This window comes from Arenibacterium sp. CAU 1754 (assembly GCF_054482635.1).
Window position 1 is genome coordinate 899,606 of the sequence record NZ_JBTLRG010000002.1, and the last position, 54,539, is coordinate 954,144.

Here is a 54,539-nt window from a genome sequence, read left to right on the forward strand (position 1 = left end):
AGCCTTATGGATGAAGAAACACTGCGTGAACTGGTGGCCGACATCGTGCGCCAGGAATTGCAGGGCGCATTGGGCGAACGGATCACCCGAAATGTACGCAAACTAGTGCGGCGTGAAATTCACCGTGCCCTGTCGACCCAGGAACTCGACTAAACTGCGATTGGCTTGGGCGTTGCGGACAGCGCCCAAAGTCGGTCCAGATCCAGATAACGCTCGACATGATCGGCCAACGCATCCAGCGTCTGTTCAACCTCGCTCTCATACTGCGTGGTTGACCGGTGCCCCAACCGGGCCAGGAAAGCGCGCCGGAAAGCGTCGGACCCGAACAGACCGTGCATATAGCACCCCGTGACCTGACCGTTGGGCGATGCGGCCCCCTCCGGGCGCCCGTCAACGGACAGCCATGCGCGCGCGCAATCCGGCCCGTCCGTCTGCCCCATGTGGATTTCATACCCCGTCACCGGTTCTCCGCCGGGCAGCGCGATGGCCTCTCGCAGGTGCAGTTTCTTGCGTCCGGCCATGACCGTGTCGATCTCAAGTAGGCCCAACCCCTTGGCCTGTCCGGGCACCCCATCAACGCCATCCGGGTCAGCGATGCTGCGGCCCAGCATTTGATAGCCGCCGCAGATGCCCATCACATGACCGCCGCGCCGCACATGTGCCTGCAGGTCGACGTCCCACCCCTGGGCACGAAAAAACGCCAGGTCGCCAAGGGTGGTCTTGCTGCCGGGGATCAGCACCAGGTCGGCATCGCCGGGCAGGGGGCGCCCCTGTGAAATGATCTCGACCGTCACCTCGGGTTCCGAGGCGAGCGGATCCAGATCATCGAAATTCGCCATGCGCGGAAGTTGTGGCACGACGATCTTGCAGGCCCCGCCGGGGCGCGATGAAATATCCATCATGTCCTCGGCCGGAAGGCGCCAGGCATCCGAAAACCAAGGCACCACCCCCAGCGAAGGCCATCCGGTGTGCTCGGCAATTGCATCGCGCCCGGCATCAAACAGGCTCAGGTCGCCGCGAAACCGGTTGACGGCAAACCCGACGATCTGAGCGGCGTCTTCGGGGTCGAGAACGGATTGGGTGCCAACAATCTGAGCGATCACGCCGCCCCGGTCGATATCCCCGACCAGAACCACGGGCACGCCCGCCGCACGGGCAAAGCCCATGTTGGCAATGTCTCCGGCGCGCAGATTGATTTCGGCGGGGCTCCCGGCGCCTTCGATCAGGACCAGATCGGCGCATTCGCCCAGCCGGGCGAAACTTTCCAGAACGCGGGGCAACAGGCCGGTCTTGTCACGCTGATAGGCGCGCGCCTCGCTGTGGCCAAGGCGCTGACCCTGGACGACCACCTGGGCTCCGGTCTCGCTTTCGGGTTTCAGCAGGACGGGGTTCATGTCCGTGTGCGGGGCCAATCGGGCGGCCCGGGCCTGTAGGGCCTGTGCGCGGCCAATTTCGCCGCCATCTTCGGTCACGGCGGCATTGTTGGACATGTTCTGCGGCTTGAACGGCGCCACGCGCAGCCCACGGCGCACAAAGGCACGCGCCAACCCGGCCACCAGTAGCGATTTCCCGACATTGCTGCCGGTCCCCTGAATCATGATTGCGCGCGTCATGTCCCAACTCCTTTACGGTGCAGATGAACCGATTCGATCCTCGGGCGAAAGGTGGGAATGTATGCGGGGCGTCAAGCGCCGCCCGAAACGAAAAAAGGCGCGCCTGGCAGGCGCGCCCTTTTGACAAACTGAATCTGGTTCAGGCTGCTTCTGCTTCTGCTTGCTGCGCCGCATTCCGGCGCTCACTTTCTTCGCGCGACAGCGCAACCGAGGTCCGCACACCGCGGCCCACGAAATCCATCAGGCCGGTCACAACCCGCTCGTTCGGGTCGATGCCCGCACAGGAGAGAACCTCGCGCCCATCGCGCGAGCGTGCCCAGCGAGCAATCTGCTCGGGACCGTTGCCATATTTCTTGTCATCGGCGATGGCATCATCCAGCGCGGCCAGTACGACAGCCGCAAAAAGTTTACGTGCACGATTGCCTTGCTCGTTGTTAAAGGCAGTGCCGTCAACGAAATCTTTCATCTCGTTTCCCTTGTTTTTTTTGCTCTTGTAGTTTTCGGCGTGAAGCCTCTTATGACGGATTGGAACCGATTCGGATACACTTAAAACGCATGACACCCATGCATCCAGCGCATGGGTCCGACGATGCTCAACGCGATATATCGTTGTCTTGCCAGCCCCAACCTCGCAATATATAGGTCCGCAAAAGCGATCATCAACCTTTGCACTGGTTTTGTCACATGCCTAAAATAAATGGTAACGAAATTCGTCCGGGAAACATTCTGGAGCATAATGGCGGCTTGTGGGTCGCCGTAAAGGTGGAGCATGTCAAACCCGGCAAGGGGGGCGCCTTTGCCCAGGTCGAAATGCGCAACCTGCGCAATGGCAGCAAGCTGAACGAGCGGTTCCGCAGCGCGGACAAGGTAGAACGCGTGCGCCTTGAGCAGAAGGATCAGCAGTTTCTCTATGAAAACGACGGAATGCTGGTGTTCATGGATAGCGAAACCTATGAGCAGGTCGAAGTGCCCGCCGATATTCTGGGGGACCGCCGCCCGTTTCTGCAGGACGGAATGACCGTTGTCGTTGAATTCTTCGACTCCGAGGCGTTGAGTGCGTCGCTGCCCCAGAAGGTCACCTGCAAGGTTGTGGAAACCGAGCCGGTCGTCAAAGGTCAGACGGCCGCAAACTCGTTCAAACCGGCGATCCTGGACAATGGGGTCAAGGTCATGGTGCCGCCGTTTGTGGGGGCCGACGAGATGATCGTGGTCAACACGGAAACCATGGAATACTCCGAGCGGGCCTGATCGCGCGCGGCATTGTGGTCGGCCATGATGCGCGCCTGCGGCGCATTCTTTTGTCTCGCACTGCGTGCGGAATGGGGCTTTGCCCCAAACCCCAGAGTTTTCCGGGCAAGATGAAATTTATTCAGAGCAAGTGGAGGGTGGCATCTCCGGCGGTCATCCCGTCCTGTGCGCGGTCCAGCCGCAGATAGGCAATGGCGCGGTTTCCCGACTGTGTAAAAAGAGTACCCGCGGGTTTCCCGTCCGCCGTGATCTCGGTTCCCGCCGGCGCAGTTCCGTCGATGGTGACCACGCGCAGACCTTTGCGCAGGTCGGTCTTGTGTTTCATGCGCGCGGTGACCTCCTGGCCGACGTAACACCCCTTTTTGAAATCAACGCCGTTGAGCGCTTCGAACCCGGCTTCGAGGATGAAGGTATCGGGCGTCAGTTCGATGCCTGATTGCGGGATGCAATGGGCGACGCGGATCGCGTCCCAGTCGCTACCGTCGTCTCTGGCCGGGGCGGGGCGATATGCCCGCCAACCCATGTCGGGGTGGCGCGGATCAGTAAAGCCATCGGGCGGCGTCGGGCCGGTGCCGCGGTGCAGGTTCAGATCGCTTGGCGCGATCGTCACATCGGCGCGCAGTTTGTACATGCCCAGACGCCGTGTCAGATCGTCGGCCAAGGCGTCGGCCACGTCCAGCAGAACGGCGTCGCCCGCCCGGGACAAGAAGAAATCGGCAATATATTTGCCCTGTGGCGTCAGCAGCGCCGCATAGATCATGCCCTGATCCAGCCGGGTGATATCATTCGTGATCAGCCCCTGCAGGAAGCTATTAACATCCTTGCCTGTCAGCTTCAGAATACGACGAGCGGTCATGTCAGGGTTCCTTACACCATGTCTCTGTCATATAGGAATGTCGGAACGCTTGAACAGAGGAACCCTGTCTTGGCTGCGCAGATCACCGTGATTGTCCCGACACTGGACGCCGAAAAAACATTACCGGGCTGCCTTGGGTCGCTGATGGAAGGGGTGACCGCCGGGTTGATCCGCGAGCTGATCGTCACCGATGGCGGATCGTCTGACAAAACCCGTGACATCGCGGATGAGGCCGGGGCCATCATTGTTGAGGGCCCAGCCTCGCGCGGAGGGCAGTTGCGACGGGGCGCTGCCCGGGCCCAGGGTAAATGGTTGCTGATCGTGCATGCCGATACCGAGCTTGAGCCCGGCTGGTCGCGCGTCGTCAGCGACTATTTCGAGGACAACACCGGTCCGGCCTATTTTCGGCTGGCGTTCCGGGCGCGGGGCCTCATGCCGGCTTGGGTTGCAGGATGGGCCAATCTCAGGTCGGGCGTGTTCGGGTTGCCCTATGGTGATCAGGGGCTTTTGCTACAGCGCCGCGATTACGAACAGGCGGGGGGATATCCCGATCAGCCCCTGATGGAGGATGTCGCGCTGGTCCGGGCGTTGAAACCTGCGCTGACAGGTTTGCCGGCGAGGGCAGTGACGGCGGCGGACCGTTATCGGCGGGCCGGCTGGTTGCGCCGGGGGGCGCGCAACATCTGGACGCTGGGGCGCTATCTGTCGGGGACCGATCCCGAGCGACTTGCGCAGGACTATCGCCGCTAGTCGCGGCGGGGTCAGCCGAACAACCGACCGGTTATCCTGCGCAAAAGGCCGGGGCGCTGTACGGTGGCTTTGGGCGCATGGGGGGCCAGTGCGGCGGCGCCGACCGGGTCGACGATGGTTTTGCCATCCTGAAACTGCAGCCTGTAAAGATCGGCATAGATGCCGCCCCGGGCCAGCAGGTCATCGTGATTGCCCTGATCCACCATGCGGCCACGATCCATCACCACGATCTTGTCGGCATTGCGGATGGTGGCCAGACGGTGGGCGATGACCAGTGTGGTGCGCCCGCCTGACAGTTTGTCGAGCGCACTTTGAACGACCTGTTCGGATTGCGCATCCAGCGCGCTGGTGGCCTCGTCCAGCAACAGGACGGGGGTATCGCGCAGCAGGGCCCGTGCGATCATGACGCGCTGGCGCTGGCCACCCGAAAGGGCCGACCCGCGCGGCCCCACCAGCGTATCAAGACCGTCTGCCAGCTTGGGCAGGAAATCCGACACATGGGCGGCGTCCAGCACGCCCTTCAGTTGTTCGTCGTCAACATCGGTGCGTCCCAGCAGGATGTTTTCACGCAGGGTTTCGTCAAACAACAACGCCTCTTGCGTGACGACCGAATAAAGCCCGCGCAGGTCGGGCGTGTTGAGATCGCGCACATCGACGCCGCCGATCTTGACCGAGCCTTGCTGCGGATCGACCATGCGCGTCAAAAGGTTGAAAATGGTCGATTTCCCGGCTCCCGACGCGCCGACAAGCGCCGTGGTCTTTCCGGCCTCGGCATGCAGGTTCAGTGTGTCGATCACGCTGGACTCGCCGTATCTCAGGGTGACATCCGTCAGGGTGATGTCCGGCAGGCCCTCGGGCGGTTGGGCCGGTGTTTTTGGATCCTGCACTAGAATGGGGGCATCCATCAGTTCCTTCAGCCGCTCAAGCGCCGCAGCGGCGACCTGCCAAGTGCCGCTCATCGCGGCGAGGCGGCGCATGGGGTCGAACGCCAGACCGATGGCGGTGAAAAAGCTCATGAACTGACCAACGGTCTTTTCCCCGGAGATGATTTCCGAGCCACCGTACATCAGCACGCCCATGAACCCGACACCCGCCATCACGTCGATCATGCCAGTGATCGAAGCGGTGCCGAACGAGGCGCGGATTTCCGAGCGCACGAACGTGTCGGTGTGGCGCGAAAACCGCTCGGCCTGATAATCTTCGAGATTGTTCAGCTTGATGGGGACGATGCCGTGAAACACCTCGTCCAGGCGGGTAGCCAGCTCGGCCCCCAGATCGCGGGCCAGTGCCGCCTTTTTGCGGACATAACGCTGGGCTCCGGCAATCGGCAGCATCAGCAGCGGCACCCCGACCAACATCACGGCGGTCCATTTCCAGTCCACGTTCACAGCGACGCCGATCAGTATGAATAGGGAAATGATATCGCGCCCGGCGCCGGTGATGATCGCACGCCAGACATTGTTCACCGCGTTCACATCGGTTTGCACGCGCTGTATCAGAAACCCGGGGGCGTGGGTCTGGTGAAACGACGTATCCTGGCGGATCAGCCGTTTCAACAGGTCCAGCCGCAGATGGGCGGCGGTTTTCTGTGAAATCACGGTCAGAAGCACCTTTTGTACGACACCGGCAAGGCCCCGCACACAGAAGATGGCCAGAAACGTCAGGCTGACCCAGCCAAGCGCATCGGTGTTCCCAGCGACAAAGACCAGATCGAACATAGGCTGCATCATGTAACTGACCGCGCCGACCATGCTGCCTTCCAGCAGCATGAACACCATCGCAATGGCCAGCACCGGCAGGTGCTGGCGCAGGTAATTGCGCCACAGCCACCCCATCAACTCGCCCGATGTGGCGTGCTTTTTACTCATGCCGCGCCTGTGTGGAATGGGGTCTGGGTCATGAACCTGCCTTTACGTGTTCGGGCCATTTAGAGTGCGCCGCCGCCCGGCGCAAGCATCGCACCAAGCCGCATTGACGTTGCCACCTGCATGGGTAGTGTGATCGCAACCAAAATACGGACCCTACCATGAGCAAAGAACTGACGTTGGCGCAAGGGCGCGATTATTTGGCGATTCCCGGGCCTTCCGTCATGCCTGATGCCGTGTTGCAGGCGATGCATCGCCCGGCGCCCAATATCTACGCGGGCGATCTGGTCGATCTGACCCATAGTCTGGTTCCCGATCTCAAACGCGTTGCGCGCACGCGCCATGACGTGGCGATGTACATCTCCAACGGCCACGGCGCGTGGGAGGCGGCGCTCAGCAACACCATCGCGCCGGGGGATCGGGTTCTGGTTCCCGCCACCGGGCGGTTTGGCCATGGCTGGGGCGACATGGCCACCGGGCTGGGGGCGAGTGTCGATGTGATTGATTTTGGCAAAAGCGGACCGTTTGACCTGGACCGCATTGCCCAGGCTCTGAAAGAGGACCGGGACCACAGCATCAAGGCGGTGCTGGCGACCCATGTCGATACATCGACCTCGGTGCTCAATGACATCGCTGGCCTGCGGGCCGTTCTGGATGAGGTTGGTCATCCCGCGCTGTTGATGGCCGATTGCATTGCATCGCTGGCCTGTGACGTTTTCGAAATGGATGCCTGGGGTGTCGATGTGATGGTTGCGGCCTGTCAAAAGGGGCTAATGGTGCCGCCGGGGATGAGCTTTGTGTTCTTCAACGACCGGGCGGCCAAAGTGCGCGCCGCCATGCCACGGGTCAGCCGCTATTGGGATTGGACGCCCCGCGCCAACCCGGAAGAATACTACCAGCATTTCGGCGGCACTGCGCCCACACATCATCTTTATGGCCTGCGGGCCGCTCTGGACCTCATCCATGGCGAAGGCATCGATCACGTCTGGGCCCGCCATGGGCGTCTGGCCCGGGCAATCTGGGCCGCTTGCGATGTCTGGGGCGAGGGGGGATCGCTGCGCATGAACATCGCCGATCCGTCCCTGCGCAGCCATGCGGTGACATCGCTGTATCTGAAGTCGCCCAACGGTACCGCGTTGCGCAATTGGGTCACCGGTCATATCGGTCTGACGCTGGGCATCGGTTTGGGCATGGCCGAACCCGGCCATCCGGATGCGGACGGCTATTTTCGTCTGGGGCACATGGGCCATGTCAACGGTCAGATGATTCTGGGCCTTCTGGGCGGGATCGAGGCCGGGTTGACCGCGCTGGGCGTCCCGCACGGGCGCGGCGCTGTCGATGCTGCCGCAGCGGTGATTGCGGGGCGTTAGTTCGGGAAACGACCTGATCCTGCGTTGCGCTCAATTGTCTCGAAATTGTGGGCGCTGGCTACTCAGGGCCTTTTAGAACACCTAGCGGAACGGGTTTGATCTGCGAATTTCCAGCCGTGTTATCAGATGGTTGATGAATACCGCCAGTGCCAGAACCGGCACCCAGCCATAGACCGCCCAAAGCGCGATAAAGACCCATGTCAGGTTTATCCCGGCCATGATCAGCGCGGGAACGGTATAATCCGGAGCGGCAGTCACCTTATGATCACGCATGGCGGCCTCCAAAACAGATAGAGCGTTTTTTCAATCTTAGCACCGCGGCGCAAGGAGTCAGGTAAATCTGTTGTCATGCCTGCCGATGGGCGGGCTCACGCGCGGGCTTTTGCCAATGCATTGGGCAATGCGGCCGCAAACGCATCCAAATCTTGGGCGCGTCCACAGCTGACCCGGATACACCGGTCTTGCGGCGCGGCAAAGGGCATGCGCACGAAAATGCCCAGTGCAACCAATTCGCCCAGAACCGCGCGTGCGAAATCTCCGTCGCCGCCGCAATCGATGGTCACGAAATTCGTGGCCGAGGGCAGGGGTGTCAAACCGTTGTCGCGTGCAATCTGACCGATCCGGTTGCGCGCCGTGACGATCTCCTGCTTGATATGGGCCAGCCAAGCCTCATCCTGAAGCGCCGCCAGCGCCCCGGCCTGGGCCGTGCGGTTCATACCGAAATGATTGCGCACCTTGTTGAAGGACAAAATCAGGTCCGCCGCACCCAGGGCATAGCCGACCCGCACCCCCGCCATGCCGTAAACCTTGGAAAATGTCCGCATCCGAATCACGCGCGGATCCTCAGCCGTCACCGGCAGTGCGGTCCCTTCGGGGGCGCATTCGACATACGCCTCGTCCAGCACCAGCAAACAGCCCTCGGGCAACTCATCCAGCTTCGCCAGCAGATCGGACCCCTTGTGCCAACTGCCCATCGGATTGTCGGGATTGGCCAGGTAGATCAGCTTGGCATCCACGTCGCGGGCCTTGGCGATCAGGGCGGCAGGATCTTCGTGATCGTCTTTATAAGGGACCTTGTGCAACGCGCCGCCAAATCCCGCCACGTGATAGTTGAACGTCGGATAGGCCCCATCGGACGTGACGACCGCATCGCCCGGACCCACCATGAGACGGACCAGATACCCCAGCAGCCCGTCGATTCCCTCGCCCACGACGATGTTTTCCGGTGCAATACCGTGGTGCGCTGCCAGCGCATGGCGCAGATCTTGGTTTTCAGGATCGCCATACATCCAGATATCGGCCGCCGCCGCCTGAATTGCGGCTACCGCGCGGGGGGAGGGGCCAAAGACATTCTCGTTCGCGCCCAGCCGCGCCACGAACGGCGCGCCGCGCTGGCGTTCCTGCGTTTCGGGGCCGACAAAGGGCACGGTTGCAGGCAGGGATTGGGCAAGCGGGGTGTAACGCGGATGTGTCATGTTTGGCAGATAAGCCGACCGATGCCCCAACGGCAAGCCTGCTGCGCGCTTGAACCGACGCGAGCAATGCATACATGAGAATAACTCGCAACTAGCGGAGGTCACATGGCCAAACTGTCCCGCCGCGGCTTTATCGCTGCCACACTTGCCGCAGGCGCCGTGCGTGCCCTCCCGTCCATCGCCACCCGAACGGGCGGGCGGCGTATACTGACCCTGGTCTATGACAAATCGCTGGGCATGATGCGCGCGGTCGAGCGGGTCGTGCACTGAGCACGCAAATTCCCGCTGGCGAAAACTTTCCTCAACGTATGGCTGGATTACCCTATCGGATCAGGGCAGGGTATCGTCTGAGCAACGAGGGGAGGCCAGCATGGCGCGCGTTTCTGTCGAATACAAAGACCACATCGCCCGGGTGACACTGACCCGTGGGGACAAGATGAACGCGCTGGACGATGCCATGTGCAAGGCCATCATCGCCGCCGGGCAGGAGGTCGCCGCCTCGGACGCGCGCGCCGTCGTATTGTCGGGTGAAGGTCGCAGCTTTTGTGCCGGTCTCGATCTGCAAAGTTTCGCCAAGATGGGAAATATGAACGCGGAGGAGTGGCTGCTTGAGCGCACGTTTGACGATGCCAATGCAATGCAGGAGGTGGCCATGGTCTGGCGCCGCGTTCCCGTCCCGGTCATCGCGGCCATTCAGGGCGTCGCCTATGGCGGCGGTCTGCAGCTGGCGCTGGGCGCCGATATCCGCATTGCGGCCTCGGACGCCAAACTATCGGTCATGGAAATGAAATGGGGACTTATTCCCGACATGGGCGGCATGGCGCTGTTGCCGCAACTGGTGCGCTCGGATGTGCTGCGCCTGATGGTTTACACGGCCCAACCCATTGACGCGGTTCAGGCCGAACGCTGGGGCCTTGTGACCGCCGTCGAAAAGAATCCGCTGGCCGCCGCGCTGGACCTTGCCGGTGACATTGCCGGCAAAAGCCCCAGTGCGATGCATGCCGCCAAACGCCTGATCGAAGTGGCCGAGAGCGCGCCGCGTGATGAGGTTCTCTTGTCCGAATCCCGCGAATCCGTCGGGCTGATCGGCAAGCCCCATCAGATGGAGGTGATCGCCGCACAAATGCAGGGCCGCAAGCCCGAATTCAAGTAACCGGCAGGCTGCCTGGGGCGGTCGAACAGGGGGCAAACATGGGCGAGACATCACGTCAAAACCGGGTGCGGGGGTTCTGCGAAACCTATGATCTGCGCGTGCCGATCCTGTTGGCTCCGATGGCGGGCGCCTGCCCGGTCGCCTTGTCCGCGGCGGTTGCCAATTCCGGTGGGCTGGGGGCTTGCGGCGCTCTTTTGATGAGTCCCGAAGAAATCACCGACTGGGCGCGCGAGTTGCGTGCACTGACCAACGGCGGGTTCCAGATGAACCTTTGGATACCCGATCCCGACCCGGTGCGCGACCCTGTGGCCGAGGCCGAAATCCGCGCGTTCCTGGCGCAATGGGGCCCCGAATTGCCCGCAGACGCAGCCGAGGTCAAGTTACAGGATTTCGATGCGCAATGCGACGCCATGCTTGCGGCGGGACCATCGGTTATTTCATCTATCATGGGGGTTTACCCGGAAGAGTTTATCCAAAAGATGAAAGATCGCGGCATCCGCTGGTTCGCCAACGCGACAACCGTGGCCGAAGCGGTAGAGGCCGAAGCGGCCGGCGCAGATGTGATCATTGCTCAGGGCATGGAAGCCGGCGGTCATCGCGGTGCATTTGACGCGGATCAGGCCGGCAGCGCCCTTGTGGGTTTGTTTTCCCTGCTGCCCGCCGTGGTCGATGCCGTCACTGTTCCGGTGGTGGCGACGGGTGGCATCGGCGATGCGCGCGGCATTGCGGCGGCCCTGACACTGGGCGCTTCGGCGGTGCAGATCGGGACCGGATTCCTGCGCACGCCCGAGGCGGCGTTAAACCCCGCCTGGGCCGACGCAATCGTAACGGCGCGTCCCGAAGGCACCATTGCCACGCGCGCCTTTTCCGGACGTCTGGGCCGATCCCTGCGCACTGCATATGCCGAGGCAGCGGCCAAAGGGCCGACGCCGGCGCCATACCCGATCCAGCGTGCACTGACCGGGCCCATGCGGGCCACAGCGGCACAGTCGGGCAGTGTCAATGCGATGCAGGCTTGGGCGGGGCAATCGGCGGCCATGGCGCGCGCCGACCCTGCTGGCGTGTTGGTTTCGCGCCTTTGGAACGAGGCGCGCGCGCTGTTGGACGGTTAAGGCGGTTACATCCGGGTTGGGGGGAGAGACGCTTTTGCGTTTCTTGTGGCCCAAGCCGGCGTCAGCCTTGTACGGCGAACGCTGCGCTATTGCCCACCGCCTCGGAGATTCACCAAAGGAGCGTGAGAGAACGGCTTCATTGCGTCCATTCGGCGAATTTTTGCAATCCGGTTCAGTCCGGAAACGCCATCAGCAATACCGTTCCGGACCTTCCCACTGCGCGGCGTTGTATCGGTCGCCGTGGGCCCAGCCAACGGGAAGGGCCTTTTCGATGCGGGCGATGTCTTCTGCGGAAAGGTCGATCTCAGTGCCGCGGACAAGTTCTGAAAGATGCGCGGTGTTCCGGGTGCCTGGGATCGGCAGCACATGATCGCCCTGCGCGATGACCCATGCGATGGCCAGCGCCGCAGCGGGTTCGCCCATGTCCGACGCGAGGGTGCGTAATCTGTCGGTTGCCGCGATATTGGCGCTATAATTTGGTTCAACAAACCGCGGGTTGTTCCGGGTAAAATCCATGGATTGCGCGCGTTCGTAGCTGAACGGCGCGTCGGTCAGAAACGCCCGGCCAACAGGGGAAAACGCCACCATCGTGGTTCCCAGCTCCCTGCAGGCTTGGGTCAGACCCAACTCCGGCGCGCGGGTGGACAGGGAGTATTCGGACTGTACCGCCGCGATCGGGCATTCGGTGGAGGCGCGCCGCAGCGTACTGGGGGCGATCTCGGACAGACCCACGGCTCTGGTCTTGCCGCTGTCGATCAGACGTTTCAGGGTTCCGGCGACATCTTCGATGCTGTGCGCGCGGTCATAGCGATGGACATAAAACAGATCGACATGATCGACACCGAGCCGTTTCAGGCTGGCGTCCAGCGCAGATTCCAGGTGCTCGGGGTCGTTGTTGAACCGGCGCTCGGGGTCCCGGGAAATGCCCGCTTTGGTGGCCAGCACCATATCGGCCCGCGCACCGGGGGTGTCGCTGAACCATGTCCCGATGATCTCTTCCGAGCGCCCGTTGCCATAGACATTTGACGTATCAATATGGGTCACCCCGGCAGACCGGCAGGCATTCAACACCGCATGGCTTTCTTCCACGGTCGCATCGCCATAGATTCCGGCAAAGGACATGGCCCCGATCCCGAATTGCGAAATTTCCGGGCCGTTGGCCCCCAAGCGTGTCATTTTCATCCGATTTCCCCAAGTATTATCCGAGCAAGGTCGCCGATCATCCAGCGGTGCGGGACCGCATGGCCGGGGTCAGAAGACCGGCCTCGCCCTCCGGGCGCAAGGGAAAAGATTTGTGTCCGTTGCGTGGCCCGGTTTGTGCCCCGGCGGCTCTGGCGGGGCCAGGTTGAAAATCTTCGCCGTGTTGAACGTCCAGGTCAATGTCCTGAACGAAACGGCAGCGGCCTTTTCAAGCCGCTGCTCAGGACGTCCGATCGGTGTCAGCCCAGTTCTGCCAGACGGGCGAGCGCCTCTTTCAGCTTGGTTTCTTCCTCTTCGCGCGCGGCAAGGTTGGCACGGGTTTCCTCGACCACTTCTTCGGGGGCGGATTCGGCGAATTTCGGGTTGTTGAGACGCCCGCGCAGACCGCCCAGTTCCTTGGCCAGTTTGCCGAGGGTTTTTTCAAGCCGCGCCTTTTCCTCGTCGATGTCGATGATCCCGGCCAGCGGCAGGCCAAAGCTGCCACCCTGTGCGGCGATGGTGACACAGCCCTTGGGAAAGGTTTCGACGTCTTCAAGGCTTTCGATCCGGGCCAGACGTTTGATCAGGGTTTCGTTGCGCGCCCATGCGCCGCGCCCGGCCTCATCCAGCGTGCTGACCAGCATCGGGATGTGCAGACCGGCGGGGACGTGCATTTGCGCGCGCGCCGAACGGATGCTGTCGATCAGGTCGATCACCCAGTTCATTTCCTGATCCGCCGCCGCATCGACCAGTTCGTCGCCATAGGCGGGCCAATCGGCGTGGATCAGCATCTTGGGCCGGTCCCCGGACAGGCCCCACAGCTCTTCGGTGATGAAGGGCATGATCGGGTGCAGCATGATAAGGCACTGATCCAGAACCCATTTCATGCAGTCTTGGGTTTCCGCCTTGCCGGGGTTGTCGTCCTGCAGCAGGGGCTTGGCAAACTCCACGTACCAGTCGCAGACCTTGCCCCAGACAAATCCATAAAGCGCGCTGGCGGCGTCGTTGAAACGGAACGCCTCAAGGGCGGCATCGACCTCGGCCCGGACCTTGGCGGTTTCGCCGATGATCCATTTGTTCAACGTCTGTTCGGGGGCGGGGATGCCGGTGGGCGTGGCGCCAAAGACGTCGTTCATCTCGGCAAACCGCATGGCGTTCCACAGCTTGGTGCCGAAATTGCGGTACCCGGCGATGCGCTGGGTGTCGAGTTTCAGCGCGCCACCGAGGGAGGCCATCGCCGCATTGGTAAAGCGCAGCGCGTCGGCGCCGTATTCGTCGATGATATCCAGCGGGTCCACCACGTTGCCGGTGGATTTGCTCATCTTCTTGCCCTTGGCGTCGCGGACAAGGCCGTGCAGGTACACGGTGTCGAAGGGGACATGGTTCACGACGCTGAGCTGCATCATCATCATCCGCGCCACCCAGAAGAACAGGATGTCGGTCCCGGTGATCAGCGTGTTGGTGGGGAAGTATTTTTCAAGTTCCGGCGTCTTTTCAGGCCAACCCAGCGTGCCGATGGGCCAGAGACCGGAGGAGAACCAGGTGTCGAGGACATCGGGGTCGCGTGTCAGGTCAACGTCCGCACCGGCCATGGCCTGTGCTTCGTCTTCGGTGGCGGCGCAATATTGGTTGCCATCGGAATCGAACCAAACCGGGATCTGATGCCCCCACCACAGCTGGCGCGAGATGCACCAGGGCTCGATATTCTCGAGCCAGTGGAAATAGACCTTCTCCTCGCGCTCGGGCAGGATTTTGGTATCGCCGTTGCGCACGGCATCCAGCGCGGGGCCGACGATCTGGGCGGTGTCCACAAACCACTGGTCGGTCAGCATTGGTTCGATCACCACCTTGGAGCGGTCGCCAAAGGGCTGCATGATCGGTTTGTTTTCGACAAAGGGTTCGGACACCACAACGTCTTCCCCGCTGTCGGGGTCGGTTTTGGTGATGTCCTGCATCACGGCCAGACCTTCGGCGGTGATGTCGGCGACGACCTGTTTGCGGGCCTCGAACCGGTCCAGCCCGCGATAGGTGTCGGGGACCAGATTGATGGCGTCGATCTCGGATTCGGTAAACGCCTTGCCCTCAACGATCGCTTGGGCCTTGGCGGCCTCGTCGGCATAGGGCGCGCCATCGGCGCGCAGGGCGCCCTTGGTGTCCATCAAGCGATAACAGGGAATGTTGTTCCGCTTGGCGACGCCATAGTCGTTAAAGTCATGCGCGCCGGTGATCTTGACCGCGCCGGACCCGAAATCGGGATCGGGGTAGTCATCGGTGATGATCGGGATCAGGCGGCGATGCTCTTTTGGGCCGGCGGGAATTTCACAAAGTTTTCCAACGATTGGCGCATAACGCTCATCCGACGGGTGAACCGCGACCGCGCCGTCGCCCAGCATGGTTTCGGGGCGGGTCGTGGCGATGGAAATGTAATCGCGTGTTTCGCGCAGGGTGACGTTTCCGTCCTCGTCCTTTTCGACATATTCATAGGTGACACCACCGGCCAGCGGGTATTTGAAATGCCACATGTGGCCCGCAACTTCGAGGTTTTCGACCTCGAGATCGGAAATGGCGGTTTCAAAATGCGGGTCCCAGTTGACCAGCCGCTTGCCGCGATAGATCAGCCCCTTGTTGTACATGTCGACAAAGACCTTGATCACCGCATCGGGGAAACTTCCCGACATGGTAAAGGCCTCGCGGCTCCAATCGCAGGATGCGCCGAGGCGCTTGAGCTGATTGATGATGGTGCCGCCGGAGTCCTCTTTCCATTCCCACACTTTTTCCAGGAACGCCTCGCGCCCCATTTCGCGGCGCGACGGTTGCTGGGTCTCGGCCAGTTTGCGTTCCACCACCATCTGGGTCGCGATGCCTGCGTGGTCGGTGCCCGGCTGCCAGAGCGTGTCAAACCCCTGCATCCGTTTCCAGCGGATCAGGATGTCCTGCAGCGTGTTGTTGAAGGCATGACCCATGTGCAGACTGCCGGTCACGTTGGGCGGGGGGATCATGATGCAATAGGTGCTTGCGCCCGGTTTGGCGTTTGCGCCAGCGGTGAAACACCCGGCCTTTTCCCAGGCGTCATAGAGGCGTGATTCCGCCTCGGCGGCGTTGAATGTCTTTTCCATTGGCATCGTAGCAGGTCCCCGTTTGGTCCGCGCATCATCTAGCGAAAGGCGCGGCGAAGGGAAAGACCAAGCGCGCCCCGCGCGGTTTTCTGCATGGATTATCCGATACATCTGGCGCAAATTGGGCCAGGCGCGCAGCAGGGGACGACACGAAGCATGACAATCAACTTTGCCTATAGGTGCCATGGATCAGGCCAGGCCGATCCGATCACGGTAACGGATCAACCCGCCGAAACGCTGGCCAGCGTCAAAGAGGGTTTTGTCTGGGTGCATCTGGCACGGCCCGACCCCAGTGTTGCGGGCTGGTTGCAGGTGTCGGGATTGCCCGATCATGTGGTCGATGTGCTGGATGCGCCGGAAACGCGTCCGCGCTGTACCGTCTTTGGCAATGGCATTTTGCTGAACCTGCGAGGTGTCAACCTGACCGAAGGCGCAGATCCCGAAGACATGGTTTCCCTTCGGCTGTGGGTCACGGCCGGACTGGTCGTGACCGTTCAGCGCCGCCGTTTGCGCGCCATCGAGGATGTCCGCGATGCCTGTGATCGCAACGTTGCTCCCAAGGACGCCGGAGAACTGGTGGCACGTCTGGCCCTGCGTCTGGCAGACCGGGCCGAACCCGTGGTGGCCGATCTGAACGAACGGATCGACGATCTGGAGGCCGAACTGGCCGACACCGGCACAGCGCCTTCGCGGGGAAATCTGGCCGAGGTGCGCCGCGTGTCGATCATGCTGCGCCGGTTCATGTTCCCTCAGCGCGATGCGCTGAGTACCCTTGCCATCGAGGATATGGACTGGCTGCACCCCATGGCGCGCGATCGCCTGCGCGAGGCCACGGAGCGCGTGACCCGTCTGGCCGAGGCGCTGGACGCCATTCGCGACCGGGCCGAGGTGGTGCACGATCAGATCATGGACATGCGCGCCGAAATAACCAACCGGCAAATGCTGATCCTGTCGGTGGTCGCGGCGGTTTTCCTGCCGCTTGGCCTTTTGACCGGATTGCTTGGCATAAATGTCGGCGGCATACCCGGGACCGACAATCCGCTGGCCTTCTGGTTCGTTTGCGGCGCTTTGGTTGTGATCGCGCTGTTCTTGCTCTGGCTGTTCCGGCGCTGGGGCATGCTTGGCAAATAGGGATCTGGCGCGATGCCCGCGCGCGGCTCAGCCCTGTCTTGCTGCTGCAACCGCCGGATTGGTCAGGGGAACCCGCGTTCCGGGCTGTAATACCCCTTCGTCATGGGGCGGGCGGGCAAACACCGCTTGCACCATCGGCTCGAAGAACTCCAAAGGCAGGATGTCATATTCGGGATCAAAGCTGGATTGATCCCAACGTTCGCAGAATTCGGCGCAATCGTCGAAATAGGCATGCCCTTTGTGCCTGTCGCGCTTGTGCTGATTGCCGCCCACGTGATGCCCGTAATACAGCATCTGGAAATCGCCATGTGTCTGCACGCACCAGCTGCATTGTTCGCGCACAAAGGGGCGCAGGATGGTGGCGGCATATTCGTCGTGGTTATAGGGCGCGAAAATATCGCCGATGTCGTGCAGAAGGGCGCTGACGACCCAATCGTCATCGGCCCCGTCCCGCCAAGCGCGGGTTGCCGATTGCAGCGAATGGCCCAGCCGCGTGATTTGGTACCCCGACAGACCTTCGTCCAGCGACACCATCGCCTGCAGCAACCGGTCCGCCGTGCCCTTGGTGTATTCTACCTCATGCGCGGTCAGGAATTCATATTCCTCGCGCGTGCCGTCCTTCATTCGGGTAAAGCTGACCTTGTCCATGCCTCGTCGCCTTTCTTCGGGCCGGGGCCGCGTTGATGGCCCCGTTCACCCAACCCTAAGGCCTTTGTTCGCGTCAGGTAAAGTGACAAGCGCCCTGGGATTTTTGCCCACACCGCTGGACATTGTGACCCTGCGGGTTAGTGTCCGGCTATAGGTCAATGCAAGGACGATCTCATGGACAAATTCGGTAAGAGCCAGCCGGTCAAACGCGTCGAGGACACCCGGTTCCTGACGGGTCACGGGCGCTATGTGGATGACATTGCACCCGAGGGAGCGCTTCATGCCTTTTACCTGCGCAGTCCTGTTGCCCACGGCGAAATCTCCAATCTTGATCTGTCCGCGGCCCGCGATGCGGATGGTGTCCAGCTTGTCCTGACCGTCGAAGACCTCGAATCCGCAGGGATCAACATCGGTATGGCCGCGACGCTGGTCGATAACCGCGATGGCTCCAAGGGTGCTGGTCCCCAACGCCCGATGCTCGCCAAGGGGCGCGTGCGCTTTGTCGGTGAACCGATCGCCCTGATCGTGGCCGATACGCTGGCACAGGCGCGCGATGCCGCCGAACTGGTCGATCTCGACATCAACGAACTTCCGGTCAAACTCGACCTTGCACCGGGCGGTGAACCCGTTCACCCCGAAGCCCCCGACAACAAGGCCTTTGACTGGGGCATGGGCGACGAAGAGGCAACGAACGCCGCATTCGAGGCCGCGGCCAAGGTCGTCAGCCTTGAGGTGGGCGATAACCGGATCATCGTGAACTCGATGGAGCCACGTGGCTGTTACGCGGAATTTGACGGCACCCGCCTGCATCTCGCATTTGGCGGGCAGGGGGTCTGGGGCATGAAGGACCAGATCAGCACCCAGTTCGGCATGGACAAGGACAACGTCCGCATCACCAACCCCGACGTGGGTGGCGGGTTCGGGATGAAAGGCATGGCCTATCCCGAATATTTCTCGGTCGCTCAGGCGGCGCGGGTGCTGGGCCGCCCGGTGCGCTGGATGTCGGACCGGACCGAGGCGATGCTGACCGACAACGCCGGGCGCGATCTGGTATCGCTTGGCGAACTGGCCTTTGACGAAAACAACCGCATCACCGCCTATCGCGTGCACACGCGCTGCAACCTCGGCGCCTATAACAGTCAGTTCGGCCAGCCGATCCAGTCGCTGCTGTTTTCGCGCGTCCTGATGGGTACCTATGACGTGCAAACCACCTGGCTGCAGGTCGAGGGTTATTTCACCAACACCACGCAGGTCGATGCCTATCGCGGCGCGGGCCGCCCCGAGGCGATTTACCTGCTGGAACGGGTCATGGACCGGGCGGCGCGTGAACTGGGTGTCGACCCTTGGGACTTGCGCCGCCGCAACTTCATCGCGCCGGACAAGTTCCCCTATCAAACGGCCACCGGCGAAACCTACGACGTGGGCGAATTCGCGCGCGTTCTGAGCCGCGCCGTGGACGAGGCGGACGTGGATGGCTTTGCCGCCCGCCGCGCCGCGGACGAATCGCGCGGCCTGCTGCGCGGGCAGGGGATCTGTTATTACATCGAAAGCATCCTGGGCGACCCGTCCGAGGGCGCCAAGGTCGAATTCCACGACGATGGCACGGTCAGCATCTATGTCGGCACGCAAAGCAACGGGCAGGGGCACGAAACCGTCTATGCCCAGTTCCTTGCTGATCAGACCGGCATTCCGGCCGAACTGATTACCGTGGTACAGGGCGACAGTGACCTGATCACACAGGGCGGTGGCACCGGCGGGTCCCGTTCGGTCACCACGCAGACCACGGCAACCCTTGCGACGATCGACAAGATGGTCGCCGCCTTTGCCCCCTATTTGGCCGACAAGATGGGCGTGGACGAGGCCGAGATCACCTTTGACGAGGAGGGGTTCCGCGCCCCGGGAACGAATATGCGCCCCACGCTGCTTGAGGCGGTTGACATGGCCCGCGCCGACGGGCGCACCGACTTGCTGACGCATGAGGCCCGCGCCACCCTGCCGGGGCGCTCCTATCCCAACGGGGCCCATATCGCCGAGGTCGTGGTCGATCCCGAAACCGGTGTCACACAGGTGGATCGCTATACCGTGGTCGACGATTTCGGGAATCTGATCAACCCGATGCTGGCCGAAGGTCAGGTCCACGGCGGTGTGGTTCAGGGGATTGGTCAGGCCATCACCGAACACGTGGTGCATGACGATCAGGGCCAGCTTCTGACCGCGACCTTCATGGACTATGCCATGCCCCGCGCGGCAGATGTGCCCATGATCCATTTCTCGACCGAGGTCGTACCCTCGACCGCGAACCTGATGGGCATGAAAGGCTGCGGCGAGGCTGGAACCGTCGGCGCGATGGCTGCTGTCGGCAATGCTGTGCAAGATGCGCTCTGGGATCGCGGCGTGCGTCAGGCTGATATGCCGTTCACGCCGGCCAGGGTTTGGGGTCTTCTCGCGGATGCTGAAGCAGCTTCGTAAACAACTTTTAGGATGGCTTGGGCGCCCGCTTCGCAGTGAGCATTCGGGCGAGGCGCCCCTGCGCGGCCCGCGCACCCATGTCATCATTCTGGATGGAACGCTGTCTTCTCTGGAACATGGCTATGAGACCCATGCCGGCGTGACGTATCGGCTGTGCCGCCAGATGGGGGCGGATGTTTCGGTTTTTTACGAATCCGGCGTGCAATGGCCCGATTGGCGCAGCACGCTGAACGTGATGATGGGGCGCGGGGTCAACCGCCAGATCCGGCGTGCCTATGGCTATCTTGCTTCGCGCTACCACCCTGGCGACCGGATTTATCTGATCGGCTATTCGCGCGGTGCCTATGGCGTCCGCTCGCTTGCCGGGGTGATCGACAGGGTCGGCCTTTTGACCGCGCAACATGCCACCGTGCGCAATATCCGCATCGCCTATCGTCACTATCAGGGCGACCCCGAGAACCCCCATGTCGAGGCTTTTTCACGCGCCTATTGCCATCCGGTCGTGCCTATCGAAATGGTCGGGGTCTGGGACACGGTCAAGGCGCTTGGCCTGCGGGTGCCGATCCTGTGGCGCGTCTCTGAACAGGACCATTCTTATCACGACCATGAACTTTGCCGTTCGGTCCGAAACGGGTTTCATGCGCTGGCCCTGGATGAAACGCGCGAAGTCTTTTCGCCGGTCCTGTGGAAATGCCCGGCGGTCTGGCCCGGCAGAATCGAACAGGTCTGGTTTCGCGGCTGCCATGGCGACGTCGGCGGGCAGATCGGCGGATTCGAAGCGGCGCGCCCCCTGGCCAATATCTCGCTGGTCTGGATGCTGGACAGGGCCGCCGAATGCGGATTGCCGCTGCCCGACGGGTGGCGCAACCGATTTTACACCAACGCGGATGCGCCTTCGATCGGCACATGGCGCGGATGGGGCAAGATTTTCCTGCTGCGCAAACCGCGTGTGGTCGGGCAGGACTGGACCGAACAGGTACATGACTCGGTTCGTCAGGACAGGGCTCCCCTTCGTGTCGTTTCGCCCGGTGCCTCCTCGCCTGCGAATTGATTTCTTGCGGGGGCCGCGCGCTTGGGTCTAGCCTTGGCTATGGGACAGTGAGGGAGAAGACCCAAGTGACAAAACTTTCAGGTCAACGCGCGTGGATCACAGGCGGCGGATCGGGCATCGGTGCGGCCGCCGCGCAGGCGCTGGCGGCCTCCGGGGCCGAGGTTATCCTGTCAGGACGCCGTGCAGAGCCGCTTCAATCCGTGGCTGACACCATCCAGGCGCTGGGTGGGCGGGCGCAGGTCAAACCGCTGGACGTGGCCGACGCCGACGCCGTGGCGGCCACCGCGCGGGACATCGGCCCCGTGAACATCCTTTTGGCCAATGCCGGGTTGAACGTGCCCGACAGATCTCTGGCCACCGTCAGCGCCGAAGGCTGGGACAAGGTCGTGAACGTCAACCTGAACGGTGTTTTCTATCCGCTCCACGCGGTTCTGCCAGGCATGCGCGATCAGGGGGGCGGCACCGTCATTCTGATCTCCAGTTGGGCAGGGCGCTATGCCACCCGCCTGACCGGCGCGGCCTATAACGCCACCAAACGCGCAGTGCTCGCCCTCAGCGAAACGGTGAATGACGAAGAGGGGGCGCATGGCATCCGCTCGACCGTCATCATGCCGGGTGAGGTGGCCACGGACATCCTGAAATCCCGTCCCACGCCGCCGGCGCAAGAGGACATGGACAGGATGCTTCAGGCTGACGATCTGGCACAAACAATTCGGTTCGTCGCGGAAATGCCGCCCCATGTGTGCCTGAACGAAATCCTGATCTCACCCACGTGGAACCGGTTCTATCAGGGCTTTGACGAGGCTTAGGCCGTCAGCCGGTCAAACGCCGCCAGCGCCCCCTCCGCCCGCGCCGCGATGGCATCAGCGGATAGCGGGGGCAGGGCGCCGGTCACGCGTCTGATCTGCAAATCCCCGATCAGCAGGCTGACGTACCATTCGCTCGCCTGCCGGGCCGAGGGCGCGGTCAGCGCGCCGGCCTCTATCGCGCTTTGCATCAATGCCTCGATCAGGGGCACGATTTCGGTGCGCCCCCCTTCGGAAATGGCGGCCCCCAGTTCGCCGGTATGATCCGCCGCCGCCGCGCGGTTCAAGAACACGGCCCTGTCGCCCATCAGGGCCGTCAGCAGAATGGGCGCAATGTCCGCCAGGGACCGGCGCGGATCGTCCTGATGCTCCAGTGCGTTGCTCAGGGCCTGTTTCACGTCGCCCGCATTGGCCTGTACCATGGCTTTGAACAGGCCCTTCTTGTCGCCGTACCATCGGTACATCGTTTCATTCGATGCCTTTGCCGCCTTGGCAATGTTCAGCATCGATGCCCCGCCATATCCCTTGTCGCTTAGAACCGCATAGGCGGCCGCGAAAATTTCCGCCTGCCGGGTCTGGCGCTTTTCATTGCGCATTTCAGGATCCTCATTTTGCCTTGCAATAATCCGTACACATCTGTACCCAATGATTCAAGTAGTACACATATGTACGGTTAGGGGATAATCATGAAACGAGCACTTCCATTTCTGGCGTTGGCCTCTCTTTTGTTCTCGGGTGCGATCTTTGGCTTTTTCTATGCCTGGGTCTGTTCGACCATGTGGGGGCTGGATCAGGCAGACCCGCGCACGGCCATCGCGGCCATGCAGGCGATGAACGCCTCGGTCCGCAACGCGACCTTTGCACCGGCCTTTTTTGGAACCCCCTTCGTTTTGCTGCTGACCGGGCTGATTGCCCGGGGAGCTGGGCACAGGGGCAGCGCGCTGTATTTTGGCTTGGGCGGACTGGTCTATCTTTTTGGGGGGATGATCCTGACCATGGCGGTCAACGTGCCGATGAATGAGGCTCTGGCAACGGTCAGCGTACCGCAGGATATCGAACTGGCCCGCCAAATCTGGCAGGACTACTCGCAACCCTGGCAGGTCTGGAATCAAGTCCGCACTGTGGCCTCGGGCGCGGCGCTGCTGCTGGCGGGCTTGGGAACGATGAACCTGCGCGCGACATAACCGCGGGGCAGGGCGCGCCGGCTCAGGCCACCTTCATGATGATGCAGGTGGTCGATCCGGTGGCATAAAGCTTGCCATCCTCGACCCCGCGCATTTCCCCATGGGCGACGCCGGTCGACCGGCCGGAATGATCGACGATGCCAACACATTCGATCTCTGTGCCCAGCGGGATCGCGCGGGTGATGTTGATCTTGTATTCGAGCGTTGTGTAAACCGAACCCCTCGGCACGCAGGTCATGATCGCGCAGGCCATCGCGCTGTCCAGCAGCGTGCCATACCAGCCGCCATGCACCGTTCCCATCGGGTTGGTGACGTTGAATTCGGGCGTTCCGCGAAAGGCGACGCGCCCGTCCTCGACCGCATGAAGGGTATATCCCAGTGTCTGACCAATCGGCGGGCCGGGGTTGGTCCCGTCCAAAATCCCCTGCATGAATTCCAGGCCGGACATGCCCAGCACTTCGGCCTGTGACAGCAAATCTTCGGGACTTTTGGCTATGTTCATGGGCGTCTCCTGTTTGGCATCACGCTAGCAGGAGACGCAGATCGGGCAAGTCTTACGCGACGTTTTGCAGGTGTACGCGGGGTGTGACGCCCAGTGCGTGGCACACATCGCGTGTCAGTTCCGGACGGTTCAGCGTGTAAAAGTGCAGCTTGTCCACGCCGTCGTCGATCAGATCGCTGCACAATTCGGCGCAGACGGCCGTTGCCAGAAGATCCTCGCGCCCGTCGCGCACGGCCTTTGTAAACGCATCTTCCAGCCATGCGGGGATATGCGTGCCACAGCGGCGGGCAAAATTGGACGCGCCTTTCCAGTTTTCGATCGGCAGGATGCCGGGGGTGATCATATGGTCGATCCCCGCCTTGGCACAGGCATCGCGGAACCGGAAAAACGTCTCGGCCTCGAAAAAGAACTGGGTCAGCGCCTCGGTCGCGCCGGCGTCCAGCTTGGCCTTGAGCCAGTCGATATCGGCCTGCGCATCCGCCGCCTCGGGGTGAACATCGGGATAGGCGCCTACGCGGATCGTGAAATCGCCGGTTTCCGAAAGGGCCTCGATCAGTTCAACCGAATTGGCGAACCCGTCGGGGTGGGGCGTGAACGCACCCGACCCCTTGGGCGGATCGCCCCGCAGGGCCACGATGTCCTGCACGCCCGCCTTGGCAAACCCTTGTGCGATGTTCAGAGTTTCCTCGCGCGTCGCATTCACGCAGGTCAGGTGCGCCGCGACCGGCAGGCCGGATGATTTGTGCAGGGCCGAAACCGCATCGCGGGTCAGATCGCGCGTTGTACCGCCCGCGCCATAGGTCACCGAAACGAACCGCGGGTCCAGCGGGGCAAGCGTTTGCACCGTATCCCACAGGCGAAATGCCCCTTCCAGGTTCTGCGGCGGAAAGAATTCAAACGAAATTTCGGGCACGGACATGATGTGTTTCCTCTGGATTTCGCACCTTGTCGCATATCGCGGATTGTGAAACAATTTCATAAATCTCAACAACAACATGAGCGAGGCGATAGTTTGCACATCGAATTCCGTCATCTGCGCACGATCAAGGCCATCCATGACGCTGGCGGTCTGGCCCGTGCGGCCGATCAGCTGAACATCACCCAAAGTGCGCTCAGCCATCAGATCAAGGGGCTTGAGGATCAGGCCGGCGTCGAACTTTTCGTGCGCCGGTCCAAGCCGATGACCCTGTCTGCGGCGGGTTATCGTCTGCTGCGTCTGGCCGAACAGGTGCTGCCCCAGGTCGAGGCGACCCTGGCCGAGTTTTCCAACCTTCGCGACGGCAAAACCGGGCGCATGCATATCGCCATCGAATGCCACGCCTGTTTCGAGTGGCTGTTCCCGGTACTCGAAGCGTTCCGAAAGAACTGGCACGATGTGGATGTCGATATCCGCCCCGGCCTAGCCTTTGATGCGCTGCCCGCCCTGCAAAAGGAAGAGGTCGACCTTGTCGTCTCGTCCGACCCCGAGGATATCCCCGGCGTCGAATTCGTCGAACTTTTTGATTATTCGCCTGTTTTCGTGGCTTCGGCCCAGCACCCCTTGGCCGCGAAACCCTATGTCGAGGCGGCGGATTTTCGCGGCGAAACCCTGATCACCTATCCGGTGGACCGCACCCGTCTGGATGTGTTCAGTCAGCTTCTGATTCCGGCCAAGGTCGAACCGGCCAGCATCCGTCAGGTCGAACTGACCGCCGTCATTCTGCTGCTCGTGGCTTCAAACCGAGGTGTTTCGGTGCTGCCCGACTGGGTCGTGCGCGAGGTGAAATATTCCTCGGATTACGTCACCCGTCCGCTGACCAAGACAGGAATCACACGGCGGCTCTATGCCGCCGTGCGCAGCGAGGATCTGGAAAAACCCTTCGTCACCGACCTGATCGAACTCGCCCGCATCGAGGCGCGCAAGCTTCAGGCGGCGTGATCCCGGCCCGCGTGGGGCCGGGGCGGTTTTCAGGCGACCTTGACGATCTGTTTACCCATGTTTCCGCCCTTGAGCAGGCCCATGAAGGCCGCGGGCGCATTTTCCAGACCTTCGGCGATGTCTTCCAGATAGGCGACCTCGCCGCTGGCGACCTTGGGGCCGATCTCGCCCAGGAAGGTCGGGTAACGGTCCCAGTGGTTCGAGATGATGAACCCGTTCACGGACAGGAACTTGACCAGGATATTGCGCCACAGGGCGGGGGCGGTCAGGCCCTGCTGATCGGCGCCTGCGCCAAGACCGCCGGCGTTATACCAGCTGATCATCCCGCAGATCGGGATGCGGCCATGCGGGTTCATCAGCGGGAAGACCGCTTCCAAAACCTTGCCGCCCACATTTTCGAAATAGATGTCGATGCCTTTGGGGCATTCTGCCGACAGTGCCTGGCGCAGGTCCGAAGCGTTGTCAAAAGCGCGGTGGTCAAGGCAGGCATCAAAGCCGAATTTTTCAACCGCCAGCGCGCATTTTTCGGCGCCGCCCGCAACACCGACCGCGCGCAACCCCAGCGATTTCGCGACCTGCCCGACCATTGAACCGACCGGCCCCGTGGCCGCGGCCACGACCAGCGTTTCCCCCTCTTGCGGACGGCCATATTCGGTCAGCCCGTGCCAGCCGGTGAAACCGGGCATGCCCAGAACCCCCAGCGCCGTGGTGATTGACCCGTGCGCCGGGTCGAGCTTGCGCAACTGGTTGGCAGGCAGGCACCCATGGGTGGCCCAGCCGAACATGCCAAACGCATAATCGCCGGGTTTGAATGCCGGGCTGTTCGAGGCAACCACCTCGCCCACGGCCCCGGCCTCCATCGTGCCGCCAATCGGCACCGGCGCGGCATAGGATTTTGCGTCATCCATGCGCCCGCGCATGTAGGGGTCTAGCGACATGTAATGCACCTTGACCAGAACCTCGCCGTCGCCGGGCACTGGCATCGGTTTGGCTTCATAGCGGAAATTTTCGGGCGTCGGCGCGCCATCCGGGCGGCTGGCCAAGGCGATGTGATGCATCTGGTCTGACATGGGAATCTCCTCCGTTTGATTGCGGCGACGGTGGACGGTGACACCGGCATTGGCAAGCAGCAAGCGTCACGACGCAGCGGCATCTGCGCCCGACCGATGCAATCACGTCCGCCAAGGGGTTGGCAAGACCGGGGCCGGGGCGTATACGCGCGGCCTGACCGGACAGGAGCCAAAGCCATGGTAGGCAGTGCAAATCTCAACATCATGATCAAAGCCGCGCGCAAAGCGGGGCGTTCGCTGGTCAAGGATTTCCGCGAAGTCGAGAACCTGCAGGTCTCGATGAAGGGCGCGGGCGATTTCGTGTCGCGTGCCGACCTGGCCGCCGAGGCGATCCTCAAGGAAGAATTGATGGGGGCCCGCCCCACCTATGGCTGGGTGGCCGAGGAAGGCGGCAGCGAAGAGGGGCAGGACCCGACGCGCCGCTGGATCGTCGATCCGCTGGACGGAACCACCAATTTCCTGCACGGGCTGCCCCACTGGGCGGTCTCGATCGCCCTTGAACACAAGGGGCAGGTCGTGGCCGGGGTGGTGTTCGACGCGGCCAAGGATGAAATGTTCTTTGCTGAAAAGGGCGCCGGGTCGTGGATGAACGACACGCGCCTTCGCGTGTCCTCGCGCAGCCGCATGATCGAAAGCATTTTTTCAACCGGTTTGCCGTTTGCCGGTCGCGCGGACCTGCCGCTGACCCTGCAGGACTTGGCGCGGCTGATGCCGGTCTGTGCCGGTGTGCGGCGCTGGGGTGCGGCCTCGCTGGATTTGGCTTATGTCGCCGCGGGCCGGTATGATGGGTTCTGGGAACGGCGCCTGAACGAATGGGACATGGCCGCCGGCCTGATCATCGTGCGCGAGGCGGGCGGCCTGGCCCAGCCTCTGACCCCGGATGGCGACATTCTCGCCGACGGTGAACTGATCGCCTCGAACGAAGCGATTTTCGACCAGTTCGCCAAGGTGATCCGAGGCTGATCCGGCACCTTTTGCCAAACGGGTTATTTGCGTGGAACACGCGGGATGTTTGACCGTGTGAACGTGTATTCCGCCTCGGGATGGGGCGGGTGCCCTTCGGTCCGGTTCCAGAATGCGGCACCGCCCAGGCGCCTCCACAGGGGAATGGCGATCAGCAATCCCACGACAAACCCGCCCGTATGCGCCCAATAGGCCACGCCACCGATGTCGGCATTGGTGCCGACGCTGCCGATGAACTGCATTGCAAACCACAGGCCCAGCATGACCCAGGCCGGCATCGGGAACACTTTGAAAAAGATGATGAAAATGACCAGCACATCAACCTTGGCCTTGGGGAACAGCAACAGGTAACCGCCCATCACCCCGGCAATCGCACCCGAGGCGCCCACGGTTGGAACGACGGAGCTGGGGCCGGTGATCACATGGATCAGCCCCGCGCCCAGGCCCGCCGCCAGATAAAACAGCAAAAAGCCGAGATGCCCCATCTCGTCTTCAAGGTTGTCGCCGAAAATCCACAGGAACAACATGTTGCCCGCCAGGTGCAAGAACCCGGCATGCAGGAACATCGACGTCACCATGGTGTGAAAGCCGACGCCTGAGCTGATCTCGGCGGGAACGATCGCCCAGACATCAAAGAATTGATAGAGCGCGCGCGGATTGTTCAGAATGCCCAGATAGCTGACGAAAACCAGAACATTGGCGGCGATCAGGGCGTAGACGACATAAGGCGTGCGCCCCGACGGGTTGTGATCGCGGATCGGAAACATGGATCGCACGCTGGCGGCAAAGCGATTTGGGGTCAAGCCTGCAATCGGTTGACGCCATTCTTTCAGTCGCCGGGGGGACGGTCTGGCCCTCCGGTCAGATCACTGCGGGTGTACCGGGGTTCGCGCGCCAGATCACCCGATCCCGCCCAACAGGGCTGCATTGCCCCCGGCGGCGGTCGTGTCGACACAGACATGCCGTTCGCCCCGCACTCGGGTAACGTCCGGACGGCCGGGGATCAGCGGCAGGATCGGCCCCGCGCGCCGCGCCAGCGCCTGTTCGATCTGCCGCCCCGTGTCCGCGTCGCCCCACCAGAGAACTCCGGCGAGCCCGTCCATCTTTTGCAATGTTTCGGGCGCGATCATCCCGTCCGTGCACAGGGCGACACCGCCCAGTTCCTGCACCGCCCGGGCCTGAGCCTGCACCGTTTTGACCCCCGGGCCCAAACACAACAGCGGCGCCCGCGCGCTCAGCGTCAGGCGGTTGGATTCCCCTGTCGGTCCGGGCAGGGACCGGGTGGAAGGCGGCAAGGGTGTGCCGACTGTCTTGGGTGCGCCAGATGCCGCGCCCGGCCAGGTGTCTGCGCTGGTTTCCCGGTCGGGGGCGCAGAACCGGGCCATGTAATTGGGGCCGCCCGCCTTGGGGCCGGTTCCGGAAAGTCCCTCGCCGCCAAAGGGTTGGCTGCCGACGATCGCGCCGATCTGGTTGCGGTTCACATAGATGTTCCCGGCGTGAATGCGGTCGGTCACATGCTGTACGCGGTCATCGATCCGGGTATGCAGCCCAAAGGTCAGGCCATAGCCGGTTGCATTGATATCGTCGATCACCCGGTCCAGATCCCGCGACCGGAACCGCACCACATGCAGCACCGGGCCGAATATTTCCTTTTCCAGTGCCGCAATGCCGGGCAATTCGATCAGCGTCGGCGCCACAAAGGTTCCGCCCTGCGGCGCATCCAGTTCCTTGAGCACGCGGCCCTCGTGGCGGGCAATGTCGATATGGGCGCGAATACCGGCCAGGGCCGCGGCGTCGATCACCGGGCCGCAATCGGTCGACAAGAGCCATGGATCGCCGAGTGACAGGGCATCCATCGCCCCGCGCAGCATTTTCAGAACGTCCTCGGCAATGTCCTCCTGCAGATAGAGGCACCGCAGGGCCGAACACCGCTGACCTGCCGACTGGAACGCGCTTTCGACGATGGATTGCACCGCCTGTTCGGGCAGGGCGGTACTGTCAACGATCATCGCGTTCAGCCCGCCGGTTTCGGCGATCAGCGGCGCGCCGGGGGCCAGATGGTCGGCCATCGCCGCGCGTATTTTCAGTGCCGTCGCAGTCGATCCGGTAAAGGCCACCCCGTCCACCCTCGCGTCCGAGGTCAGCGCCGCCCCCACGGCCCCGCCTCCGGGCAACAGTTGCAACGAGGGGCGCGGCACGCCCGCAGCGTGCAGCAAGCTGACGGCCAGATACGCGATCAGAGGTGTCTGTTCGGCCGGCTTGGCCAGAACCGCGTTGCCCGTGGCCAATGCGGCGGCAATCTGGCCCGAGAAAATCGCCAGCGGAAAGTTCCACGGCGAAATGCAGGTAAACACGCCCGCCGGGGCCGCGTCGGGGATGTTGGCCGCGTAATAGCGCAGGAAATCCACCGCTTCGCGCAGTTCCGCCACGCAATCGGGCAGGGATTTCCCCGCCTCGCGCGTCAGCAGCGCAAAGATTCCGCCGTAGTTCTCTTCGTACAGGTCTGCGGCACGGCTCAGTACGGCGGCGCGTTCGGCCGCTGGCGCGTCCCACGGCGTGGCTGCGGCAAGGGCCGTTTCAACATCCGCTGCCGAGGCCGATGCAACCACACCCGGCCGATCCGCGGCATCCGCCGGGTTCTGCACGGCAATCTCCGCCTCCGGTGCGGCATCGCCCGCCAGCAGCGGGGCGGCCGACCATGTCGCACGCTCAAACGGCGCGCGGGCGGCGTCAATCCTGGCCAGTGTCGGCGCGTGGGCCAGGTCGAACCCTTGCGAATTTACCCGTTCGGGCTGAAACAGGTTGGGTCCCACGGCCAGCTTGGGCGCAGGGCCTGACAGCGCCTCGAACGGATCGGCGGCCACGGTTTCGGGCGCGACGTCCTCATCTACGATCTGGTTCACGAAGGAACTGTTGGCGCCGTTTTCCAGCAACCGCCGCACCAGATAGGCCAACAGATCGCGATGTGCCCCCACCGGCGCATAGATCCGGCACCGTGTCCCGTTGGCGTCCTTGACCAGATTGTGCAGCGTTTCGCCCATCCCGTGCAGGCGCTGAAATTCATACGGTTGCCCCTCTGCCATGTGTAGGATGGCCGAAACCGTATGCGCGTTGTGGGTTGCGAATTGCGGATAAATCCGGTCCGTGAGCCCCAGCAGTTTGCGCGCATTCGCGATATAGGACACGTCCGTCGCCGCCTTGCGGGTGAAGACCGGAAATCCGTCGATCCCTTCGACCTGTGCGCGTTTGACCTCGCTGTCCCAATAGGCGCCTTTGACCAGCCGCACCATGATGCGCCGGTCATGGCGGGTGGCCATGTCATGCAGCGTGTCGATCACCGCCCCGGCGCGCGGGCCATAGGCCTGGACAACAACGCCAAACCCGTCCCACCCGGCCAGCGCCGGTTCGGCCAGAACCGCGTCGATCACGTCCAGCGACAGGGTCAGCCGGTCCGCTTCTTCCGCATCGACGTTCAACCCCATGCCCGCCGATTTCGCCAGCAGGGCGAGCGAACGAAGGCGCGGCACCAGGTCGCGCATCACGCGGCCATATTGCGCCACCTCATAGCGGGGATGCAGCGCCGATAGCTTGACCGAAATGCCGGGGTTTTCGCGAATATCCTCCGACGTACAGGCCGTCGCAATCGCCGAAATCGCGCGGGAATAGCTGAGATGATAGCGCGACGCATCCGCTTCGGTCCGCGCGGCTTCGCCCAGCATGTCATAGCTGTAGGTATAGCCCTTGGCCTCCATCCCGGCGGCACGTTTCATCGCCGAGGTGATCGATTCCCCCAGAACGAACTGACGCCCCATTTCCTTCATTGCGCGCGCCGTGGCGGTGCGGATCACCGGCTCGCCCAGCCGTTTGATCGCGCTGCGCAGAGCTGGCGCCGGGCCGGGCGTGTCGTCATCCAGAACCTTGCCCGTCAGCATCAGCGCCCAGGTCGAGGCATTGACCAGCGGTGAGGCGGAATGCCCAAGGTGTTTGCCCCAGTCGCTGGGCGCGATCTTGTCCTCGATCAGCGCATCGATCGTGTCTGCGTCGGGCACCCGCAACAAGGCTTCGGCCAGGCACATCAGCGCGATGCCTTCGTCGGTGGACAGGCCGTATTCGGCCAGAAATACCTCCATCAGCCCCGGTGCCGCATGGGCACGGATGGCGCGCACCAGATCGGCCCCCGCGGTGCTGATCGCGCGGCGATCCTCTGCTGAAAGGTCGGCGAGCGCGACCAGCCGCGCGATGGCGGCGTCCTCGTCCTGATAGGTGCCGGTGTCGATCGGGGCGTGATTCAGCGTAGGAAGGGTCATGGCATGCCTTTCGAGGTCGATATGGGTATATTACACCTGAATTGGCGGGACATTCGCCGGAAAACCGGAATAATGCCGGACAATCGACTTATGATTGGAGGAATCGCAGTGCAAACGGACGGTGTGGAGCTGGATCAATTCGACCGCAAGATTCTGAGCGTTCTGGCCAGCGAAGGACGGATCAGTATCGCCGATCTGGCCCGGCGCATCGGGCTGTCGAAATCGCCCACGCAGGCGCGCCTGCGCCGGTTGGAAACCGAGGGCGTGATCATCGGCTACCGCGCCCTGGTCGACCCGATCCGCCTGGGCCTTGATCACGTAGCCTTTGTCGAGGTGCGCCTGACCGACACGCGCGAGGCGGCACTCAGCGCCTTTAACGCGGCGGTGGCCAAGATCGGCGAGATTGAACAGGTGCACCTGATCGCCGGGAATTTCGATTACCTGATGAAGATCAGAACCCGCAACATGGCCGATTACCGTGCTGTTCTCGCTGAAAAAATCTCGACCCTGCCGCATGTGTCCAGCACGTCGACCTATGTCGCGATGCAGGCGGTCAAGGAAAAGGGGCCGCTTGAGCCGCTCGAAAATGTGACTTGACCCATGGGCCAGCCGCGCCAGCATTGTCGTCATGCGACATGCTTTGATGGCCTTCTGTTTTGCCCCCGCTTTCGGCGCCGGTCCCGTGCTGGCACAAACCTGTCCTGCCGCGCCCGATCACGGGGCCCAGCTGCAACGCCTCTACGAGGCCGCGCGAGAGGCGAAAACCGAAAACGACGCCCGCGCCATTGCCGGAGAGATGTGGGAGCTTTGGACCGATGCCCCGAATGAACAGGCCCAGGCGATGCTGGACCGGGGCATGCGAAAGCGCCAGTCCTATGATTTCTTGGGCGCGCTCGCCGATCTGAGCAAACTTATCGATTACTGCCCCGACTATGCCGAAGGGTATAACCAGCGCGCTTTCGTCAATTACCTGCGACAGGATTTTGCACCGGCACTGGTTGACCTGGACCGCGCGCTGGCCCTGTCGCCGGATCACGTCGCTGCGCTGTCGGGCCGGGCGCTGACCCTGCTGGGTCTGGGCCGCCCGGACGAGGCACGCGAGTCGCTTTCGCGCGCCCTTGAACTGAACCCCTGGTTGCCCGAACGTGGCCTAGCCGCCCCCGGCGCGCCACTTGCGCCCAAGGGTCAGGACATCTGACACCGCGCACAGAGGTGGCTTGTGAGCCATCGGCCGGATTGCTATCAGCAAAGGGCATGGGCCCCGCGGGTCCTGTGCGGGCGTGATGGAATGGTAGACATATCAGACTTAAAATCTGAAGGGCGCAAGCCCGTGTGGGTTCGAGTCCCACCGCCCGCACCAATGCACTGACACACCGCGCCGAACAGGGCGCCAGAGCAGGGGGATCAGGCCGCATGGACGGGATCATCGCAGCTGTGCCAACACCGGTCGATGCCGATGGGGCGCCCATCAGGGATCTGTTTCTGGAACATTGCACCTGGGCCTTGGGCAACGGGTGTGACGGGCTGAACATCCTCGGTTCCACGGGCGAGGCGAACTCGCACGATATGGAGACCCGCAAGCGGGTGATGCGCTGGGCCGCCGAAGGGCTGGAGCGGGCACGCCTGATGGTGGGGACCGGGACGCCGTCGCTGGCCGAGACCGTTTTGCTCACCGAACATGCGGATGACCTGGGCTATCCCGTGGCGCTGGTGCTGCCGCCCTATTATTACAAACCGCTCAGCGATGATGGGTTATACCACTGGTACAAATCGGTGAACGACCGCCTTGGGCGACGTAAAATCCGGATATATTTCTATAACTACCCGCAGATGACCGGGCTGGTCATTCCGGTGTCCGTCATCGCCCGGCTGCACGCGGATTTCCCGGATCGTTTCTGCGGGATCAAGGATTCGTCGGGCGATCTGGACTATTGCCGGACCATTGCATCACAGATGCCTGACCTGCGGGTTTTTCCCAGTTCCGAAACCACCCTGGGCGAGGCGGCGCGCGCAGGGTTTGCCGGGTGTATCTCGGCGACAGTCAATGTCTCGGCACCGCTTTGCGGGGCGATCTGGACCGGGCGCGCGGCGCCGGATCCGGGCATGTTGGACCGGGCGGGAATAATCCGCTCGGCGATTGCAGCTCAGCCACTTGTTCCTGCCATAAAACATATGGTTGCGCGGCGTACCGGATGTGAGGACTGGGGCCGCGTTCTGCCGCCCTTCGTGGCGCTGGACGCGCAGGGGCAAACTGCGCTCAGCACGCTCGATCCGGTGGTCTAACGACGGTTCGTCACCGCCCCGATCATCATTGTCGCAACGAACAGAACCGCGGCGGTGCACACGATGCTGGGCCCGGCCGGGGTTTCCAGAACGAACGCCGCCCACAACCCGCCAAGCGCCGAAGCCGCGCCGATCAGGGCGGCGCCGATGGCCATCGCCTCGGGCGTGCGCACCAGCGGGCGCGCTGCCGCTGCCGGAATGACCAGCAAGGCCGCGATCAGCAACACCCCGACGACCTTGATGGCCACTGCCACGACGATGGCCAGTCCAACGGTCAGGCCGAACTCTTCGGCCCTTGGGTTGAGGCCGCTGGCGCGGGCCAGATCGGGATTCAGCGTTGTGGTCAGCAGGGCCGACCACCGCCAGACCATCAGCGCAAGGATAAGCGCCGCGCCAATCCAGATTATCGCAAGATCATATGTGTTCACGGCAAGGATATCCCCCCGCAGGAATCCCATCAGATCAAGGCGGATATCACCCAGCAAGGCCACCGCGACAAGGCCGGCGGCAAGCGCGGTATGGGCCATGACGCCCAGAACCGTGTCAACCGCATAGGCCCGTCCGGTCAGGGCCGAAACGCCCACGCCCATGGCCAGCGCGGCAACGAGGATCCAAGGCAGCTGTGGCATGGCCAGACCCAGCGCGAAGGCAAGGCCAAGGATCGAGGCATGCGCCGTTGCCTCGCCGAAATAGGCCATTCGGCGCCAGACCACGAAACAGCCCAAGGGGGCCGCGGCCAGCGCCACGCCGATCCCGGCCAGCGCCGCACGGGTCAGAAAATCGTCAAACATCAGTGTGAATGTCCGTCGTGGTCATGCGCGTGATCGTGGTCATGACTGTGGGAATGTTCGTGACGGTAAAGCGCCAGCGCGCCCTGGGTCCCGGTGCCGAACAGGGCACGGTATTCCGGCGCGCTGGCGACGATTTCGGGCGTCCCTTCGCAGCAGATGTGACCGTTGATGCACAAGACCCGGTCAGAGGCGGCCATGACAACATGCAAATCGTGGCTGACCATGACGACGGCGCATCCCAGGTCGCGGCGCACCTCTTCGATGCGGCGGTAGAACGCGGCCGAGCCGGGTTGATCCAGGCCCTGTGTCGCCTCGTCCAGCAAAAGGAGCTGGGGATTCTCCAGCAGCGCGCGGGCCAGCAGGACACGCTGGAACTGACCACCTGACAGGTCGGTCATTTGCCGGTTGGCCAGATCGGGCACGCCCGCTTGGTCCAGTGCGGCGGCCGTGTCGGACGCGCTCACCCGGCGGGGCAGGGACAGAAACCGGCGCACGGTCATCGGAAGGCTGGCATCAATCGCCAGTTTTTGGGGCACATAGCCGATGCGCAAACCGGGGGCGCGCTCGACGTGACCCTTGGCTGGGGGCAGGGCGCCGATCAGCGCCTTGAGGAAAGTTGATTTGCCGGATCCGTTCGGCCCGACAATGGTGACGATTTCACCGGGGGCGATTTCGACATTCACGTCGTGCAGGACGGTGCGGCCGTCTCGCTTGATTTTCAGATTGCGCGCAGCGATTACAGGCGTGGTCATCAAGCGGCCCCTGCGCAGGCCGGACAGAGACCCTCGGCCTCGACCACGATACGTTCGATGGTGAAATCGGCCTGTTGTGCGGCCTGTCCCAGTCGCCCCTGTTCCAGCTGCGTTTCCGCTTCGGCCACGGCCTTGCAGGCGCGGCAGATCAGGAAGGCCGGGACATGATCCTGGTCGGGGTGGGTGCAGGCGGTATAGGCGTTCAGACGTTCGATCCTGTGGGCGAACCCGTTCTTGACCAGAAAATCGAGCGCGCGATAGGCGACCGGCGGTTGTGAGCCCATGCCATCAGCCGCCAGGACTTCAAGGATGTCATAGGCCCCCATCGCGCGGTGTTCACGCAGCAGGATTTCCAGAACCCGTCGCCGGGCCGGGGTAAATTGCAGCTTTTCCCGCGCGCAGGTTGCTTCGGCGGCATGCAGCGCCTCGGCAATGCATCCGGCGTGGTCGTGGGTTTCAAATCCGTTGGCTGTCATGATGGGTCCGGGGTGTTCTGAGTATCTTGATTGATATGTTATAACATTGCATATAGCAAGCAGATCACCCTTGCCAATTGGTCAGACACAAAGGACACGATCGATGCATCGTTTTTTCGCCATTGCCGCGGCAATTGTTGCCGCCCTCCCGTTGCGTGCGGAAGCGCCGCATGTGGCCGCTGATATCGCCCCTGTGCACAGCCTGGTTGCACAGGTGATGGGGGATCTGGGTGTGCCTGATCTGATCGTGACGCCCGGCGCATCACCGCATGGCTATGCGCTGCGCCCTTCGCAGGCGCGCGGGTTGGAGCAGGCCGATCTGGTGGTGTGGATGGGGCCCGGGCTTACCCCCTGGCTATCCAAACCGGTGGAAAGTCTGGCGGGGGATGCAGCACATGTCGAATTGCTGGACTACGTTGGTGACATGGCGCTGCCCTACCGTGACCTGACCGCTGCGGATCACGACCATGATCACGACCATGAGGGGGCAATTGACCCGCATGCCTGGCTGGATCCACAGATCGCGGCCGCATGGGTCAAGGTCATTGCCGATCATCTGGGGCGTCTGGATCCGGACAATGGCGAAACCTATCAGCAGAATGCCCAGAAGGCGCAGGTCAAATTGATGGCGCTGGTTGACGAGATTGACGCCATGTTGGTCCCGGCCCGCGACGGGACCTATATCGCTTTTCACGATGCCTATCAGTATTTCGAACATCGCTTTGCCCTGACGACAGTCGGCACTGTCACCCTGAGCGATGCGGCCAGCCCCGGTCCGGCGCAACTGTCGCGTCTGCGCGACCGCGTGGCGCAAGGGGGCATCACTTGTGCATTCAGCGAACCTCAGTTCGAAGACCGCCTTTTGCGCGCCGGGACCGAGGGGTATTCGGTGCCAATCGCCCGGCTGGATCCCCTGGGCGCACAGCTGGAACCGGGGGGCGCCCTTTATGGCGATGTGCTGCGCGCAATGGCGCAGGCGATTGCCGCGTGTGCGGCGCAATAGGGCGGACCGTGCACAGGCCCCCGCGGGGGCCTGTGACCAGAGAAAAGAGACGCAGGATCAGGACGCGATCTTGCCGCCGCCTTGTTTCGTGACCACCAAAACCGACGGGCGCGGTGGCATTTGCGGGTCGAAGTCGGGCCAGCGGGTGGCCGGATCCTCAAACGTCGAGTCGCGTTCGAAGCCCTTGAGGTTCTTGGTGCCGTCCGTGCCGGGATGCTGCACCGCAAGGAACAGGGTTCCCCCGTCATTGGTGAAATATGGCCCGCACAGTTCACCGCCGACGGGGCAGCGGAAGAACAGTTTGGAATGGCCGCGCATGTCGCCTTCGGTTTCCAGCGCATAGAGCCCGTCGGATTTGCCGGTCTTGCCCCAGCCCGAGCCCTGATCCGTAGAAATCCAGAGCCGTCCATCGGCGTCGATGGCGCAGTTGTCGGGCGAACTGAACCAGCCGTTGGCCGAGGTTTCCGGGTGCCACTGCGCGCCGACATCGGCAACGGCGGGATCTCCGCATTTCACAAGGATCGACCATTGGCCGTAACTGGCCGCGTGGTCGCCGCCATTTTCCTTGATCTCTATGATATGGCCAAAGTTGCTTTCGGGGCGTGGATTGGCAGCGTTGACCTGATTGGCTTTGCGTTTGTTATTGTTGGTCAGCATGACATAGGCGGTGCCATCGCCACGCGGTTGAACGTCCTCGGGGCGGTCCATCGGCGTGGCGCCCAGCAGATCGGCGGCAAGGCGCGTGTCGATCAGAACGTCGGCCTGGGTCTCAAACCCGTTCGTCGCGTTCAGCGGGCCGTTTCCGTGCACCAGCGGCATCCATTCAACGCTGCCGTCGGCGTCGAACCGCGCGACATAGAGGGTCCCCTCGCTCAGCAGTTTTGAATTGGCTGCCTTGTCATCCGAAACGATCCCGTCCGAGACGTATTTGTAGAGATAGTCGAACCGGTTGTCGTCGCCCGAATAGACGACCAGTTGACCGGATGCAGCGACGGTTGTTTCCGCGCCTTCGTGGCGGAATCGGCCCAGGGCCGTGTGTTTGACCGGCATTACGGTGGGGTCGCGTGGATCGACCTCGACGATCCAGCCCCAGCGGTTGGGTTCGTTCGGTTCGCGGTCGATGTTCCACCGGTCGTGGAATTTGCCCCAGGCGTACCAGCGACCCGGAACGCCATAGCGTTTCTTGGATGTCTCATCGGAATGGGCCGAAAGGTCGGGTTTTTCGTCGCTGTCCACGACATCGGTCCAGAAATATCCGTGGAAATTTTCCTCGGCCATCAGATACGTGCCCCAGGGGGTCATGCCGCCGGCGCAGTTGTTGACGGTGCCGATGACGCGTGTGCCCGAGGGGTCGGCGTTGGTCTGCATCCGGGGGTGTCCGGCGGCGGGGCCATCAATTGTCATTTCCGTGTTCAGCGGGGTGATCCGGCGGTTATAACTGCTGTCCCGAACCAGCGCCCATTTGCCAGTCTCTCCACGGGCGATTTCGACCACGCTGCCGCCGTGGGCAGCCATTTCGATATCGACCAGATCCTTGGTCATGCCTTCAAATCCGGCGCGATCCTGACGGCCCAGACCGGGGAACATAACCTCTTCGTTGGTATATTCGTGGTTCACACACAAAAGACCGCGATTTCCGGTATCGTCCAGCGGGGTGAAGCCGACGTAATCACAATTATAGCCGAACTGTTTCAACTGCGCCTCAGCCGTCTGGTTCATCACATCGAACTCGGGGGCATCGGCGGTGATCGGATCGCCCCAGCGCAGTAGGATATCGGCGTCATACCCATCGGCGATGTGGTGTGTTTCGTCGTTGCCCCAGGTCAATTCGTCAAACACATATCGGCTGCCATGCCCTGCGGCGGCGGCCTGTTTCGGGGCAACTATCGCCGAGGTGCCGAACAGGGCCGTTGTGGCCGACACGGCCAGAGCCCCGCGCAGCACGTCGCGGCGGCCATAACGGGTGTTGATCACATCACCGATTGTGTTGCCCAGATTGGGGTTGGTCGGGATGTCGTCAAAGGCTTCATAGGCTTCGGCCTTGTTGCCGATCTCGGGATCGTCGAGAATGGTTTTGCGGTCCATTGGGCTGACTCCTTCCTGTTGAAATAGGGAGCGACTCCAAATCGGAATCGCGATTGCGCGCAAATTCCACGCGCCGTGTAACACTGGCGTGAACCCTATCAGAAATGAGGCTAAAAGTCAGCCTGGCCTGGAAGACCCGCGTTATTCGGCGGGGCTGAAGCCTTCGATCAGCTGACGCAGGCCAAAGGCGGCGCCGGCGAAAATGGCGATGAACGTGACCGGAGCGCTGACGGCCAGCAGTGAAAACGCCGTGAGTCCCTGACCCACAGTACAGCCGATGGCAATGATAGCACCGGCGCCCATGATGGCGGCACCGATGATCTGGCGGCGCAGTTCGCGGGGATCCTCACACGCCTCCCAGCGGAAATGGCCCTTGATGAGCGATCCGATGAATGCCCCGAGCCACACGCCGGCGACCGAGCCGACCGCAAAGGATAGGGGGCGGGCGCTGCCGGTCATGGCATAGAGGATGGATTCGCCCACGGGGGCCGAAAAGCTGTGCGAGACAACGGGCAGGGCGTCAAAGCCCGTGGCGCTGACCCACGCGGTTCCGGCCCAGCCCGACACGATGGCCAGCCCGACGACCGCCGCCCAGAACACCAGCTTCGGCTCGGCCCGGAATTTTGCGGACGACAGCGCGAAGGCGCAGATCAGCAACCCGACGGCGGCCCCGATTGGCGCAACCGGCAACCCGGTCAGGGCCGAGGCGTGATGCGCAAGTCCGGGCGGAATTTCAGATGTCACATCGACCTGATGAAAGAAATAATCACGCACAGGGGCCAGCGGGCCGGACATGACGATATAGGTTGAAACGCCCATCACCAGAACGATCACGAACGAGCGCAGATCGCCGCCGCCAAGCCGGGCAATCGCCCCATAGCCGCAGTTGCCTGCCAGCGCCATGCCGTAGCCGAACATGAGACCGCCGATAACCGAGGCGTGCGGCATCCAGCGGATGGAGAGGTAATAGGTGTCCGCCCCGCTCAACAGACCCGCGCCGATGAGCGAAAAGCTTCCCAGACAGGCGACGCCAATGGCCAGCGCCCACATGCGGAGCCGGGTGTCCGATCCGCCATACAGCAAATCCTCGATCGCGCCCAAGGTGCAAAACCGGCCCAGTCGCGCAGCGAGACCCAGGAGAATCCCGCCAAAAAGACCGACAAGGGCCACCAGTTGACTGTCAGAAAACCACTCTTGCATCAGCGTCTCCTCCCCCTTGCATGGCTGCACGGCGCCGGACTGCCCGGCGCACAGGCCGGGGAGGTCAGTCGTCGTCGCAGAACAGCTCGTACACGATTTCAAGGATACGCCGGGGACGGTCATCCGCCAAACGATAATATATCGCCTTGCCGTCACGCCGTGGAATGACAAGACCTTCGAGCCGGAGACGCGACAGTTGCTGGGACACGGCAGCCTGACGGGCCGACAGAAGGTCCTCAAGCTCGGTCACGGATTTTTCGCCGGTGACGAGGTGGCACAGGATCATGAGTCTGCCCTCGTGGCTGATCGCCTTGAGAAAGTTCGACGCGCTGGTGGCGTTGTCCACCATCTTGTCCAGCTCTTCCACTGCCATATCTGTCGAAAACTGCGGTAGTGCCATGTCTCTAGTCCCTTAGCGTTGTGTCAGAACGCAATCTGATCTTCTACTGCGGCGATGCCTGCTTCGGCGCATTCGTCATCCAAATCCGGCCCGGGCGCCCCGGAAACACCGATTCCTGCGACCATGCTGCCACCCCCCTCGTAAACCGGAATGCCGCCGCCCAGAGGCAGGGCCTCGCTGAGGTGGCGAATACCCGACGAGATTTTGTCAGGGGCGGTTTCTATCGCAAGGTCGGACGTCGTGGTGCGAAAGCTGACCGCGGTCCAAGCCTTGCGGCGGGATGTTTCATAGACATGCACACCGGCATAGCGGTCGCGCACGAAGACCTGAGGCACACCGAACCTGTCCACAACGGTCACACCGACCTGGTATCCGGCGTCGCGGCAGGCCTGCATCGCTGCTTGGGCCATTTGCTGGGCTACTTCGGGTTTCAGGACCTGAAATTCCACGAATGCGCCCTCGTCATCAGCCACTGCACCGCTTGCAGCAAAGCACAGCGCGCCAATCAGTCCCGTTATCCGTTTCATTGCGAGTCCCCTGTGTATTTCGTGTTGTCCTGCAAAAGTTTGGCCAGGATTGGCCAAAAGAAATCTTCACCCGGATACCCTTCGAGCCGGGCCAGTTCGCGGCCTTCGTCAACAATCAGGAAAGTCGGAGTGAAGGTCACCCGCCGCTGGATTTCCAGATCTTCGGGCAGGGCGGAAATCTCAACCCGGCGCAACGGTGCGAACCGCCCCTGGGACGTGTTCGGATAGGCCGGTGCAATCTCAGCGTTCCAGCGCGCACACCAGACACAGCCTGCCTCTTCCACCATCACAAGTTCGGCCGCCGCTGCGGGCAGGGACGCCAGCATTGTGAACAGGACTCCGGAAATTGTGATTATATGGCGCATAAGGCACCCGTTGACGTTTCGATAATGTACAACGTAATCTGAATATGTGAATGAATCAAGCCGCGGACGTATTTCCCCTCCGCGGCGGAGGACCCCAAATGCTGGAAATATCCCTGCTCGGCGCGGCATTTGCCGGTTTGCTGAGCTTTTTCACGCCCTGCATCCTGCCGATGGTTCCGTTCTACCTGTCTTACATGGGCGGGCTGAGCATGAGCGAATTGCGCGGCGATGGTAAGATTGCGCCGGGGGCGCAGCGACGGTTGCTGGTTTCGGCGGTGATGTTCGCGTTTGGCGTGACCACGGTATTCATGGCGCTGGGCATGGGAGCGACGGCGCTGGGACAGATGTTCGGCCAGTTTCTGGAACCCCTGTCCTATGTCGCGGCGGCCATCCTGGTCGTGTTTGGCCTGCATTTTCTTGGCGTGATCCGGGTGCCTCTGCTGTATCGTGAGGCGCGGCTGGAAAGTAGTGCCGAGGCGAGCACCGTTCTGGGTGCCTATCTGATGGGGTTGGCCTTTGGGTTCGGCTGGACACCGTGCGTGGGCCCGGCGCTGGCGTCTATTCTGATGATTGCCAGCGGCATGGGCGACATCTGGCGCGGTGCCCTGTTGTTGTTTGTATATGGCGTCGGGATGACCGCCCCGTTTGTGGTGGCCGCCCTGTTCGCCCGCCCGTTCCTGGCCTGGGTGCAGCGGCATCGCACCGCCTTTGCCTGGGTGGAAAAAGGAATGGGTGTTATGCTGATCGTGTTTGCCGTGCTGATCGCAACCGGCGCGGTGAATCTGATTGCCGACGCCATGATCCGCTGGTTCCCGGCATTTCAAAACCTGGGATAAGCCCTGCACAACAAGGAGGAAGTAACGATATGAAGCATTTTTTCGCCGGGGCGCTTGCCCTGATGATGGCCTTGCCGGCCATGGCGGTCGAAATGGGCGACGATGGCCTGCACAAGACCGAATGGATGCGCGACACGTTCAAGGACCTGCGCGAGGATCTGGAGGAAGCCAATGCCGAAGGCAAACGGCTGGTTCTGTTCTTTGAACAGCGCGGCTGTATCTATTGCGCCAAAATGCACAAGGAAGTGTTCCCGCGCCCGGACGTCAGCCAGTATATCGCCGACAATTACTTTGTCGTTCAGCTGAACTTGCATGGCGACACCGAAGTGACCGATTTCGATGGTGAGGTCCTGAGCGAGAAGGACATGGCACGGCGTTGGAACGTGTTGTTCACCCCGACGATTCTCTTTCTGCCGGAAGAGGTGGACGAGGAGTTGACGGCACAACAGGCGGCCGTCGCGGTGATGCCTGGTGCATTTGGCCCCGGCACGACGCTGGATATGTTCACCTGGGTCGCTGAAAAGCGATATCTTCTTGATAACGGAGAGGATTTTCAGCGTTACCACGCACGTCGCATTCAGGAGCGCAGCAACGGCAAAACCGACTAAGACTTTGGTATCGGCATAATAATTCATAATGATGAATTTGTTGTTGCGTTCACTGCGTTCTGTGGCCTACGGTATACAGCAGGTCAGATCGTCAGCGGTCGCGTTCGCGCGGCCACTCCAGGGAGGAATCATGAGAAGACTGATAATTACAACAATCGCCGCTTCGGCAGTAGGTGTTAGCGCTGCGCTGGCAGCGGACGTCGCACCGTCTGATGTGGCGTTTAACGAAGACGGTGCCATTGCCGAGTCGCTGACCGGTGTGGCGGGTAACGCAGCAAATGCGCCTGAAATCATGAACAAGGGTGCGGGAAACTGCATCGCCTGTCACCAGGTAACGGCGCTGAATGACATCCCGTTCCACGGTGAGGTTGGCCCATCGCTGGATGGCGCTGCAGACCGCTGGACAGAGGCGGAACTGCGCGGGATCGTGACCAATGCGAAAGTCATGTTCGAAGGATCGGTTATGCCGTCGTTCTACAAGGTCGAAGGGTTCACACGGCCCGGTGACGCCTACACGGGCAAAGCGCCCACGGGCCCGCTGGATCCGCTGTTGACTGCCCAGCAGATCGAAGACGTCGTCGCGTTCCTCATGACGCTGAAAGAAGAGTAAGCAGCCCCGAAAGGGCAGCTTTCATGCTTGCAAGGAGAAATTGAAATGGAATTCTCAAGACGCGAAACGCTCGCACTTGGGCTGGGCGCGGCGGCGATGAGCATCCTGCCGTTCCGGGCATATGCGTCAACAACTGAAGAGTTGATCGCAGAGTTCACCGGTGGCGCTGATATGGCCGACTCCGGTGTTGACCTCACAGCGCCTGAAATTGCGGAAAACGGTAACACCGTTCCGATCGAAGTGTCCGCACCCGGTGCGACCGCGATCATGGTTCTGGCGACGGGCAACCCGACGCCGCCAGTTGCGACATTCAACTTTGGCCCGCTGGCCGCAAGTCAGGCCGCCGCAACGCGGATTCGTCTGGCCGGTACGCAGGACGTTGTCGCCATCGCCAAGATGGCCGATGGCAGCTTTGCCAAGGCGTCGTCGACCGTAAAAGTCACCATCGGGGGTTGCGGCGGTTAAGCCGCGCTTCTTTCCCGGATAAGGAGAAATAGAAAATGGCATCTGGTGTAAAACCTCGCGTCAAGGTCCCGAAATCTGCTGCTGCTGGTGATGCGGTCACGATCAAGACCCTGATCAGCCACCCCATGGAAAGCGGTCAGCGCAAGGACAAGGAAGGCAACGTCATTCCGCGTTCGATCATCAATCGCTTTACCTGCATGTTCAACGGCCAGATGGTCATTGACATCACGCTGGAACCGGCGATTTCGACCAATCCGTATTTCCAGTTCGAAGCAACTGTGCCCGAAGCGGGCGACTTTGCCTTCACCTGGTATGACGATGACGGTTCGGTTTACGAAGACTCGAAGTCCATCGCCATCGGCTGAGCTGAGGCGCAAGGGAGGAAAACGCATATGAAAAACCGGATTGGGGTCAAAACCCTTTCGATCGTCGCGCTGATGTCAGCCGGTCTGGCCATGCCAGCCGCGGCAGATGAATCTGCCAATCTGATCATCAACGGCGAACTTAAACTGACAACGCATGCGCCGGCTCCGGCGCATGCCGAAAACCTGGATGAAGTCATTTCGGGCTGGGTGTATCGTTCCGACGAAACACAGGTCCTGCAAATGGACGATTTCGACAATCCGGGCATGATCTTTGTCGATCAGGCGATGGAAGAGTGGAGCAAGGTTGACGGGTCCGAAGGTAAGTCCTGTGCCTCGTGCCACGAAGACGTCGAAACCAGCATGAAAGGTGTGCGCGCGGTTTATCCCAAGTGGAATGAAAGCGCGGGCGAGGTTCGCACATTGGTCAATCAGATCAACGATTGCCGTGAGAACCAGATGGGCGCCGAAAAGTGGAAAAACACCGGTGGCAAAATCGTTGCGATGGAGGCTTTGATCAGCCTGCAATCGCGCGGCATGCCGGTCAATGTTGCCATTGACGGCCCTGTCCAGGCGACTTGGGAAAAGGGTAAGGAACTTTACTATACCCGGACCGGTCAGCTGGAACTGAGCTGTGCGAACTGCCACGAAGACAACTATGGCAACATGATCCGTGCGGATCACCTGAGCCAGGGGCAGATCAACGGCTTTCCTGTCTATCGTCTGAAGAACACCAAGCTGAACACCGCGCATGCCCGCTTCAAAGGCTGCGTTCGTGATACGCGCGCTGAAACTTATAACCCCGGCAGCGATGAGTTCATCGCGCTGGAACTGTATGTTGCAAGCCGCGGTAACGGTCTGTCGGTCGAAGCACCGTCCGTCCGTAACTAAATCCGAAACCCCGCGTTCTTGTAAGGGCGCGGGGTTTTTCACTTTAATCAAATTCACACATGCGAATGTGTGACGAGAAACGCGAAAGACCGGTCTTATGATTTCACGGCGTGATTTTTTGCAGGTGTCCATGGCTGCTTCTGCTATGATGGGGGCATCCGGATTTGGCAATTGGGCAAAGCTGGCGGCGCAGCAGGCGCTGACGCAGGATCAATTGTTGGACTTCGACACCTTTGGCAATGTGAGCCTGATCCATGTCACTGACATTCACGCTCAGCTCAAGCCGATCTATTTCCGCGAGCCCGAGATCAATATCGGAGTAGGGGCCAACAAGGGCGCCGTCCCACATGTCACCGGCGCGGATTTTCGCAAGCTCTATGGCATCGCCGATGGCAGCCCGTCGGCCTATGCCCTGACCTATAACGACTTTACATCGCTCGCACAGGGCTATGGCAAGGTTGGCGGCCTGGACCGCGTGGCAACGGTCATCAACCAGATTCGTGCAGCGCGGCCGGATGCGCTGTTGCTGGATGGCGGCGACACATGGCACGGCTCTTACACCTGCTATCAAACCCAGGGTCAGGATATGGTCAACGTGATGAACGCGTTGAAACCCGATGCGATGACCTTCCACTGGGAATTCACGCTGGGCAGCGACCGGGTGAACGAAATCGTCGAGGGTCTGCCCTTTGCCGCGCTGGGTCAAAACATCTTTGATTCGGAATGGGACGAACCGGCCGAACTGTTTAAGCCCTACAAGTTCTTTGAGCGTGGCGGCGTCAAAATCGCCGTGATCGGTCAGGCCTTCCCCTATATGCCGATTGCCAACCCCGGCTGGATGTTCCCCGAATACTCCTTTGGTATCCGCGATGAGAACATGCAGGCGATGGTCGACGAAGTGCGCAGCATGGGCGCCGAATTGGTCGTCTGTCTGAGCCACAACGGGTTCGACGTGGACAAAAAAATGGCCAACGTCGTGACCGGGATCGACGTGATCCTGTCGGGGCACACTCATGATGCCCTGCCCGAACCGGTTCTGGTGGGTGAAACCATTATCGTGGCTTCGGGGTCGAACGGTAAATTCGTCAGCCGTGTTGATCTGGACGTGCGTGATGGGCGCATGATGGGCTTCCGTCACAAGCTGATCCCGATCTTCTCGGACGTCATCACGCCGGACGCGGAAATCACCGCGCTGATCGATGAACAGCGCGCGCCCTATGCCGACAAGCTGGGCGAGGTAATTGGCCAGACCGACAGCCTGCTATATCGCCGGGGCAACTTTAACGGCACGTGGGACGACCTGATCTGCGACGCGCTGCTGAGCGAGCGCGAGGCCGACATCGCCCTGTCGCCCGGTGTGCGCTGGGGTCCGTCGATCCTGCCAGGTCAGGACATCACCCGCGAAGACATCTGGAACGTCACCTCGATGACCTATGGTGAGGCATATCGCACTGAAATGACGGGTGAATTCCTGCATGTGGTGCTTGAGGATGTGGGCGACAACCTGTTCAACCCCGACCCCTATTACCAGCAGGGCGGCGACATGGTGCGTACCGGCGGCCTTGGCTTCCGCATCGATGTGACCAAGCCGCAGGGCGAACGGATCTCGGACATGACGCTGCTGAAAACCGGCGAAAAGATCGATCCGGCCAAAACCTATATGATCGCTGGTTGGGCCAGTGTGAACGAAGGCACCGAAGGGCCGCAAATCTGGGATGTGGTCGAGGATTACATCCGCAAACAGGGAACAGTGACGGTCAAGCCGAATACGTCGGTCGAAGTCGTCGGTGCCTGACGGCACACCCGAAGAAACAAGAGAGTTCGAAAGAGGAGCAAGACGCATGACGTTTGGTTTCAAGGACAAGAAACCGTCGCGCCGCCAGTTTTTGTCGGGCGCGGCCGCAGCGGGCGCAGGTATGGTTGCAGCAGGTGCTGCCCGTGCCGAGGGCGATCCGCTGATCACCGAGGTACAGCCCTGGGCACAGGGATTGGGCGATGGCGTTGATGCCACACCCTATGGCCTGCCGATCAAATACGAGGCGGACGTGGTTCGCCGCAATGTCGAATGGCTGACTGCGGATACGATCAGTTCGATCAACTTTACCCCGATCCACGCGCTGGACGGGACTATCACGCCGCAGGGCTGTGCGTTTGAGCGCCACCACTCGGGCGCGATCGAACTGCGCAAGGAAGATTATCGCCTGATGATCAACGGCCTGGTCGATACGCCGCTGGTGTTCACCTATGACGATCTGATGCGGTTCCCACGTGTGAACCACGTGTATTTCTGTGAATGCGCGGCCAACACGGGCATGGAATGGGCCGGTGCCCAGCTGAACGGTGCTCAGTTCACGCACGGTATGATCCACAACATGGAATATACCGGCGTCACCCTGCGCACCCTGCTGGAAGAAGCCGGTCTGGACGCTGCGGGCGATCTCAAGGACAAATGGGTTTACGTTGAAGGCGCGGATGCGTCGAGCAACGGCCGGTCTATCCCGATGGAAAAGGCGCTGGACGACGTTCTGGTCGCGTTCAAGGCCAACGGCGAAGCGCTGCGCATGGAACATGGCTATCCCGTGCGTCTGGTCGTGCCGGGCTGGGAAGGCAACATGTGGGTCAAGTGGCTGCGCCGGATCGAAGTGACGAACAACGCGATCGAAAGCCGCGAAGAAACCAGCAAATACACCGACACGCTGGAAAACGGCATCAGCCGCAAATGGACATGGGAAATGGACGCCAAATCGGTCGTCACCAGCCCCAGCCCGCAAGCGCCCATTGCACATGGCAAAGGTCCGCTGGTCATCACCGGTCTGGCCTGGTCGGGTCGCGGTGCGATCACCCGGGTCGATGTGTCCAAGGACGGCGGCAAGACATGGGAAACCGCCCGTCTGGCCAAGCCGGGCGAGAAAATGGCGCTGACCCGGTTCTATCTGGATACGGAATGGGACGGCGAGGAAATGCTGCTTCAGAGCCGGGCGATGGATGAAACTGGATATGTCCAGCCGACCAAGGCACAGCTGCGCGAAGTGCGTGGCCTGAACTCGATCTATCACAACAACTGCATTCAGACATGGTGGGTGCGCCCGAACGGAGAGGCGGAAAATGTCGAAGTATCGTAAACTTATCGCAGCATCGACGGTCGCCGTATCGCTGGCCGCTGGCCCTGTCTGGGCCGAAAAAATGGGGCTGGGTCGTCCGGCAACGCCCGAAGAAATCGCAGCCTGGAATCTGGACGTCAGCCCGGATGGCACGGGCCTGCCTGTCGGGTCCGGCGATGTGCTGACCGGCGAAGAGGTCTTTGCAGATGCGTGCGCCATCTGCCACGGCGACTTTGCAGAAGGTGTCGACAACTGGCCCAAGCTGGCCGGGGGGCACGGCACGCTGGACCGCGAAGACCCGCTGAAGACGGTTGGGTCGTATTGGCCCTATCTGTCGACCACGTGGGATTACGTGAACCGGTCAATGCCTTTCGGCAATGCCCAGAGCCTGAGCGCGGATGAGGTCTATGCCATTGTGGCCTATATCCTTTATTCCAACGACATGGTGGATGACGACTTCGTCCTGTCGAATGAGACTTTTCTGGACGTCGAAATGCCCAACGCGGATGGGTTCATCATCGACAACCGTCCTGAAACCGAATTGGCCATCTTTTCGGGCGAGCCTTGCATGACCGACTGCAAGGACACGGTTGAAATCACCATGCGCGCCCGCGTTCTGGACGTGACACCGGAAACCGACGAAGGAGCTGCTGCAACCCCGGCTGCCGCCGAGGAAACGGTTGTCGCCGAAACCGAGACTGAAGAAGCCCCGGTCGAGCAGGAAGAGCCCAAGGAAGAGCCGATGGCAGAAGTTGCCGCGCTTGACCCCGAACTGGTGGCCAAAGGCGAAAAGACCTTTAAGAAGTGCAAAGCCTGTCACCAGGTGGGCGAAGGTGCCAAGAACAAGACCGGTCCGATTCTGAACGGGATCGTCGGGGCTGCTGCGGGGGTCGTAGACGGGTTCAAGTATTCCAAGGCACTGAGCGAAGCCGCCGATGGTGGCCTGGTCTGGACTGAGGAAGAACTAGCCGCGTTCCTCACAAAGCCGAAATCCTATTTGAAGGGCACAAAAATGTCCTTTGCCGGATTGAAGAAAGACAGCGATATTGAGGCCGTACTGGAATATCTCAAATCTTTCGGGGGATAATCGTTGAGACAATTAGGCATTGCTTTGATTGCCTTTGCCATGGCGGGGTTTCCCGCCATGGCCGAACAATCAGCTGAGAGCATTGGCGACGCCGAACGCGGCGCCAAGCTGTTTCGACAATGCTCGGCCTGCCACCAGGTTGGTGAAGGCGCTGAAAACCGCATCGGGCCGCATCTGAACGGCATTTTTGGTCGCAAAGCTGCGGCCATTGACGGTTTTTTCTACTCCAAAGGGATCAAACGCGCAGCGGACGATGGCCTGGTCTGGGACATTGATCGGCTGGATGCGTATCTGGAAAATCCCCGCGCGTTGGTGTCGGGCACACGGATGAGTTTTGGCGGCATGTCCAAGGCGCAGGACCGGCACGATGTGCTGGCCTATCTGCGCCGGTTTTCTGACAATCCACAGGACATCCCCGAGGCACAGCCAACGGCGCAGGCCCGTGAGGTGGAATTGCCACCCGAGATTCTGGCCATCGTCGGGGATCCTGAATACGGTGAATACCTGAGTAACGAATGCACCACCTGTCACAAGCGCGACGGCAGCAGTGAGGGCATTCCATCTATTACCCTGTGGCCAGAAGAAGATTTCGTGGTCGCAATGCATGCTTATAAGCGCAAACTGCGTCCCCATCCGGTGATGCAAATGATGGCAGGGCGCCTTTCAGACGAGGAGATTGCAGCGTTAGCCGCTTATTTTGGCGCCCTCAAATAAGAACGACTTACTTTAACGGGAGGAAAATTCATGACTTTGAAAAGACGCACATTTTTGGGTGCGGCGGCCAGCGCGGCCGCGGTGCTGGGTGCCCCGGCGGCAATGGGGCAGGGCAAGCCACGTGTTGTGGTCGTTGGCGGGGGCGCGGGGGGCGCCACGGCGGCGCGCTATATCGCCAAGGATAGCAAGGGTGCCATTGATGTCACGCTGGTTGAACCGACGCGGACCTATTACACCTGTTTCTTTTCCAACCTCTATCTGGCCGGATTTCGTGAGCTGAACAGCATTGCGCATTCCTATGGCGGACTGGCCAAGGGCGGCGTGAACGTCGTGCATGACTGGGCCGTAGGGATCGACCGCGACGCAAAAACCGTCAGCCTCGCCGGTGGGGCGGTGTTGCCCTATGACCGTCTGATCCTGAGCCCGGGCATCGATTTCGTCGACGGCGCCGTCGAGGGGTGGGATGTCACGTCCCAGAACAAGATGCCCCATGCCTATAAGGCCGGATCGCAAAGCGAACTGCTCAAGGCCCAGATCGAAGCGATGCCCGAAGGCGGGACGTTCGCCATGGTCGCGCCGCCAAACCCCTATCGCTGCCCACCCGGCCCATACGAGCGTGTCAGCATGGTGGCGCATGTTCTGAAACAGAATAACCCCACGGCCAAGATCATCGTGGCGGATCCCAAGCCGAAATTCTCGAAGATGGCGCTGTTCCAGGAAGGCTGGAACACTCATTACAGCGGAATGGTTGACTGGATCGGCCCGGATTTCGGCGGCAACAACGTGTCGGTCAACCCCGATGCGATGACCGTCACCATCGATGGCGAAGAAACCAAGGTCGACGTCTGCAACGTGATTCCGGCGATGAAAGCGGGTCGCATTTGCGAACAGGCTGGCCTGACCGATGGCAACTGGGCCCCTGTATCGGGTCACACGATGCAAAGCCGCATTGACGAAAATGTGCATATTCTGGGCGATGCCTGCGCACAGGGCGATATGCCGAAGTCCGGCTTTTCGGCCAACAGTCAGGCTAAGGTCGCGGCCATGGCCGTCCGCGGAGCGCTGACCGATTCCAAGGTGTTCCCGGCAAAATTCTCGAACACCTGCTGGTCTCTGATCGGCACTGACGATGGCGTCAAGGTGGGCGCGACCTATGAGGCGACGGACGAAAAGATCGCCAAGGTTGACGGTTTCATCAGCCAGACCGGCGAAAACGCCGATCTGCGCCGCCAGACCTATGAGGAAAGCATCGGCTGGTATGCTGGGATCACATCGGACATGTTCGGCTGATCCGTTAAAAGGCACGGCCCCGGGCGGTTTATTCTCCCGGGGCATTGCGCCACAAATAAATGTGAATGCCCCGCCAGGCCCGTGTCTGGCGGGGCTTTTCGTGCCCTGCGGTCAGGCCGGTCGCCAATCTGATCGCACCTGCACCCCTTGCAGCCCCCCAATGGCGATACTAAGACTCGGGTAACGCATATTCGGGTATCCTCCCGGTCCATCCAGAAACAGGCTGTGCATATGTTCGATCCTACCGAAACTTACATGAATACCCTCGTTCCCATGGTGGTCGAACAGACCAGCCGCGGTGAGCGGGCCTATGATATTTTCTCGCGCCTGCTGAAAGAGCGGATCATTTTCATCAATGGCCCGATCCACGACGGGATGAGCCACCTTGTGGTTGCGCAGCTTCTGCACCTTGAGGCGGAAAACCCCAGCAAGGAAATCAGCATCTATATCAACTCGCCCGGCGGTGTCGTGACCTCGGGCCTGTCGATCTATGACACGATGCAGTACATCAAGCCCAAGGTGTCGACCCTTTGCATTGGCCAGGCGGCGTCGATGGGGTCGGTCCTTCTGGCGGGCGGTGAGCCAGGCATGCGGTTCTCGCTTCCCAACAGCCGGATCATGGTGCACCAGCCGTCAGGCGGGTATCAGGGGCAGGCGTCGGACATCATGATTCACGCGGCCGAGACCCAGAAACTCAAGGACCGTCTGTATGACATTTACGTCAAGCACACGGGCCAGTCCAAGAAAGCCGTCGAAAAGGCGCTGGACCGGGACAACTTCATGTCGCCGGAAGAGGCCAAGGAGTGGGGCCACATCGACGAGATCGTGGAAAACCGCGACAAGGGCGTCGAAGAGGCCAAGTAAGGCCGCCGTCGATTTGGGCATCTGTGCCATGCGGGAGCGCTGCGCGGCATATTTTCAGATTGTGGTGCCCAGATGGCTGGCCTAAGCTGGCCACCAAGTAAAACGACAGGCCCCTGACGAAGGGGCGGGTGCAAAGCGAAGCCGAAAGGTAGATCATGGCGACGAACTCAGGTGGCGACAGCAAGAATACGCTCTATTGCAGCTTTTGCGGTAAAAGCCAGCATGAGGTGCGCAAGCTGATCGCCGGACCGACCGTGTTCATTTGCGACGAATGTGTCGAATTGTGCATGGATATCATTCGCGAAGAAACCAAGGCCAGTGGTCTCAAGGCCACCGATGGTGTGCCCACGCCAAAGGACATCTGCGCGGTTCTGGACGATTATGTAATCGGCCAGGCGATGGCCAAGCGTGTTCTGTCGGTGGCGGTGCACAATCACTACAAGCGCCTGAACCACGCCCAGAAATCTGGCAGCGATATCGAGTTGGCCAAATCCAACATCCTGCTGATTGGTCCTACGGGTTGTGGTAAAACCCTTTTGGCGCAAACCCTTGCGCGTATTCTGGACGTGCCGTTCACGATGGCCGATGCCACCACGCTGACCGAAGCCGGTTACGTGGGCGAGGATGTTGAAAACATCATTCTGAAACTGCTTCAGGCCAGCGAATACAACGTCGAACGCGCTCAGCGCGGCATCGTCTATATCGACGAGGTCGACAAGATTACCCGCAAGTCCGAAAACCCGTCGATCACCCGTGACGTCTCGGGCGAGGGCGTGCAGCAGGCCCTGCTGAAGCTGATGGAAGGCACGGTTGCCTCGGTCCCGCCGCAAGGTGGGCGCAAGCACCCCCAGCAGGAATTCCTGCAGGTGGATACCACCAATATCCTGTTCATCTGTGGCGGGGCCTTTGCCGGTCTCGACAAGATCATCGCGCAGCGCGGCAAAGGCAGCGCAATGGGCTTTGGCGCGGATGTGCGTGACAATGACGAACGCGGCGTGGGCGAGATTTTCACCGATCTGGAACCCGAGGACCTGCTGAAATTCGGCCTGATCCCGGAATTCGTCGGTCGTTTGCCGGTTCTCGCGACGCTGGAAGATCTGGACGAAGAAGCGCTGGTTACCATCCTGACCCAGCCCAAGAACGCGCTGGTCAAACAGTATCAGCGCCTGTTCGAACTGGAAGATACGCAGCTGACCTTTACCGAAGATGCGCTCAAGGCGATAGCGAAACGCGCCATCGAACGCAAAACCGGCGCGCGGGGCCTGCGCTCGATCCTGGAAGACATTCTGCTGGATACCATGTTCGAACTGCCCGGGCTGGAAAGCGTGACCGAGGTTGTGGTCAACGAAGAGGCGGTCATGTCGGATGCGGCGCCACTGATGATCCACGCCGATGCGGAAAAAGATTCGGCTTCGGCAGGATAATCCATGACAATCCGGCGTATTTCCTCGGGTGGCGAATTCGAGGGCAAAATCGGGTACTGCCGTGCCGTTGTAGCCGGCGGGTTCGTGCATGTCGCCGGAACCGTGGGGCAGGGCGACACGGTTCAGGAACAATGCCAGAATGCGCTGGATATCATCGGCAAGGCCTTGGCCGAGGCGGGCGCCAGTTTCGCGGATGCGGTGCGGGTTAATTATTACCTGCCGGATCGGTACGAGTTTGAGCCTTGCTGGCCGATCCTGAGCGCGGCATTCGGGACAAACCCGCCCGCCGCGACCATGGTCGAATGTGGTCTAATCGATCCGAAATATCGGATCGAGATTGAATTGACTGCAATACTTCCCGACCACCCGGGTCCGTAAGCTTCAGAAATCCTTCACCATGCCATTCATACGCGGCACATCATTGTGCCGCGGCAGAGAGGCCGATCCGTTGCGCTGTGTGATGAACCCCTTGGCTTCGTTGCGCTGACGGGCCTTCAGGTCGCTCAGGCCCAGTCCGTTGGTCTGCGGGGCCTTGGGGGCCATGAGGTTGACCACGCCGCCCGAGGTTTGTTTGGGCTGTTGCTGCGACCCGGTGCGCGTTTGCCCCGTTCCGTTCTTG

At 61.5% G+C, this 54,539-nt stretch carries 56 protein-coding genes and 1 tRNA gene (2 of these 57 running past the window's edge); 33 read left to right on the forward strand and 24 right to left on the reverse strand.

What is annotated here, in order from left to right; all coding sequences use genetic code 11:
- Window positions 1-153 carry the 3' portion of a hypothetical protein gene (locus ACXYMO_RS11135; RefSeq protein WP_458878752.1) on the forward strand. 1,107 nt of this gene lie to the left of the window's left edge, so the window shows 153 of its 1,260 coding nt (coding positions 1,108-1,260); its start codon lies off the left edge, out of view; the stop codon is at window positions 151-153.
- Here the strand turns inward: ACXYMO_RS11135 and ACXYMO_RS11140 are convergent.
- Complete coding sequence (locus tag ACXYMO_RS11140; RefSeq protein WP_458878753.1) at window positions 150-1,613, reverse strand: cobyric acid synthase; 1,464 nt, start codon at window positions 1,611-1,613, stop codon at window positions 150-152. The genes ACXYMO_RS11135 and ACXYMO_RS11140 overlap by 4 nt on opposite strands.
- 139 nt (window positions 1,614-1,752) lie before the next feature.
- A complete protein-coding gene (locus ACXYMO_RS11145) occupies window positions 1,753-2,079 on the reverse strand; it encodes a DUF6280 family protein (protein WP_458878754.1) in 327 nt (108 codons plus the stop codon).
- Window positions 2,080-2,297: 218 nt separating this feature from the next.
- Between ACXYMO_RS11145 and efp the strand changes: the two genes are divergently transcribed.
- On the forward strand, window positions 2,298-2,861 hold the full coding sequence (gene efp, locus ACXYMO_RS11150) for an elongation factor P (protein WP_458878755.1): 564 nt from the start codon (window positions 2,298-2,300) through the stop codon (window positions 2,859-2,861).
- Window positions 2,862-2,982: 121 nt separating this feature from the next.
- Here efp and ygfZ read toward each other — a convergent pair whose 3' ends face one another.
- Complete coding sequence (gene ygfZ, locus ACXYMO_RS11155) at window positions 2,983-3,717, reverse strand: CAF17-like 4Fe-4S cluster assembly/insertion protein YgfZ (protein WP_458878756.1); 735 nt, start codon at window positions 3,715-3,717, stop codon at window positions 2,983-2,985.
- Between the two features lie 69 nt (window positions 3,718-3,786).
- On the opposite strand from ygfZ, the gene ACXYMO_RS11160 reads away from it, so the two are divergent.
- Window positions 3,787-4,467, forward strand: a complete 681-nt coding sequence (locus tag ACXYMO_RS11160) for a TIGR04283 family arsenosugar biosynthesis glycosyltransferase (RefSeq protein WP_458878757.1) — start codon at window positions 3,787-3,789, stop codon at window positions 4,465-4,467.
- A gap of 11 nt (window positions 4,468-4,478) precedes the next feature.
- Here the strand turns inward: ACXYMO_RS11160 and ACXYMO_RS11165 are convergent, their stop codons facing one another.
- Complete coding sequence (locus ACXYMO_RS11165; RefSeq protein WP_458878758.1) at window positions 4,479-6,335, reverse strand: ABC transporter ATP-binding protein; 1,857 nt, start codon at window positions 6,333-6,335, stop codon at window positions 4,479-4,481.
- Between the two features lie 158 nt (window positions 6,336-6,493).
- On the opposite strand from ACXYMO_RS11165, the gene ACXYMO_RS11170 reads away from it, so the two are divergent.
- Complete coding sequence (locus tag ACXYMO_RS11170) at window positions 6,494-7,702, forward strand: pyridoxal-phosphate-dependent aminotransferase family protein (protein WP_458878759.1); 1,209 nt, start codon at window positions 6,494-6,496, stop codon at window positions 7,700-7,702.
- A gap of 81 nt (window positions 7,703-7,783) precedes the next feature.
- Here ACXYMO_RS11170 and ACXYMO_RS11175 read toward each other — a convergent pair whose 3' ends face one another.
- Entirely contained in the window at window positions 7,784-7,975 is a 192-nt protein-coding gene (locus ACXYMO_RS11175) for a histidinol phosphate aminotransferase (RefSeq protein ID WP_458878760.1), read from the reverse strand.
- Window positions 7,976-8,070: 95 nt separating this feature from the next.
- Entirely contained in the window at window positions 8,071-9,177 is a 1,107-nt protein-coding gene (locus ACXYMO_RS11180) for a pyridoxal phosphate-dependent aminotransferase (protein WP_458878761.1), read from the reverse strand.
- A gap of 105 nt (window positions 9,178-9,282) precedes the next feature.
- Here ACXYMO_RS11180 and ACXYMO_RS11185 point away from each other — a divergent pair, with 105 nt between their 5' ends.
- The 3 genes from ACXYMO_RS11185 (at window position 9,283) to ACXYMO_RS11195 (ending at window position 11,442) form a co-directional block, all read left to right on the forward strand.
- Window positions 9,283-9,447, forward strand: coding sequence for a Tat pathway signal protein (locus ACXYMO_RS11185; protein ID WP_458878762.1), 165 nt, complete (start codon window positions 9,283-9,285; stop codon window positions 9,445-9,447).
- 100 nt (window positions 9,448-9,547) lie between these two features.
- Window positions 9,548-10,330, forward strand: coding sequence for a crotonase/enoyl-CoA hydratase family protein (locus tag ACXYMO_RS11190; protein WP_458878763.1), 783 nt, complete (start codon window positions 9,548-9,550; stop codon window positions 10,328-10,330).
- A gap of 38 nt (window positions 10,331-10,368) precedes the next feature.
- A complete protein-coding gene (locus ACXYMO_RS11195; RefSeq protein WP_458878764.1) occupies window positions 10,369-11,442 on the forward strand; it encodes an NAD(P)H-dependent flavin oxidoreductase in 1,074 nt (357 codons plus the stop codon).
- A 189-nt stretch (window positions 11,443-11,631) separates the two neighbouring features.
- Here ACXYMO_RS11195 and ACXYMO_RS11200 read toward each other — a convergent pair whose 3' ends face one another.
- Both ACXYMO_RS11200 and ACXYMO_RS11205 read right to left on the reverse strand, forming a co-directional pair.
- Complete coding sequence (locus ACXYMO_RS11200; RefSeq protein ID WP_458878765.1) at window positions 11,632-12,624, reverse strand: aldo/keto reductase; 993 nt, start codon at window positions 12,622-12,624, stop codon at window positions 11,632-11,634.
- Between the two features lie 257 nt (window positions 12,625-12,881).
- On the reverse strand, window positions 12,882-15,743 hold the full coding sequence (locus tag ACXYMO_RS11205) for a valine--tRNA ligase (RefSeq protein WP_458878766.1): 2,862 nt from the start codon (window positions 15,741-15,743) through the stop codon (window positions 12,882-12,884).
- Between the two features lie 150 nt (window positions 15,744-15,893).
- On the opposite strand from ACXYMO_RS11205, the gene ACXYMO_RS11210 reads away from it, so the two are divergent.
- A complete protein-coding gene (locus tag ACXYMO_RS11210; RefSeq protein ID WP_458878767.1) occupies window positions 15,894-16,868 on the forward strand; it encodes a zinc transporter ZntB in 975 nt (324 codons plus the stop codon).
- A 27-nt stretch (window positions 16,869-16,895) separates the two neighbouring features.
- On the opposite strand, the gene ACXYMO_RS11215 is transcribed toward ACXYMO_RS11210, so the two are convergent.
- Window positions 16,896-17,516 carry an HD domain-containing protein gene (locus ACXYMO_RS11215; RefSeq protein WP_458878768.1) on the reverse strand — a complete coding sequence of 207 codons (621 nt, stop codon included), beginning with the start codon at window positions 17,514-17,516 and terminating at the stop codon, window positions 16,896-16,898.
- A gap of 174 nt (window positions 17,517-17,690) precedes the next feature.
- Here ACXYMO_RS11215 and ACXYMO_RS11220 point away from each other — a divergent pair, with 174 nt between their 5' ends.
- The 3 genes from ACXYMO_RS11220 to ACXYMO_RS11230 all read left to right on the forward strand — a co-directional run bounded on the left by ACXYMO_RS11220 (window position 17,691) and on the right by ACXYMO_RS11230 (window position 21,845).
- On the forward strand, window positions 17,691-19,985 hold the full coding sequence (locus tag ACXYMO_RS11220) for a xanthine dehydrogenase family protein molybdopterin-binding subunit (protein ID WP_458878769.1): 2,295 nt from the start codon (window positions 17,691-17,693) through the stop codon (window positions 19,983-19,985).
- Window positions 19,966-21,036 (forward strand): DUF2235 domain-containing protein, encoded by a 1,071-nt coding sequence (locus ACXYMO_RS11225; RefSeq protein ID WP_458878770.1) that lies wholly within the window; start codon window positions 19,966-19,968, stop codon window positions 21,034-21,036. The genes ACXYMO_RS11220 and ACXYMO_RS11225 overlap by 20 nt, the downstream gene beginning before the upstream one ends.
- 65 nt (window positions 21,037-21,101) lie before the next feature.
- The gene (locus ACXYMO_RS11230; RefSeq protein WP_458878771.1) at window positions 21,102-21,845 is read left to right on the forward strand and encodes an SDR family oxidoreductase; all 744 of its coding nucleotides are present in this window, start codon (window positions 21,102-21,104) and stop codon (window positions 21,843-21,845) included.
- On the opposite strand, the gene ACXYMO_RS11235 is transcribed toward ACXYMO_RS11230, so the two are convergent.
- Window positions 21,842-22,438, reverse strand: coding sequence for a TetR/AcrR family transcriptional regulator (locus ACXYMO_RS11235; protein WP_458878772.1), 597 nt, complete (start codon window positions 22,436-22,438; stop codon window positions 21,842-21,844). The two genes, ACXYMO_RS11230 and ACXYMO_RS11235, sit on opposite strands and share 4 nt — an antisense overlap.
- Before the next feature lie 90 nt (window positions 22,439-22,528).
- On the opposite strand from ACXYMO_RS11235, the gene ACXYMO_RS11240 reads away from it, so the two are divergent.
- Window positions 22,529-23,026 (forward strand): anthrone oxygenase family protein, encoded by a 498-nt coding sequence (locus ACXYMO_RS11240; RefSeq protein WP_458878773.1) that lies wholly within the window; start codon window positions 22,529-22,531, stop codon window positions 23,024-23,026.
- Window positions 23,027-23,048: 22 nt separating this feature from the next.
- On the opposite strand, the gene ACXYMO_RS11245 is transcribed toward ACXYMO_RS11240, so the two are convergent.
- Window positions 23,049-23,528, reverse strand: coding sequence for a PaaI family thioesterase (locus tag ACXYMO_RS11245; protein WP_458878774.1), 480 nt, complete (start codon window positions 23,526-23,528; stop codon window positions 23,049-23,051).
- Between the two features lie 52 nt (window positions 23,529-23,580).
- The gene (metF, locus tag ACXYMO_RS11250; protein WP_458878775.1) at window positions 23,581-24,447 is read right to left on the reverse strand and encodes a methylenetetrahydrofolate reductase [NAD(P)H]; all 867 of its coding nucleotides are present in this window, start codon (window positions 24,445-24,447) and stop codon (window positions 23,581-23,583) included.
- 93 nt (window positions 24,448-24,540) lie between these two features.
- Between metF and ACXYMO_RS11255 the strand changes: the two genes are divergently transcribed.
- Complete coding sequence (locus tag ACXYMO_RS11255) at window positions 24,541-25,446, forward strand: LysR family transcriptional regulator (protein ID WP_458878776.1); 906 nt, start codon at window positions 24,541-24,543, stop codon at window positions 25,444-25,446.
- Between the two features lie 29 nt (window positions 25,447-25,475).
- Here ACXYMO_RS11255 and ACXYMO_RS11260 read toward each other — a convergent pair whose 3' ends face one another.
- Entirely contained in the window at window positions 25,476-26,516 is a 1,041-nt protein-coding gene (locus ACXYMO_RS11260; protein WP_458878777.1) for an NADP-dependent oxidoreductase, read from the reverse strand.
- A gap of 177 nt (window positions 26,517-26,693) precedes the next feature.
- Between ACXYMO_RS11260 and ACXYMO_RS11265 the strand changes: the two genes are divergently transcribed.
- Entirely contained in the window at window positions 26,694-27,479 is a 786-nt protein-coding gene (locus tag ACXYMO_RS11265) for an inositol monophosphatase family protein (RefSeq protein WP_458878778.1), read from the forward strand.
- 23 nt (window positions 27,480-27,502) lie between these two features.
- On the opposite strand, the gene ACXYMO_RS11270 is transcribed toward ACXYMO_RS11265, so the two are convergent.
- Entirely contained in the window at window positions 27,503-28,246 is a 744-nt protein-coding gene (locus ACXYMO_RS11270; RefSeq protein WP_458878779.1) for a rhomboid family intramembrane serine protease, read from the reverse strand.
- A 132-nt stretch (window positions 28,247-28,378) separates the two neighbouring features.
- Window positions 28,379-31,786, reverse strand: coding sequence for a bifunctional proline dehydrogenase/L-glutamate gamma-semialdehyde dehydrogenase PutA (putA, locus tag ACXYMO_RS11275; protein ID WP_458878780.1), 3,408 nt, complete (start codon window positions 31,784-31,786; stop codon window positions 28,379-28,381).
- A gap of 90 nt (window positions 31,787-31,876) precedes the next feature.
- On the opposite strand from putA, the gene ACXYMO_RS11280 reads away from it, so the two are divergent.
- From ACXYMO_RS11280 to ACXYMO_RS11295, 4 genes are all read left to right on the forward strand, one after another.
- Entirely contained in the window at window positions 31,877-32,383 is a 507-nt protein-coding gene (locus ACXYMO_RS11280; RefSeq protein ID WP_458878781.1) for an Lrp/AsnC family transcriptional regulator, read from the forward strand.
- Between the two features lie 31 nt (window positions 32,384-32,414).
- Entirely contained in the window at window positions 32,415-32,984 is a 570-nt protein-coding gene (locus tag ACXYMO_RS11285) for a tetratricopeptide repeat protein (RefSeq protein ID WP_458878782.1), read from the forward strand.
- 76 nt (window positions 32,985-33,060) lie between these two features.
- Window positions 33,061-33,146 (forward strand) — tRNA-Leu (locus tag ACXYMO_RS11290).
- Between the two features lie 53 nt (window positions 33,147-33,199).
- Window positions 33,200-34,069: a dihydrodipicolinate synthase family protein gene (locus ACXYMO_RS11295; protein ID WP_458878783.1), complete on the forward strand. Its 870-nt coding sequence runs from the start codon at window positions 33,200-33,202 to the stop codon at window positions 34,067-34,069.
- On the opposite strand, the gene ACXYMO_RS11300 is transcribed toward ACXYMO_RS11295, so the two are convergent.
- From ACXYMO_RS11300 to ACXYMO_RS11310, 3 genes are read right to left on the reverse strand one after another with little or no spacing between them, the layout of a single operon-like run.
- Window positions 34,066-34,860 carry a metal ABC transporter permease gene (locus ACXYMO_RS11300; RefSeq protein ID WP_458878784.1) on the reverse strand — a complete coding sequence of 265 codons (795 nt, stop codon included), beginning with the start codon at window positions 34,858-34,860 and terminating at the stop codon, window positions 34,066-34,068. The genes ACXYMO_RS11295 and ACXYMO_RS11300 overlap by 4 nt on opposite strands.
- Window positions 34,860-35,612, reverse strand: coding sequence for a metal ABC transporter ATP-binding protein (locus ACXYMO_RS11305; protein WP_458878785.1), 753 nt, complete (start codon window positions 35,610-35,612; stop codon window positions 34,860-34,862). The genes ACXYMO_RS11300 and ACXYMO_RS11305 overlap by 1 nt, the downstream gene beginning before the upstream one ends.
- Entirely contained in the window at window positions 35,612-36,088 is a 477-nt protein-coding gene (locus ACXYMO_RS11310; protein WP_458878786.1) for a transcriptional repressor, read from the reverse strand. The genes ACXYMO_RS11305 and ACXYMO_RS11310 overlap by 1 nt, the downstream gene beginning before the upstream one ends.
- Window positions 36,089-36,191: 103 nt before the next feature.
- On the opposite strand from ACXYMO_RS11310, the gene ACXYMO_RS11315 reads away from it, so the two are divergent.
- Window positions 36,192-37,091, forward strand: coding sequence for a zinc ABC transporter substrate-binding protein (locus ACXYMO_RS11315; RefSeq protein WP_458878787.1), 900 nt, complete (start codon window positions 36,192-36,194; stop codon window positions 37,089-37,091).
- 57 nt (window positions 37,092-37,148) lie between these two features.
- Here the strand turns inward: ACXYMO_RS11315 and ACXYMO_RS11320 are convergent, their stop codons facing one another.
- From ACXYMO_RS11320 to ACXYMO_RS11340, 5 genes are all read right to left on the reverse strand, one after another.
- The gene (locus tag ACXYMO_RS11320) at window positions 37,149-39,176 is read right to left on the reverse strand and encodes a PhoX family protein (RefSeq protein ID WP_458878788.1); all 2,028 of its coding nucleotides are present in this window, start codon (window positions 39,174-39,176) and stop codon (window positions 37,149-37,151) included.
- A gap of 141 nt (window positions 39,177-39,317) precedes the next feature.
- Window positions 39,318-40,376, reverse strand: a complete 1,059-nt coding sequence (locus ACXYMO_RS11325; protein WP_458878789.1) for a YeeE/YedE family protein — start codon at window positions 40,374-40,376, stop codon at window positions 39,318-39,320.
- A gap of 64 nt (window positions 40,377-40,440) precedes the next feature.
- Window positions 40,441-40,776, reverse strand: coding sequence for an ArsR/SmtB family transcription factor (locus ACXYMO_RS11330; protein ID WP_458878790.1), 336 nt, complete (start codon window positions 40,774-40,776; stop codon window positions 40,441-40,443).
- 23 nt (window positions 40,777-40,799) lie between these two features.
- Window positions 40,800-41,303 carry a GlcG/HbpS family heme-binding protein gene (locus tag ACXYMO_RS11335; protein ID WP_458878791.1) on the reverse strand — a complete coding sequence of 168 codons (504 nt, stop codon included), beginning with the start codon at window positions 41,301-41,303 and terminating at the stop codon, window positions 40,800-40,802.
- Window positions 41,300-41,668 carry a hypothetical protein gene (locus ACXYMO_RS11340; RefSeq protein ID WP_458878792.1) on the reverse strand — a complete coding sequence of 123 codons (369 nt, stop codon included), beginning with the start codon at window positions 41,666-41,668 and terminating at the stop codon, window positions 41,300-41,302. The genes ACXYMO_RS11335 and ACXYMO_RS11340 overlap by 4 nt, the downstream gene beginning before the upstream one ends.
- Window positions 41,669-41,766: 98 nt before the next feature.
- On the opposite strand from ACXYMO_RS11340, the gene ACXYMO_RS11345 reads away from it, so the two are divergent.
- From ACXYMO_RS11345 to ACXYMO_RS11410, 14 genes are all read left to right on the forward strand, one after another.
- On the forward strand, window positions 41,767-42,504 hold the full coding sequence (locus ACXYMO_RS11345) for a cytochrome c biogenesis CcdA family protein (RefSeq protein ID WP_458878793.1): 738 nt from the start codon (window positions 41,767-41,769) through the stop codon (window positions 42,502-42,504).
- Between the two features lie 29 nt (window positions 42,505-42,533).
- Window positions 42,534-43,112, forward strand: a complete 579-nt coding sequence (locus ACXYMO_RS11350) for a thioredoxin family protein (RefSeq protein ID WP_458878794.1) — start codon at window positions 42,534-42,536, stop codon at window positions 43,110-43,112.
- A 130-nt stretch (window positions 43,113-43,242) separates the two neighbouring features.
- Complete coding sequence (gene soxX / locus ACXYMO_RS11355) at window positions 43,243-43,722, forward strand: sulfur oxidation c-type cytochrome SoxX (protein WP_458878795.1); 480 nt, start codon at window positions 43,243-43,245, stop codon at window positions 43,720-43,722.
- A gap of 45 nt (window positions 43,723-43,767) precedes the next feature.
- On the forward strand, window positions 43,768-44,187 hold the full coding sequence (gene soxY / locus ACXYMO_RS11360) for a thiosulfate oxidation carrier protein SoxY (protein WP_458878796.1): 420 nt from the start codon (window positions 43,768-43,770) through the stop codon (window positions 44,185-44,187).
- Window positions 44,188-44,222: 35 nt separating this feature from the next.
- The gene (gene soxZ, locus ACXYMO_RS11365; RefSeq protein ID WP_458878797.1) at window positions 44,223-44,552 is read left to right on the forward strand and encodes a thiosulfate oxidation carrier complex protein SoxZ; all 330 of its coding nucleotides are present in this window, start codon (window positions 44,223-44,225) and stop codon (window positions 44,550-44,552) included.
- A gap of 27 nt (window positions 44,553-44,579) precedes the next feature.
- Complete coding sequence (gene soxA / locus ACXYMO_RS11370; protein WP_458878798.1) at window positions 44,580-45,440, forward strand: sulfur oxidation c-type cytochrome SoxA; 861 nt, start codon at window positions 44,580-44,582, stop codon at window positions 45,438-45,440.
- A gap of 97 nt (window positions 45,441-45,537) precedes the next feature.
- Window positions 45,538-47,235: a thiosulfohydrolase SoxB gene (gene soxB, locus ACXYMO_RS11375; protein WP_458878799.1), complete on the forward strand. Its 1,698-nt coding sequence runs from the start codon at window positions 45,538-45,540 to the stop codon at window positions 47,233-47,235.
- 46 nt (window positions 47,236-47,281) lie between these two features.
- Entirely contained in the window at window positions 47,282-48,562 is a 1,281-nt protein-coding gene (gene soxC, locus ACXYMO_RS11380) for a sulfite dehydrogenase (protein ID WP_458878800.1), read from the forward strand.
- Window positions 48,546-49,628: a c-type cytochrome gene (locus ACXYMO_RS11385; protein WP_458878801.1), complete on the forward strand. Its 1,083-nt coding sequence runs from the start codon at window positions 48,546-48,548 to the stop codon at window positions 49,626-49,628. The genes soxC and ACXYMO_RS11385 overlap by 17 nt, the downstream gene beginning before the upstream one ends.
- A gap of 39 nt (window positions 49,629-49,667) precedes the next feature.
- On the forward strand, window positions 49,668-50,342 hold the full coding sequence (locus tag ACXYMO_RS11390; RefSeq protein WP_458878802.1) for a c-type cytochrome: 675 nt from the start codon (window positions 49,668-49,670) through the stop codon (window positions 50,340-50,342).
- A gap of 30 nt (window positions 50,343-50,372) precedes the next feature.
- Complete coding sequence (locus ACXYMO_RS11395; RefSeq protein WP_458878803.1) at window positions 50,373-51,632, forward strand: FCSD flavin-binding domain-containing protein; 1,260 nt, start codon at window positions 50,373-50,375, stop codon at window positions 51,630-51,632.
- 231 nt (window positions 51,633-51,863) lie between these two features.
- Window positions 51,864-52,496 carry an ATP-dependent Clp protease proteolytic subunit gene (locus tag ACXYMO_RS11400; RefSeq protein WP_458878804.1) on the forward strand — a complete coding sequence of 211 codons (633 nt, stop codon included), beginning with the start codon at window positions 51,864-51,866 and terminating at the stop codon, window positions 52,494-52,496.
- Window positions 52,497-52,651: 155 nt separating this feature from the next.
- Window positions 52,652-53,920: an ATP-dependent Clp protease ATP-binding subunit ClpX gene (gene clpX, locus ACXYMO_RS11405; RefSeq protein ID WP_458878805.1), complete on the forward strand. Its 1,269-nt coding sequence runs from the start codon at window positions 52,652-52,654 to the stop codon at window positions 53,918-53,920.
- 3 nt (window positions 53,921-53,923) lie between these two features.
- Complete coding sequence (locus ACXYMO_RS11410; protein ID WP_458878806.1) at window positions 53,924-54,298, forward strand: RidA family protein; 375 nt, start codon at window positions 53,924-53,926, stop codon at window positions 54,296-54,298.
- Between the two features lie 3 nt (window positions 54,299-54,301).
- Here the strand turns inward: ACXYMO_RS11410 and ACXYMO_RS11415 are convergent, their stop codons facing one another.
- On the reverse strand, window positions 54,302-54,539 hold the 3' portion of the coding sequence (locus ACXYMO_RS11415; protein WP_458878807.1) for a hypothetical protein. The gene runs 134 nt beyond the window's last position; 238 of the gene's 372 nt are visible here — the last part of the coding sequence; the start codon falls outside the window, past its right edge — the gene reads right to left on this strand; its stop codon occupies window positions 54,302-54,304.

Excerpts from the sequence above, each read along its gene's own strand:
- ACXYMO_RS11140 (WP_458878753.1), bottom strand. The coding sequence starts at position 1,613 with ATGACGCGCGCAATCATGATTCAGGGGACCGGCAGCAATGTCGGGAAA.
- ACXYMO_RS11145 (WP_458878754.1), bottom strand. The coding sequence starts at position 2,079 with ATGAAAGATTTCGTTGACGGCACTGCCTTTAACAACGAGCAAGGCAAT.
- efp (WP_458878755.1), top strand. The coding sequence starts at position 2,298 with ATGCCTAAAATAAATGGTAACGAAATTCGTCCGGGAAACATTCTGGAG.
- ygfZ (WP_458878756.1), bottom strand. The coding sequence starts at position 3,717 with ATGACCGCTCGTCGTATTCTGAAGCTGACAGGCAAGGATGTTAATAGC.
- ACXYMO_RS11165 (WP_458878758.1), bottom strand. The coding sequence starts at position 6,335 with ATGAGTAAAAAGCACGCCACATCGGGCGAGTTGATGGGGTGGCTGTGG.
- ACXYMO_RS11170 (WP_458878759.1), top strand. The coding sequence starts at position 6,494 with ATGAGCAAAGAACTGACGTTGGCGCAAGGGCGCGATTATTTGGCGATT.
- ACXYMO_RS11175 (WP_458878760.1), bottom strand. The coding sequence starts at position 7,975 with ATGCGTGATCATAAGGTGACTGCCGCTCCGGATTATACCGTTCCCGCG.
- ACXYMO_RS11180 (WP_458878761.1), bottom strand. The coding sequence starts at position 9,177 with ATGACACATCCGCGTTACACCCCGCTTGCCCAATCCCTGCCTGCAACC.
- ACXYMO_RS11185 (WP_458878762.1), top strand. The coding sequence starts at position 9,283 with ATGGCCAAACTGTCCCGCCGCGGCTTTATCGCTGCCACACTTGCCGCA.
- ACXYMO_RS11190 (WP_458878763.1), top strand. The coding sequence starts at position 9,548 with ATGGCGCGCGTTTCTGTCGAATACAAAGACCACATCGCCCGGGTGACA.
- ACXYMO_RS11195 (WP_458878764.1), top strand. The coding sequence starts at position 10,369 with ATGGGCGAGACATCACGTCAAAACCGGGTGCGGGGGTTCTGCGAAACC.
- ACXYMO_RS11200 (WP_458878765.1), bottom strand. The coding sequence starts at position 12,624 with ATGAAAATGACACGCTTGGGGGCCAACGGCCCGGAAATTTCGCAATTC.
- ACXYMO_RS11205 (WP_458878766.1), bottom strand. The coding sequence starts at position 15,743 with ATGCCAATGGAAAAGACATTCAACGCCGCCGAGGCGGAATCACGCCTC.
- ACXYMO_RS11210 (WP_458878767.1), top strand. The coding sequence starts at position 15,894 with ATGACAATCAACTTTGCCTATAGGTGCCATGGATCAGGCCAGGCCGAT.
- ACXYMO_RS11215 (WP_458878768.1), bottom strand. The coding sequence starts at position 17,516 with ATGGACAAGGTCAGCTTTACCCGAATGAAGGACGGCACGCGCGAGGAA.
- ACXYMO_RS11220 (WP_458878769.1), top strand. The coding sequence starts at position 17,691 with ATGGACAAATTCGGTAAGAGCCAGCCGGTCAAACGCGTCGAGGACACC.
- ACXYMO_RS11225 (WP_458878770.1), top strand. The coding sequence starts at position 19,966 with ATGCTGAAGCAGCTTCGTAAACAACTTTTAGGATGGCTTGGGCGCCCG.
- ACXYMO_RS11235 (WP_458878772.1), bottom strand. The coding sequence starts at position 22,438 with ATGCGCAATGAAAAGCGCCAGACCCGGCAGGCGGAAATTTTCGCGGCC.
- ACXYMO_RS11240 (WP_458878773.1), top strand. The coding sequence starts at position 22,529 with ATGAAACGAGCACTTCCATTTCTGGCGTTGGCCTCTCTTTTGTTCTCG.
- ACXYMO_RS11245 (WP_458878774.1), bottom strand. The coding sequence starts at position 23,528 with ATGAACATAGCCAAAAGTCCCGAAGATTTGCTGTCACAGGCCGAAGTG.
- metF (WP_458878775.1), bottom strand. The coding sequence starts at position 24,447 with ATGTCCGTGCCCGAAATTTCGTTTGAATTCTTTCCGCCGCAGAACCTG.
- ACXYMO_RS11260 (WP_458878777.1), bottom strand. The coding sequence starts at position 26,516 with ATGTCAGACCAGATGCATCACATCGCCTTGGCCAGCCGCCCGGATGGC.
- ACXYMO_RS11265 (WP_458878778.1), top strand. The coding sequence starts at position 26,694 with ATGGTAGGCAGTGCAAATCTCAACATCATGATCAAAGCCGCGCGCAAA.
- ACXYMO_RS11270 (WP_458878779.1), bottom strand. The coding sequence starts at position 28,246 with ATGTTTCCGATCCGCGATCACAACCCGTCGGGGCGCACGCCTTATGTC.
- putA (WP_458878780.1), bottom strand. The coding sequence starts at position 31,786 with ATGACCCTTCCTACGCTGAATCACGCCCCGATCGACACCGGCACCTAT.
- ACXYMO_RS11280 (WP_458878781.1), top strand. The coding sequence starts at position 31,877 with ATGATTGGAGGAATCGCAGTGCAAACGGACGGTGTGGAGCTGGATCAA.
- ACXYMO_RS11285 (WP_458878782.1), top strand. The coding sequence starts at position 32,415 with ATGCGACATGCTTTGATGGCCTTCTGTTTTGCCCCCGCTTTCGGCGCC.
- ACXYMO_RS11295 (WP_458878783.1), top strand. The coding sequence starts at position 33,200 with ATGGACGGGATCATCGCAGCTGTGCCAACACCGGTCGATGCCGATGGG.
- ACXYMO_RS11300 (WP_458878784.1), bottom strand. The coding sequence starts at position 34,860 with ATGTTTGACGATTTTCTGACCCGTGCGGCGCTGGCCGGGATCGGCGTG.
- ACXYMO_RS11305 (WP_458878785.1), bottom strand. The coding sequence starts at position 35,612 with ATGACCACGCCTGTAATCGCTGCGCGCAATCTGAAAATCAAGCGAGAC.
- ACXYMO_RS11310 (WP_458878786.1), bottom strand. The coding sequence starts at position 36,088 with ATGACAGCCAACGGATTTGAAACCCACGACCACGCCGGATGCATTGCC.
- ACXYMO_RS11315 (WP_458878787.1), top strand. The coding sequence starts at position 36,192 with ATGCATCGTTTTTTCGCCATTGCCGCGGCAATTGTTGCCGCCCTCCCG.
- ACXYMO_RS11320 (WP_458878788.1), bottom strand. The coding sequence starts at position 39,176 with ATGGACCGCAAAACCATTCTCGACGATCCCGAGATCGGCAACAAGGCC.
- ACXYMO_RS11325 (WP_458878789.1), bottom strand. The coding sequence starts at position 40,376 with ATGCAAGAGTGGTTTTCTGACAGTCAACTGGTGGCCCTTGTCGGTCTT.
- ACXYMO_RS11330 (WP_458878790.1), bottom strand. The coding sequence starts at position 40,776 with ATGGCACTACCGCAGTTTTCGACAGATATGGCAGTGGAAGAGCTGGAC.
- ACXYMO_RS11335 (WP_458878791.1), bottom strand. The coding sequence starts at position 41,303 with ATGAAACGGATAACGGGACTGATTGGCGCGCTGTGCTTTGCTGCAAGC.
- ACXYMO_RS11340 (WP_458878792.1), bottom strand. The coding sequence starts at position 41,668 with ATGCGCCATATAATCACAATTTCCGGAGTCCTGTTCACAATGCTGGCG.
- ACXYMO_RS11345 (WP_458878793.1), top strand. The coding sequence starts at position 41,767 with ATGCTGGAAATATCCCTGCTCGGCGCGGCATTTGCCGGTTTGCTGAGC.
- ACXYMO_RS11350 (WP_458878794.1), top strand. The coding sequence starts at position 42,534 with ATGAAGCATTTTTTCGCCGGGGCGCTTGCCCTGATGATGGCCTTGCCG.
- soxX (WP_458878795.1), top strand. The coding sequence starts at position 43,243 with ATGAGAAGACTGATAATTACAACAATCGCCGCTTCGGCAGTAGGTGTT.
- soxY (WP_458878796.1), top strand. The coding sequence starts at position 43,768 with ATGGAATTCTCAAGACGCGAAACGCTCGCACTTGGGCTGGGCGCGGCG.
- soxZ (WP_458878797.1), top strand. The coding sequence starts at position 44,223 with ATGGCATCTGGTGTAAAACCTCGCGTCAAGGTCCCGAAATCTGCTGCT.
- soxA (WP_458878798.1), top strand. The coding sequence starts at position 44,580 with ATGAAAAACCGGATTGGGGTCAAAACCCTTTCGATCGTCGCGCTGATG.
- soxB (WP_458878799.1), top strand. The coding sequence starts at position 45,538 with ATGATTTCACGGCGTGATTTTTTGCAGGTGTCCATGGCTGCTTCTGCT.
- soxC (WP_458878800.1), top strand. The coding sequence starts at position 47,282 with ATGACGTTTGGTTTCAAGGACAAGAAACCGTCGCGCCGCCAGTTTTTG.
- ACXYMO_RS11385 (WP_458878801.1), top strand. The coding sequence starts at position 48,546 with ATGTCGAAGTATCGTAAACTTATCGCAGCATCGACGGTCGCCGTATCG.
- ACXYMO_RS11390 (WP_458878802.1), top strand. The coding sequence starts at position 49,668 with ATGGCGGGGTTTCCCGCCATGGCCGAACAATCAGCTGAGAGCATTGGC.
- ACXYMO_RS11395 (WP_458878803.1), top strand. The coding sequence starts at position 50,373 with ATGACTTTGAAAAGACGCACATTTTTGGGTGCGGCGGCCAGCGCGGCC.
- ACXYMO_RS11400 (WP_458878804.1), top strand. The coding sequence starts at position 51,864 with ATGTTCGATCCTACCGAAACTTACATGAATACCCTCGTTCCCATGGTG.
- clpX (WP_458878805.1), top strand. The coding sequence starts at position 52,652 with ATGGCGACGAACTCAGGTGGCGACAGCAAGAATACGCTCTATTGCAGC.
- ACXYMO_RS11410 (WP_458878806.1), top strand. The coding sequence starts at position 53,924 with ATGACAATCCGGCGTATTTCCTCGGGTGGCGAATTCGAGGGCAAAATC.